The sequence below is a fragment of the Halodesulfovibrio sp. genome, assembly GCF_025210605.1.
In the GTDB taxonomy this organism is placed as follows: Bacteria; Desulfobacterota; Desulfovibrionia; order Desulfovibrionales; family Desulfovibrionaceae; genus Halodesulfovibrio.
This window is the reverse complement of sequence record NZ_JAOARI010000035.1, coordinates 57,672-114,883: the sequence shown is the minus strand read 5'-3', so window position 1 is coordinate 114,883 and position 57,212 is coordinate 57,672. Positions and strand designations below refer to the sequence as shown.

The following is a 57,212-nucleotide window of genomic DNA, read 5'->3' as shown; positions in this document are numbered from 1 at the left end:
TGCGTATTCGCATGGATCAAATCCGGTGGTTGATAAAGCAATTTCCATGGTTCCGCAGGTAAACGAATTTTTACAACAGAGAGTACAGGACCCTTGCACTATTGAGGAGTCGTATTCTCAGTTACATTCTTTGGTACAACAATAAATTAGAACAACCGGAAGCAACGGGAAGGGACGCCCGTACTCCAGCGTACTGCACGGCGATAGGCAGTATGTCCTGCTGAAAGGTTGTTTTATTTAATGCAGTACACATGAGAGGTCGTGATTGTATAATCACGACCTCTTTGTTTTATGTTGTTCAGATTTATGAATGGGTTATGCGGATATCTACGAGAGTTATCTTGTTATGTTTGCCGGATTAAAAAAGCGGTTCATAATGTATCCGGCAAGTAGTCCCCATACCGGAGCATTGATTCCTATAAAAGAAATACCGGACGCTGTTATAAGTAACGTAATCAGTGCGCCTTCCCGTGTGTTTTCGTCTTTGACAGCAAGGTACAGGCTGCGTTGAATAATACCTAGAAGTGCGAATCCTGCGAGCATTTGTGTCAGTTCTGAAGGCATGGAAACAAAAAGCGTAACGAGGCTTGTACTGAAGAGTCCGGCAAGCATATAAAAAACTCCGGCGCTTGTTGATGCCAAGTAGCGATTTTTCGGGTTCGGATCGACTTCTTCTCCCATACAGATTCCAGCAGAAATTGCTGCAAGGTTACAGGTAAAGCCGCCGAACGGTGCTGTGATTAAGTTCATAAAGCCTGTCCCGAGTAAAATTCGGGAAAAAGGAACAGAGTAATTGTGGCTCTGAATCATAACGATGCCCGGAATATTCTGGGAAACCATTGTTACGAGGAAAAGGGGAATGCTCAGGCTGACAATGGACGCAACACTCCATTCAGGCGACATAAATACCGGAGCGGTAACAGAGAGCGAGGTATCTGCAAGCGGCAACGTACCTTGAAAATATGCCACTCCTCCGCCGATGAGAATAAGCATCAGCATGGTATATCGTGGATAAAATCGTTTGCCGATAAGATAGGCTACAAGCATGCTGCCAAAAAGTATTGGAGTGCTCTCCCAAGGGGTGAATGTCTTTATTCCAAAAGGAATAAGGATGCCTGCCAGCATGGCTGTTGTAAGAGCTGTCGGAATTTTTTGAATAAATGCGGAGAGTGACTTTGTGGCACCTGTCAGTATAATGAGTAGCGCACAGATAATGCATGCCCCGATGGTTTCCGGAAGAGAGAATCCGGCAACACTGCTGGCGAGCAGTGCTGCACCTGGGGTTGACCATGCTGTTAGCACAGGAACCTTGTAATATAGTGAGAAGAATATGGTTGTTAGTCCTGCTGCCATGCCGATAGCAAAAAGCCAGCTACCCACTTGCATAGAGGTAGCACCGGCACCCATAGCGGCTTCAATAACAAGGACTACTGAGCATGTATATCCAACAAGAATAGCAGCTAATCCAGACGAGATATGGCTGATTGATAGATTTTTTAGCATAGGGCTTCCTTTAGTCTGATAGTTCGATTTGTGCGTTATAACGTCCGGTGCAAGGGGTGTACTATTGTGCGCTATAGCGCACAAGGTTTTTCTGTAGGGAGAAAAGTGATGAATTCGAAAACTGTTGTGGAAACAATTGCACAACGCTTGAAAGAATTACGTAAATTGCGTGGTTGGAGCCTTGATACAACATCAAAAAAAACAGGTGTTTCTAAAGCGATGCTGGGACAGATTGAACGTGGCGAATCGAGTCCGACGATAGGTACGCTATGGAAAATTTCCAGCGGTCTCGAAAGCTCGTTTTCTTCTTTTCTTTCGGAAGAAGCAGAAAAAGGAATGCCGACTGTGGCGTTTCCTGAAGACCCTGCAATGCAGATTCAAACCATTTTTCCTTACTCTTCAACAACACGGATAGAAGTTTTTGAGGTCATATTATTTGACGATCACGAGCAGCAATCTTCTGCGCATCAGCTTGAAGTGATTGAACATGTAATTGTGATAGAAGGAAGTATGGAATTATTTTTTGACGGGACATGGCATGCTTTGTCGGCTGGCGAGAGGGTACGTTTTTATGCAGATCAGCAGCATGCTTACCGTGCCCTTGGAAGCAAAGTTGTGTTTCATAATATAATCAGCTACCCGCAGGCTGAAGTTTCTACGAATCAGAAAACCTTCGTATAATAGCTGTCAAAATATTGTTGGTATTCATGTAGAATAACCAGAATATATTGTAGCAACGAGCCTGTCTTAGATTTGAATAAAAAGGGTGGAGAGATATGCATATCATTATCGCCACAGACATTTGGGGAAAAACACCCCATCTGGATGCAATGGCTGCAAGTTTTGAAGAGATCGCAAGCAAAGTAGCGATAGTAGACCCGTATGATGGGGGTGACCCTGAGTTTGCGAGTAAGGATGCTGCATATGCACACTATAAAGAGCAATGCGGTGATGCTGCGTATGCCGAAAGGGTATCGCAAGCTGTAGCGGAAGCAACAGAGTCAGTATGTCTTTTGGGCTTTAGTGCCGGAGCTGGTGCAGTCTGGTCTGCGGTGAGCGGCAGCTCTGTTGGAACAGTGAAAGCAGCTGTCTGTTTTTATAGTTCATCAATTCATACAATGACGGACTATCTGCCAAAAGTTCCTGTGGAATTTGTTTTTGCTAAAGAAGAACCGCATTATGATGTCGAAAACGTTGCTCGCACCTTACAAGATATTGAAAATGTTCAGAGCTACATTACACCATTTGAGCATGGATTTCTGAACCCTGCTTCTGCACAGTATGATTCAGAAGTCTATTTCTTCTGGTTGCAGTGGATTAAAGATCAATTGGCAATTCATTGCCCAGCGTAACTTTACTGTCTTTTTTTCTTGAGAACAAAGCGCCCTGTAGGAGTCTCCTACGGGGCGTTTTGGATATGGAGATATTATGGAAGTATTGCAATTGCGCGAACCGGTGCACCGTCGCTTTCATGAATTTTAAGTGGCAGAGCTGCAAAGGTGAACATGGACTCTGTAATGCTAGCTAAATTGGTAAGATTTTCTATTAAAACAAGCCCGTGGCTTAACAGAATGGTGTGAATGAACAATTCACTGGCATCCATAGTATCAAAGGAGATAGCATCAATCCCAACTCCTTTAAGCTTCTGCGTGGTCAGCCATGTTGCGGCTTCTTTATCCAGCACCGGAAATGGTGAGAAATATGTTTCTGTCCCCCAGTATTTTTCGTGACCGGAGGCAAAGATTACAAAATCGCATTGTGCGATAGTTCTTTCATGTTTCTTGAGAATATCAAGAGAAATGGCAGAAGCACTGGATACATCTAGTAAACAGGCAGAGCCGATGAACGTAGCGGTTGGCAGTGCGTCCAGTGTTTCGGCATTATTGATAATGTGTGCAGGAGCATCCATGTGGGTTCCCACATGGGAGCAGAGCGTCAGTTCTTTTTCAGCGAATCCGTTTTGCGAAACAGTGCTGGACTGTGCAATGCGAGGAGCGCTTGTTCCGGGATAGACTGGCATACCATTGGTGATTGTATGAGTAAGGTCAATTACGTTGGTATGATTGAACATGCATACTCCTGCTTGTCGTTGATGGTTGTATGTACGGGAGTAGGTATTGTAATATTCTGGGAAAACTAAGAAAAGATAAAAAAGAGCAGAAACAATCCTGTTCCTGCTCTACTGACTAAGAAGATTTCTCTTTTTGTTGTTTGGCGTGGCATTCAGGGCAGAAATCACCGCTGAAGGTTACTATAATATCCTGCGCCATTACGTCTTTCCCACAGTTGTCACACTGATAAACCGGTTTGCCGTCAGGGGTTTGAATTGTTGTCAGCATAAGTACTCCTCGGTTGTCAAACAGCATCCAGCGTTATTCTTGCAAGCTTGCACTGTCGTGCTCCTCCAACAGCTTCTGAGAATATGAATATTGTTTGAGCGTACAATTAAAACAATTTCGCTACTGTACTTCCAAACTATCTTTTTTGGCAACTGAATTGGCAGTGCACTAAAAAATAAAGGTGCTACAATTGGTGTGCGATTGCTCACTATGAAGAGGGCAGTGAAAAAGGCAGGTTTCTGCCAGTTGATAGAGTATAGAGAATATGTGTACTGTGCAGTACCAGCTTGAACAGTACCGAATAAATAGAATTCGGTTCGTAATATTTTGGAGAGACTATGGATCTTTCAATTGCAAAAATAGCTAAAAGTCCTTTTCGATGCGCCCACTATGGCTCTAACATCGAAGAGTTTACAGCAGCGCATGGTGGCACGCTTGCAGGCACAATGCATTGTGCCCGTTACCTTGGTGCCAGAGTATTTATTGATGGCGTGACAAAGGAAGTTATAGATTCAGAAGGCGTTGCGCTTTTTGAAATGGAGCATCTTATCGAAGAGTTTGATAAGGTATCGGAATTGCTTGGTGAAAAAATACAAGGCCCGTTCCACGCGGACGGTGTGGTCATCCCTGTGCAAAAGGGTAAGCCACATTTTCGTATTTACGATATTTATGCACCTGAAGCGGAAACACCTTTCACCCTGTGGGCACAGATAAACGCTCTTGCAGACACTTTTATGCTGCTGGATAAAGTGACTACCTACATGCGCCCTGTGCAGTATTTTCATTCACGGTCATTTTCTACACAAAAAGCCTATGACCGCTGGATTAAGACTTGGACAAAGCGTGCAGGCTGTGGCGGTGCAATTTTTAAGGGTGCGGAAATGGTCTATGAGCCGAATGTGCTTTTGGAAGATGCATGTGAGATTAAAGCTCGATAAAAAAATGGCACTGGTGAATATCGTTCACCAGTGCCAATATGTTACGCCTGACCGGAAAGATTGTGCATATTCCACCCGCACGCGGCTGCGGTGTCTTTCTTTTGCTGCGGTGATCGCTTAAATGCCAGCCGCCACACCATGACTGTTTCTAAAAACTTGTCCAGCTCTGCTTCAAAAGAGACTGTACTCAGCCCTTCAACAGATATTCTGCGTAGCATTGTCAGCATATTAGCATCGCGAAGCAGGGCGAAACGACATCCATTCAGTTCACCCCAAAACAGATTCAATTCCAGCGCATCTGCAAAGAGTTCTTCACTTCCTTTTGCAACGGGACTGATAAGCAGTAAGCTGTCTGTAGCATCATCCAGTTCTAGATTCACCTCTAGGTCGTTGTCAAACATAAGCCTGCAACCACCACCTTCATTCAATGCAAGTGCCTCAAGATCAAGAACCTTGCCGAATTCTTTTAAAATTTTTTGTATTGTTAGAAGGTTCTTCATTCCCCGTTCCTTTTCGACATGCTGGCGGAAAGTCTGTCATATGCGGCATATGTTTCAACAGCAGTCGAAGTAATTAATGTGCATTGAAACGTCATTAGACTTTTTTTTCTGTCTTTTTTCTGCGGTTTGTTAATGCTTGCTGCTTGGCACAGTAGATATATCCCATTGTACCATTACCGCAGCGTCTGCACCACTCTTTGGAGAGAGCGTTACAAACCACTGTACAAGATACTGCCGAACGCTGTGTTTTTGATCTATTGGCGTGCGGAATTATTGTTGATGTTGCGCAGTAAAAGACAGTCGCTCTACTTGCAACCGTGGCAGTATAAACGTGATAACTTTGTTGTGTATACAAATAAAATAGAAGTAATAACAGCAGGGCGTTGCCGAAGTGAAATTTAGAGGCAGATTCTTGACGGACGTGCTGTAGTGTTCCTACTGAGCAATTTAATTGTTAATTGCTGCGTTGCATGAATTGCTTGGGGCGCTGCTTTGGCTTACTATAGGTTCTGAATGGTATTCTAATTAACAAAGTTAGGTGAGACGCCATGACAATGAAGAAAGAATGGGTTGAATTTGTAGCTATTCTTAATAGAGAAGTAGTACCCGCACTGGGATGCACCGAGCCGGTTACAGCGGCGCTTGCCGCAGCTCGTGCAGCAGAAGCACTGGGAGCAAAGCCGGAACATGTTTGTGTGCAGGTTAGCGGTAATCTGTTGAAAAACGGCATGGGGGTTGGAGTTCCTGGAACAGGAATGACAGGGCTTGATATAGCTGCTGCGGTAGGGGCGCTCGGCGGTGACGCAACATTAAAATTGGAAGTGCTGCGTGATATCACACCAGAAATTGTTGCAGAAGCCAAAGTGCTGATGGCTGGTGGAAACGTAGTTGTAGAGTTGGCAGACACCGACGAGTTGTTATTTGCTAAAGCTATTGTTTCTGCAAGTGAGCATACTGCTAGTTGCACCATTGCTCGCACCCACGCTGGTATTGTTGAAGTAACAAAAGATGATACCGTCATAGAGAGTACTCCACTTGCAGCGGAAGAAACGTCCGATGATTCATGGCTGTTGTCAGTTGCAGCTATTTATGAGTTTGCCACAGAAGCGGCATATGATGATATTTCATTTATTCTTGAAGCAGCTCGTTTAAATGAATCAATTGCATCAAAAGGGTTGGAAAAAGATTTTGGCTTACGGGTAGGGCGTTCAATGGATGAGGATATCGCATTGGGCTTGCGTTCTGATGATATAACCTCATTTGCAACCCGTCTTGCAGCAGCTGCATCTGATGCGCGTATGGATGGCATTATGCAGCCTGTAATGAGTAACTCAGGTAGTGGTAATCAGGGGATTACGGCTACAATTCCTGTTACTGCCTTTGCACGTAGACTTGGTAAGTCTGAGGAAGAAATGGCACGTGCGCTTATTATGAGTCATCTCATTTCTATCCACTTAAAGCATCACCTTGGACGGCTTTCCGCCCTATGTGGAGCCATTCTTGCGGCGACTGGTTCCGGTTGTGGTATAATTTTACTACTCGGTGGTGGTTTGCTTGAAGTGGAACGCACTATCAAAAACATGGTGGGCACAATTGCCGGTATGATTTGTGACGGTGCTAAAACCTCCTGCGCTCTGAAGGTCGCATCCAGCGTAGAAGCAGCGATTAGTTCTGCACTGCTGGCAATGAAAGGAACTTCAGTTCCAGGCTCAGACGGCATTGTTGATGATAATATCGAGGTGTGTATAAAAAACCTTGGTCGTCTCGGCACTGCTGGCATGTGCGAAACGGACAAAATTATTTTGGATATTATGGTGAATAAGTAGTCTTATGCGTAACATCTTGAAATAGCTAGAAAGGTGTCGATAATGTAGACAGTGAACTTCTGGCGCAGAAAACGTATATACGGTGTATACATTCCAAGAGATAAATGTTGGTAGTGAGTTGGGGGGATCATGTGCAGGAGGGGCTGCAAAGACAAATATGCTATCGTAAAAACATATTGCTAAATAGAAGTATTAAATAATAAAATTAGATACATGGATACAATGAGGATCTGTTGCTGCTTGGGTTTGAAAAAAATTTTACTCATCATGTCGAGAATGTTTAATAAGTTGGTTTTGACTGAGTCTGACATTGCCAGACTCAGTCAAAATTTTTACATTTAAGCATAATACGATAAACTTAATCATCACTCTCATCATCAGAACTAACAATATTCCAAGTTAGATAGTTTTCATCTTCATATGGGGTGTTCTTCTCTTGATCTTCATACATGGTATAAAGACGACCACCACACTCTATTAATTCCATTGGTAATTTAGTTCCTCTAGTTGTACCCACGAAGGCATAGCATCCATCATACAATGGCTTACCTGCCGAAGATCTAAAGTCGTATTTTGGTTGTTCAGCCCAAACCGTATCGTCATCGTTAAATTCATCTAGCACTTCAACTAACTCAAAAGAGAAATCAGCAAGTTCTTCAGCAAAAGGAACTTTCGTTTCCGCAGCTTTCAAAGCGAATTGAGCAAGTTGATTTTTTTCAAAAAAGTTTTTTATCAGATTTAATTTTTTTAAGTCCGCTTTATCGAGCTCAGTCAGTCGAATTTTCATTTGCACACCACTACCAATTAATTTTACTCCTGTGAGAACCTCTCTGCTGCTAACTTGCGAACTGAACGTTTCATCCTTTATATTCACATTTAATTTGAATACATATGGTATTTGTATCCTCCCTCCTGGTTTTGTTTTATAAGTGATCGCATTCATTTCTAAGTACACTTCATTATTACGAGTGAAGTCACGGAGATTCTTAATCCAGAGTTTTCCTAATTGGATATCAACAAACTTTCCTTTTAATTTTTTATTTGATTTTCGAGTATTATTGCCTTTAGTAAGAATGGTGATTCCAGCCTTTGGTTTTTCATCAGATTCAACGTAAAATTCAATAGACTGTGCAGGGGCAGACATACTCTCCTCCAATTTTATAAATATATGTTATTTTATAATGCATGCATATATTTATAAAACTTCCGTTGTCCACCAAAAAAAGGATAGCCTCTTGACTGCGAATACGGATTTTTTTCGTGAAGTTGCTTGGCGACCTAACTCTGATTGATACAGTGAAAAAGGGTGGCTATGCCATCCTTTTTTATTACTAGCTTATTATTTATTGTTGGTATGTTCATGGTTCATGCATTGTAGGTTAAAGCAAGTACTAGCAGTGAATAAATGCGCTGTTCAATCTATTTTCCTTTTTTGATGTAGACTATTCCTTGCTATAACCCGTTAGTTCTTTTGAATTTGCGAATTTTTGTTCGCATATTCTTCATGGGGGATGCGGTGTTATACTGTATCATTTTTCCCAGTGTGTATTTTTTGTACCATGCTGTACCATAAAGCTCTTGTTCACTAAGAGAGTTAATCAGTTCTATGATAGCTGCTGTGACTTGTTCAAACTCATTGAGTAAGGCAGGGTAACTAGCATCTTGGTATTGTGTGTGAAAATGCTGTGCTAGCAGTCCTAGCTCGTTCCATTTGTAGCCTTTTTCTGGAAAATCTACAGGCTTCCCTTCTTTCTTGTTCTTATACCATTTCAGTACAAGCTTTTCCCAGCCTATAAGATATGCAAGGGTATCGCATACCGTAATTTGTGTGCCTTTACTATTTCCATCGACGCCGTAGGTGCGTGTATGCTCTGCTGGTATTGAAGTATAATCAATGGTTATTTTTGTATAAGCCGTTTGTATAGCAGCTAGTAGTTCATGCTTGTTTTGGGGAATAGAGGACATTCATGCTCCTTGTAAGATTGTCTGTATAAAAACTGGTAGATGGTAATGCCACACCATTACCTGAGTACGCCAAAAGTATATGGACCATGTATCATTTTGAATATAGATAACTTCCTGCATCGTACAAAGTTGTACAAACAAAAAAAAGGGAACCCCTTGGATTACAAGGAGTTCCCTTACAGTATCGTACAGCAAAATATTTCAGCGTGGCGGGCTATACAGGAGTCGAACCTGTGGCCTCTGCCTCCGGAGGGCAGCGCTCTATCCAGCTGAGCTAATAGCCCGTGGGCGATTAAGTAGACTTGAGCGCCAATGATGTCAAGTTATATAACGTGTTGCCATGCACTGTCCGCATAAATTGGTGTACTATAGTGGAGCCTAAAGTGCTTCGTTGTGCTGGGTATGTAAACAGTTTTAGGGTGTTTGAGAATGAGAAAATATGTCTCGAAATGTCTCGTGTTGTATTTTGAAAATCTCGCAAATAACATATTTGTAATTTATAGCTGTTGAGGGTAAATATACTTCTCTATCGATACGCGAATAAGGAAAAAATGAGGCTAAAATTGACAAAAATGTGTAAAAATAAGAAAAAAACCTTGTTGCAAATTATTTAACTGGCACTCGTATAATTAGTTTGGTAAAGCCGCTTGCAAGACAGCAGTATAACGCTAGTTGTCTTATCTGCGTTTTTATAATGTTACACCGGATCTATGTTGCTCCGATAGTAAGTGAGAGTTATGAAAAAAATTGTTGTAGCAGTGACAGGTGCCAGCGGGATGCCGCTTGCTGTTACGCTGCTCAAAGAACTCGCTGCCACTTCTCAGGCTGAGGTACACCTTATTGTATCTGATGCAGCCAAGACAGTCCTTGAGCTTGAGTCGGGACTGCACATCGATGACCTCACCTCCAATGCACACGCTGTTTATACGCAACATGAGTTCGGGGCTGCACCGGCAAGTGGATCATGGCTGCACGATGGTATGATTGTTTGCCCGTGCTCTATGGCTTCTCTAGGTGCAATTGCCAACGGCATAGGGTCTAACCTTATACACAGAGCCGCTGACGTTACATTAAAAGAGCGTAGAAAACTCATTCTTGTTCCTCGCGAAACACCGCTGAATCGTATACATTTGCAGAATATGCTTGCTGCTGATGAGGCTGGTGCGCTTATTATGCCGCCTACACCGGGATTTTATTCAAAGCCTGAGACCATAGAAGATATTTGTAATCATCTTGTAGGTAGAATGCTCGATCAGTTAGATATTGAGCATGCGTTAGTTAAACGCTGGGATGGCATTTAGCCGTTCAAGCTTTAGCCGGAGGATAAGAAATGCAGGAACTACAATGGAATGGACATGCGAATTTTCAACTGAAAACTCCTTCCGCGACAATACTTATTGATCCCTTTTTTGAAGGAAACCCGTCAGCCGCTTCAACATGGCAAAATGCATCAAAACCGGATGCAGTCTTTGTTACTCATGACCATGGCGACCATACGGGTTCAACAGTAGAAATTTGTAAAGCAACGGGTGCAAAACTTGGCGCAATTGTCGGTACGGCAGAAGAGTTAGTGAAAGCTGGCGTACCGCAGGAACAAGTGATTAACGGTATCGGTTTTAATATAGGTGGAACAATTGCTGTGGAAGGTGTGAGCGTTACAATGACGCAAGCCTACCATTCCACAGAGTCCGGAGCACCTGTCGGATATATTTTTCGACTGGACGATGGCTACACCGTGTACCATGCCGGAGACACAGGAATTTTTTCCGAAATGGAATTATGGGGGCGGTTATACGACATCGACCTCGCCCTGCTGCCGATAGGCGGCGTGTTTACAATGGATGCAAAACAGGCGGCGCTTGCGTGCAGTCTGCTTAAATGCAAAAGCGTTATGCCGATGCATTGGGGCACCTTCCCCGTCCTTGAACAGAATACAAAAGATTTTGCGTACCAGTTACAGAATTATGCTCCTGATTGTCGCTTGTATGACTTGAAGCCCGGCGACACGTTGAAGCTAGAAAAAACAACTGCTGCCGCCTGCAAATGTTAGCAGGTCTTAGCAGATTGCATGGACTGGTATCGTGCAAGACCAGAAGATGTCGATGAAAAAAAGTTGGGTAGTCTATCTTGTGCAATGTGCAGATGGTTCGCTGTACTGCGGCATAACAACCGATATGAATAGACGCCTTGGCGAACATAACTCGGGAAAAGGAGCAAAGTACACACGCTCCAGACGTCCGGTGTCCCTGCTTGCCAGCGCCTCAGTTCCAGATCGGAGCACAGCTTCTAAGATAGAATGTAACATAAAAAGACAGCCCTCCGGCAAGAAAGTAGAAACTTTGAATAGGTGCGTCAAAGAATTCTATTCTGCTGCAGCGCAGTCACAAGATGCCAGTTAGTGCATAAGGAATTTTATTATGGAACGATGTATTTTTTCTGAACTCCCTCTCTCTCCGGAGTTGTTGAAGTCTATTGAAGACATGGGATTTGAAGAAGCATCTCCAATTCAGGCTATGGCTATTCCACACTTACTCGAAGGTAAGGATGTAATTGGTCAGGCTCAGACAGGTACGGGTAAAACCGCAGCATTCGGTATTCCAGTTTTGGAAAAAATCGATCCGCGTCAGAAATCTCCACAGGCAATTGTTCTTTGTCCAACCCGTGAACTTGCTATTCAGGTTGCAACAGAAATGAGCCAGCTTGCAAAACGTAAGCGTGGCGTATTTGTACTGCCTATCTACGGTGGTCAGCCGATTGAACGCCAGATTAAATCATTACGTCGTGGCGTGCAGGTTATCGTAGGTACTCCTGGTCGTATCATGGACCACATGAAACGCGGTACGATTTCTCTTCAGGATATTAACATGGCTGTTCTTGATGAAGCGGATGAAATGCTCGATATGGGCTTCCGTGATGACATTGAGTTCATCCTTGAACAGGTACCGGAAGAAAGCCAGACAGTATTCTTTTCCGCAACCATGCGTGATGAAATTTTGCAGCTCGCAAAACGTTTCCTCACTAATCCGGAATTTCTTAAAGTAACACAGAAAGTTCTGACTGTTCCTAACATTGAACAGATTTACTACGAAGTTCGTCCATTCCAGAAAATGGATGCACTGTGTCGTGTTCTTGATGTGTACAACCCTAAGCTCACCATTGTTTTCTGCTCCACTAAGCGTGGTGTAGATGAGCTTACAGCGAACCTTCAGGGACGCGGTTATCAGGCAGACGGTCTGCACGGTAACCTGAACCAGACACAGCGTGACCGTGTTATGAACCGCTTCCGTAAAGGTAATATTGAAGTTCTCGTTGCAACAGACGTTGCTGCTCGTGGTATCGACGTAGATGACGTTGAAGCTGTAGTAAACTACGATATTCCTAACGATGTTGAATACTACGTTCACCGTATCGGTCGTACTGGTCGTGCGGGTCGTATGGGGCGTGCGTTTACTTTTGTTTCCGGTAAAGAATTCTGGAAACTTCGCGATATCAAACGCTTCACTAAAGCACGTATTGTTCAGCATCAGGTGCCGACCATTGCTGATGTTGAAAACGCGAAATCAAGCAAACTGCTTGATGAAATTCGTGAGAACATCAATAAACACGAGCTTGATCGTTACCTCACCATCGTTGACGACTTCATCCAGAATGAATTCGACGGCGACCTCACTACAGCAGAGATGGCAGCAGCGCTGCTTAAAATTCTCATGCATCGTGAACTTGGTGATGCAATGCCTGAGCAGAAGAAATCCTTCGGCGACACAGGTGCGCAGGCAGGTATGGTACGTCTGTTCATCAACGTTGGTCGCAAAAGCCGCATTGGTGCTCGTGATATCGTGGGCGCAATCGCTGGCGAATCCGGTCTTCCTGGTAAAATGATCGGTGCAATCGATATTTACGATCGCTTCTCCTTCGTTGAAGTTCCAGAAGACTACGCACAGGAAGTTCTTAACGTTATGAATGGCAACCAGATTCGCGGCAATAAATTGTTCGTTGAACCTGCTTCCCGTCGATAAGACGTTAGCGATAGAGCAAAGTACAAAGGCTGCCCGATTGGGCAGCCTTTTTTTTGATATATTGATTGAGAAGTTGTCGCCAGCAGCGTGGTATAAAAACGATGTGGCGATGCAGGGAGTTGGAGGAGTCGTGTTTTTCTAGACTGTAGCTTTGGCTTCTTCTTTGGAAGAGGAAGATATCTGTGTAAGAATAACGCCACCCAGCACTAAACCGGAAGCCAGAAACTGGGTTGTGCTAAGTCTGTCACCAAGAAACATGAATCCCATGAACATGGTAAATACTGGAATAAGGTTGGTAAAACCTGATGCCTGTCCTGCCGGAACTTTACTGAGTCCAAAGTTGTATAGACCGTATGCGCCCATAGTGACAACGCTTGCTAGATAGAGAACCGCGACACTTGCTTCGTATGGAAATTCTGTAGGAAATGCACCCGGAGTAAAGGCGAGAAGCGGTAAAAAGAATATTGCGCCTACCCACGCTTGCAAAGCAGTAATAAAGAGTGGTGAATAGCGGTTAGAGAGACTTTTTGCCGTAATCATATAGCCAGTAGCCGAAACCATAGCGAGGGTTTCCAGTGTGTTGCCAAGGAGCGGGTTAGGTGCATTTTCTGTTGCTGTTGCACCCCATGAGAGTAGGGCAACTCCGAATGCAGCAATGAAAAATCCAAACCATACGCGCAACGCGAGCTTTTCTTTCAGAATAAAAAACGCTGCAATTGCTACAAACACCGGCAAGGTTGCTACAATCATGCCCGCTTGCGTGGCAGAAGTATATTTAAGTGCATATGCTTCAAAGAGAAAGTATAACCCCGGTTCGCATACCGCCATAAAGATGAGATATTTCCAATCTTCCCGTCGAACATGTATGCTTCTAAAATTTTTCCAGAGTGCACAAAAGAGCAACGAGGCGATTACCATACGCCCGAAGACAACGGCAATTGGAGAAAAGCCTGCCACAGCGATTTTCATGGCAATAAATGAGCTTGACCATAGAATCATGGCGCAAAAAAGTGACAGTGTCGGCAGAAGATAATCTTTATTAAACATGAGTGTACGTCCTGAAAATAGAATCTGATAGGAAAGCCGTTTACAAATGAAATGGATACTCGACACAGTGGATAACGGGGAGGTCTAAAAAAATGACGATGACCGTGTCCTGAAAGTAGTAGCGGTTAAAAGAACTACTATGATTTCTCTTTGTCAGTAATCACTTTCTTTATTGTTGTAAATCAGACTAACAGCCTATTGCCTCTTTACGCTATGGCTTGCGCTAGCCCGTCGTCTAATGTGTTGGGCTATGTATTCTAGTATAGACCTGATCGTTGATAAAAGCGACGCATGGAAAGCTCAACAATAATGAACAGCACTACAGGTACAATAAGAAAAATGAGAGAAAGCGCGCTTGCCATGGCTCGATCCGCCCCAGTGATAAAGGGGAACAGGTAGCCGGTGAATGAAGGAACGACGCCCCCGCCGATTAAAAATACAAGATAGTAGTCAGAAAATGCTACCAGAAACACAACGGAGCCGCCTGCGATGATAGCAGGGAGTAAGAGCGGAAAGGTGACATACCGCAGGCGCATCCACAATGTGGCTCCAAGGTTTTTGGCGCATAGTTCGTATTCGTGGTTATAGGCTTCGAAGCCGGAAATAAGAGCACGCAACATAAAAGGGTAACTGAAGATAGTCAGTATTAGCACTACTCCGCCAAACGTATCTGCTAACGATAGTTTGATGAAAATATGATGGATACCCATAGAAAAAGTCATTGCCGGAACCAGCGCGGGAGTGAGTAAGATTCCTTGAAGAATGTTTTTTCCTGCAAACTGGGCACGCGCAAAGTGATACGCTGGAAACAGACTGAGTAGGAGTGTGCAGAGCGTGGTTGCTAAGGAATACAGTACGGATACTCCAAGGTTCATAGCAATAGCGTTCTTATGCTGCCAAACGGACAACAGAGCCTTGGTAGAGTATTGTTTGGGAACGATGTCCGGCCATGTCCATCCCGGTGCAAACAGCGAGACAATAAGTACGGCTGTCGGGGCAGCGAAAAAGAGCACAAAGAATAAAAATAGAGCGTGATGGCGGATGTTTTTGCTAGTCATGCTGCTTCTCCAGACGTTTCGGGGCTACAGCGCGTAAGTATATAGTGAGAAATGCAACGGAGAAGATGAATATGCCGATGAGAATCGCCATTGCTTGCGGGCGATGGTAGAGTTCTTTTCTAAAATACATATTATATGCTTCAATACTGAGCATTGCAGGCTGTGATCCACCTAATAGAAACGGTATTTCAAACGCACCGAATCCAAACAGGAACAGGATGCAAAACGTAGAGTGCACGACCGTGTTTATATGCGGGTAGGTAACCGTGCAGAACGCTCTGGCGCGGCTGGCTCCCAGCATGTAGGCCGTTTCCAGCAGGCGCATATCCAGTCGTTTTAGTGAAGAATACACCATGAGCAGTGCAAAAGGGATTTGTTTATATGTGTAGGCAATAATCATCCCCCACCCATCACTGCCGAATAAAATAGACGGGAAATCCTGCGGTGTGCCGATTATGCCTGCATGAAACATGGCGGAAGAAACAAGCCCAGATTTTGCCCAGAAAAAGAATACAATAAAGCCTACAGCAAGATGTGGCAAAATAAGGGGGATTTTGTAAATTACCCCTGCCTGTTGCAGTAAGGAAGGCATTCGCCAAAGTCCGATTGCGAGTACTGTGCCGATAACAACGGAAAAGAAGGCAGCCAATGCCCCGACTTTTATGGATAGAAGAAACGAGCGCAGCATATATGGTGTAAGCAGCGCTTCGTAGCTATCCAGCATTCCACCATCGTATGGGAACGGTAGTCCCATTCCTAATGATTGAAGTGCCGCCAGTGTTATTCCTCCAGCAAAAAAGAGTAAAAAAGGAATGAGTAACGGCGACAAATAACGTAAGTGAAGAAATGTAGAGTGGTTAGGCATAATATTCCATAGCTGTAGGTCAAATTGATGACTAAGCATCGTTTGCGTGATCCATGCATCGTATCGTTTGAATACGTAGTTCAGCAAATACTATATGATGTGCTTGTTGAGCTGAAGCGTCAGAGGTGTTGTTATCATTTTGATCTAGGCTTTTTGTGTCGCCCATGTGGTGCTTGTAAGACATCAAAGATGTTTTTTGTCGCTGAGCTTCTGGTTGTAATGGCGCACGGTAAGATGATGGTGCTATTCGGAGTGAGGTTGTCGGCTGCAGGCGCCCTATTTTTTTCTGCATAGAGCATTACAGGATATTATGAGGTTTCAAAAAATTTTCTCTTCGGCTGCTGTGGTTTCTGCGGGCAGCTTTATTTCCCGCCTGATGGGACTGTTGCGTGATGTGATTATCGCCTCGCTGTTAGGAGCAGGTCCCATAGCTGATGCACTTATTGTCGCATTTCGTCTTCCTAATCTGTTTAGAAAATTATTTGCGGAAGGTTCACTTTCTTCCGCAGTAACTGCAAATATTGCTCACGTAGAGGCAGTGGAGGGCGAAGCACGGGGGCTTTCGCTAGTGCGCACCTGTTTACTGTGGACTGTGGGCATCTTTTCCGTTTTCTTACTGTTCGCAGAATACGGCAGCAGTGTACTTGTTACGATGCTGGCACCGGGACTTACAGCAACGCCTGATGTCTTTGCGTATGCAAATTCGCTCCTCAAGCTGACGTTGCCGTATATTCTGTGTATTGGGCTGGTCGCTTTGTTTTCTGGCGTATTGCATAGCAGAAATAATTTTACAGCTCCGGCACTTGCTCCGCTCGTGCTCAATTGCTCATTGATACTCGGCGCTGGTGTGGCGTGGATATTTGTCCTGCCTGTGGCAGAGACGCTTTGTATTTCTCTGGTACTTGGAGGAACGCTTCAGGTAGTGCTGCAAGCCGCTTTTTTGCCAAAAGGCATGTTTGTGTACGGTAGCTGGCGTATCTTTGATTCTGATGCCTCTCTGTTGGGAAAAAGGCTTATTCCTACAGTTCTGAGCGGTGCTGTCTTTCAATTGAGCGTGCTTCTTGTCACTGTCCTTGCCTCTTTTCAGACTGAGGGAACCATTGCAAAGCTGTATTTTGCTGACAGGCTGGTGCAATTTCCATTAGGATTAATTGGTGTAGCTATTGGAATTGCCGTACTTCCTGCACTTTCTTCGCTTGCTGCTTCTAATGATGTACAAAAATTTGGCGAATTGCTTTCATCTGCTGTGCAATTTACTCTTTTCCTTGCTCTTCCTGCTACCGCAGGTCTTTTTGTGCTGGCGCATCCTGTTTTACAGCTCTTTTTTGAGCGGGGAGCATTTTCGCCGGAAGATACCGCAGCCGCAGCGACTATGCTGCAAGCCTTTACTGTGGGGCTACCTGCCTTTGCTGTTTCGCGTCCCTTGCTAAGCGCTTACTATGCGAGGCAGAAAAGCCGTGTGCCGTTGTTGGCAGGCGTGTGTAGCCTTGCTGTTACAGGAGGACTCGGCGCATTGTTAATGCAGTTTTGGGGTGGGGCTGGGCTTGCCTTTGCTGTTGCATGTGGTGGATGGGTGAATTGCGGCGTGCTTTATTGTTTGCTGAACAGACAGCAATTTTTTTCGGTACAATTACGTCGATGGAATTTGATTTATTTGCTGGCAAGCGTTGCTGTTGGCGCTGGTTGTTGGCTTGTCGTACCTTACGGCGTTATCAGTTTATGCAGCATTCCTCTTTTTGCTGCGGGCTATCTGGTTTGTCTGTATATTGGAAAGAGTCCGGATGCTCGGCAGCTTCTTGCCTTGATTGTACGCAGGTGAGGGGTAAATTTACTTTGAATTGTGAGCAAGTATTGCAACTCTAAGAATGTGGTGGCTAGTGGATTGCATAGACGTATCAAGTGTATAGGTGGTGTGTGATGTTGAAGCGGCTTGTTAAATTACAGCTTTTCCCTGATAGCTATATAAAAAATTTTGTTGCCGTGAGTCTTCTTCTTACCGCCGCATTTCTTATCCTTTTTAATTCACTGTACTATTCGTTTGCCATTGAAGAGCGCAAGGCTCACTTCCTTGAAAATCGCAAAGAGCAAGCGCATGTGCTGGCTTCCCATTTAGCAACTCCATTGGCATTCGGTAAAAGTGAGAGAGCTGAAGAGCTTATTAACGAGCAGTTATCGTATAAGAATACGGTAGGACTGTATGTATATAATGCTTCCGGCGTGCTGCTGTGCGGCTACTATAAAGGGCAGGAATCTACTGCTGTTCCAGCTCTTCAGCAGAATGAGTATCGTATTGAATCGCCGATCTACTACGAAAATTTTCCCGTCGGGACACTTGTCTCCATAGTTACCTCTTCGCCTGTTCATAAGCATTTTCTGCATCTGTTTACCCAGTCGATTTATGCCAATATTGCAGCCAGCATTATGGTTGTACTCATGGTGATATTTTTTATTGTCCGTACATTGCTGCGTCCGTTGCGTGCGCTTTCGAAAACTGCCCGTAGAGTACGCGAAGAACAGACGTATTCGTTACGTGCAGAACGGAACGGCATGGGAGAACTTGCAGAGCTTACTGACTCATTCAACAGCATGCTCGACCATATCGAGTCGCATGATATGTTCTTGCTTTCAGAAAGTCGTGACCTTGAAAAGCAAGTGCAGGAGCGCACAGAAGAGCTTGAAAAAGCAACTGAAGAAGCGAAAGCCGCAAACACAGCCAAAAGTGAGTTTCTTGCCAGTGTCAGCCATGAGTTGCGAACTCCGTTGAATGCTATCCTCGGTATGACAGATATGTTGCAGACAACTGATTTGACCAGCAAGCAGTGGGAATACGCAGAGATTATTGCATCAGCATCGCAAAACTTGTTGCATCTGATTAACGGGGTGCTTGATTTATCGAAGCTTGAAGCAAAAAAACTGGAGATTGAAGAAGCAAACTTTATTTTGCGCGATGTGCTGGATGAATTGACCATTATCTTTACTGAAAAAGTCGCTGTAAAAGAAATGGATTTGATTGTCGTTGTTGATGAAAACGTACCACCTGTCATTCACGGTGATGCGTTCAGGCTGAAGCAAATTTTACTCAATCTTGTGGGTAATGCATTTAAATTTGCGGACAGGGGCGCGATTGAACTACATGTATCGCTTGAAAGAGTTGTGCGTTCCTCTCACCGTACTCACCTGTCGGGGCATGAAGAAGTCGTTCATCTGGTATTTTCGGTAGCAGATAAAGGGATTGGTATCGCTGAGGAAGCGCAACAGAAGCTGTTTGAAACCTTTGTGCAGGCAGACGGGTCTACTTCTCGTCAATATGGTGGCACAGGGTTGGGACTTTCTATTGTTGCAGAGCTTGTATCGCTGATGAAGGGAACTGTTTCGGTGGAAAGCACTGTCGGTGAAGGCAGTAAATTTTTAGTTGTCCTTCCGTTTGCCGTGGCAGAAGGCTCCCGTAATATGATGCTTCCTGTTTTTTCCGGATGGCGGGTGCTAGTACTGGAACCGTCAGTTGCAGCGCGTGTGATGTGGCGAACGTTATTTTCGGAATTGGGAATGCTTGTTGTTGTCCTCGGTTCGGAACAGCAGGCTTTGTTGCAGCTGGAGCGGCAGGCACAGGGCAGCGGTTTTGATCTTGTTGTTCTGGGCAGTAAGGAAAAGCAGGATATGCAAGGCAGGCTTGTACAATACCTATGCGACCATCCAGAACAGAAAGTTATGATGGCGGCTCGTCTTGGCGATGAGGCGCTACCTGAAGGTACCTGCCAATTTACCCTGACATCATTTTTGCGACGTCCGATTACGTTCTCGCAAGTGAAGCTCACTATTTTGCGGACACTGGATTCTGACAGAAAAGTTCGCTCTGAGCTGGATATCGAAGCACGCAGCGTCGAAGGGCTATCTGTTTTGACGGTAGAGGATAACCAGATAAATCAACAAGTGATGCGTGAAATACTGGAATATCTCGGTGTAAAAGTCACAATAGCTAAGGATGGTCTTACTGCGCTCGAACTGCTTTCTGTCTACAAATATGATGTTGTTCTCATGGATATTCAGTTACCGGGTATGGATGGATTTACCACGACAACACGCTTGCGCGAAGAACTGGATTTGAAAGACCTGCCTGTAATCGCCATGACAGCGCATACCTTGCAAGAAGACAAAGACAGAGCAGAGCTTGCGGGTATGAACGGATATTTAACAAAACCTGTTGAGCTTGATGAGCTGGTACGGGTGTTGAAAAAGTACGACAAAAGGAAAAGGCAGGCTGGCACGGCTGTGATGCCCGACGATTCGGGACAGGAAAGCGCGCAGCATCCATTAGGTGAAACCTCATCGCAGTTGCAACACAAAGAGCAGCCACAGCTTATAGCAACACAGGAAGAGTTGCTATTGCCTGCTTTATTACCGGGGCTTGCGGTGGCAGAAGGCGTAGAGCGCTTAAATGGAAAAAGCCACATCTATTTGATAGTGGTGCGAACGTTTATTGATACGTACGCAAATGTCATTGAAGAATTTCGTGCATTACTTTTGAAAAAAGATTGGGATGGGCTTGTAAGCAAGGCGCATACTCTTGCAGGTGCCAGCGGGAATGTTTCTGCAAAAGATGTGTACTCATGTTGCGAACAAATCGAAAAGGCAGCTAAGAAGGGGCATGTAGATGCATCTGATATTGATGCTCTTGAGCATGCATTGCAAATAGCCTGTCACTCAATGAATGAAATACTGAAATAAAACAGGATGTTGTACAGTGGGCACAAAAAAAGCCCTGTACAATGTACAGGGCATTCTTTCTTGGATGGGGCGAATGAAGAGGATTGAACTCTCGACAACACGGGCCACAACCGTGTGCTCTACCAACTGAGCTACATCCGCCACAAGCAGGAATGTGTACTATAGAATTCAGCGATTGCGGTCAAGCATAAAATTCATTTTTTTAAAATTTATTGCTTCTAAAGGTAAGTCGGCTTATACGACGTTACATGAGAGGGACTGATATTCGCTGTATAACCTACGATATTCAAGACCCGTTTAAGGGAGACATATGGAAAAATTAGTTATTCAAGGTGGCGTTCCGTTAAAAGGAACAATCCGTGTTAGTGGCGCGAAGAACGCTGCACTGCCGATTTTGATGGGCTCTATCTTACTTTCTGAGCCTGCACGTTTTACTAACGTGCCGAACTTACGTGATATTCGCACAACAATCAGTTTGCTGGATATTCTCGGATGCCCGAGTCGGTTTGTTGACGGAGTTGTTGAAACAGACGGCTGTGATCCTAAACCAGAAGCGCCTTATGACCTCGTAAAGACCATGCGCGCCTCTGTGTTGTGTCTCGGTCCGTTGCTTGCCCGCCTTGGTGAAGCTAAAGTTGCGTACCCCGGTGGTTGTGCTATCGGTGCGCGACCAGTGGATTTGCACCTCTCAGCATTGGAAAAAATGGGTGCGGTATTTGAAGTGGACTCCGGCTACATCATGGGGAGATGTGAAGGACGTTTGCAGGGTGCGCGCATTGTTTTTGAAAAAGTAACTGTAGGCGGAACAGAAAACCTGCTTATGGCTGCTTGCCTTGCAGAGGGCGAAACAATTCTTGAAAATGCCGCTCGTGAACCGGAAATTGTAGACCTTGCAAACTTCCTTATCGCGTGTGGTGCTGATATTGAAGGACACGGTTCAAGCGTCATTCGTGTTAAAGGCGTAGAACGTCTTAAAGGCTGCGAATACGCAATTATGGCAGACCGTATTGAAGCAGGAACTTTCATGATTGCTGCTGCAATTACTAAAGGTGATCTGTTGCTTGAGCATTGCCCAAATGATTCACTCGATGCAGTCATTAGCAAGCTTGAAGAAATGGGTCTTCAAATCACCAAAGAAGATAACGGAACCCGCGTAACGTACGTTAAGCCGCTTACTCCTGTGGAGATTACAACACAGCCGTATCCGGGATTCCCTACAGATATGCAGGCGCAGTTTATGGCGCTTATGTGCTATGTAGACGGTACTTCTATGGTTGAAGAAACCATTTTTGAAAACCGCTTTATGCATGCACCGGAGCTTGGTCGCATGGGTGCGGATATTCGCCTTGCTGGCAGAACTGCCCGCATTAAAGGCGGAGAGATGCTGCGTGGTGCGCCTGTAATGGCGTCCGATCTGCGTGCAAGTGCATCTCTTGTTCTTGCAGGACTTGCTGCGGAAGGTGAAACTCATGTGCAGCGCATCTACCACTTAGATCGTGGCTATGAGCATATTGAAGAAAAGCTTATTCCAGTTGGCGCTAACATTACGCGAATGAACGAAGAATAAATCTAGAATGAAAAAAGCCTGCGTATCATTTTGATCCGCAGGCTTTTTTCATGTTCTATATACAAGAAAATAGAAGTGATGGTGACCGGTTACAGCTGATTATACAGTTCCATGTATGCTGTTGCCATTTTCATGTCAGTGAATTCCTGAACCCGCTTGTTGCCACCTTCCACAAGGCGTGCACGTAGTTTTGAATCGAGCATAAGATTGCGCAGATGCTGTGCAAGTCTTTTGTGATCGTAGTTCGGGAAGGTCAGTCCACTTTTGTTGTTTTCAACCAATTCCAGATTAGATGGAAGATCAGACGTTACAACAGGAAGTTGCCCGACCCATCCTTCTTTAATAACGCCAGATGACCCTTCACCATTTACAGAAGGTACTGCCAGCAGATCAAAATATGGAAGCTGCTCGCGTGCATCCTGACGTCCAAGCAAGGCAAGGTGCTTGCTGATACCAAGTTCTTCTGCAAGGTCTTTAATTTCACCGAAGAGTGGACCGTCGCCGACAAAACGTGCTTCCCATGTTGGGATGTCTTTATATTTAGCAAGTTCGCCAAGCGCTTTTACAAGAACTACATGTCCTTTCTGTTCGGTCAATGCGCCGATCATGCCGATGATGACTCTGTCGTCCTCGCGCTTTTTCTTTTCCTGATAGCGGGAAGCGTCAATGCCGGAATGAATCGTAGAAACCTTGTATTTCTCTAAGGTAGAAATGGATTCTAAGACTGTATCGGATATTTCCTGACTTACTCCGACGATGGCATCGGCGAGTAAATATTTGTTGCCGCTCCATCCTTTTTTGAGAGGATATGAGACACGGCGGGTATGGATAAGACGAACCCCGGTACCGCACATTTTTTTAATAATGCCGCCGAGAGACGCACTTTTAGCACAGTGAGTGTGGATAACTTGAGCGTGATCCCGTGTTACTGCACGGCGAAGTTTGTAGATGTTACGGATGTCCCAATCTGCACCACTTGAAAGTGGTAAAAGGGTAATGCCTTCTACTGTTGCTGCGTGTTGAAATAATGGCGCTTTTGCTGGAGCAGCTAAGGTTACTGTGAAGTTCTGAGAACGGGCTAATGCTCGTGCCAAATAGAACACTTGCCATTGACCACCACGCATTTCTTTTCCCAGATCAAGCAACAAAATGTGCATAAATATGTCCTGAATATTCAGCACGACCCCTCCGTTTTTCCCCCCGCAGGTTTCGTACTGTCGATGTTATGTGCTAGTAAGTTAAAATTGTGTTGGTTATAAAAAGTCGGTGCCGTTTTACACAGCACCGACTCTATTATTTCATATATGCAAACAGAGCAGGGCCGATAGTATTATATGGTCACATCTCCGCTTGCGCGGGGGTAAACAGAAAGCTGACTACAATGGCAGTCCGTTTGTTTCTAAATCTTCTTTAAGCACTCGTCTTATTTCGTTCCCGACAGGACCGGGGCGAACATCGCTGATAGGCTGTCCTTCGAAACGGACAATTGAGATACAGTCGGATGTTGTGCCGAAAATAAGAACTTCTTTTGCTCTGTAAAGATCATCTTCACGTACTGCACTGAATTCAATTTTTATCTTGCTCTGCATAAGTTCTACAGCGCGCATGATGGTTGTTCCCACAAGCGCGTTGGAAAACTCAGGCACAACAAGTGTACCTTCCTGATTAACAAGAGCAACGTTTTCTGTTGCACCTTCAGCAATGAAGTCGTCTGCATCAAAGCTGAACGGGAAGTCGTAGCCGCGCTCGTCTGCTTCACGTTTCATGAGCACATTTGGGATGTAGTTTGCACTTTTTACCCGTGCCATGTGTGCCGGTTTTGCAGGAATGGATGAACGGAACGCAGTAGCCCCTTTTTCAAACCATTCAGCAGGTTTTGGCTTCAGATTGTAGGCTACGATATACAGGCTGCTTACCGGACACTCTTTGGGGTCGATGCCGAATCCACCCGGACCGCGTCCTATGATGATACGCAATAGACCGTTTTCGGTACCGGCTGCTTTTGCTACATCAATGGCAAGTTCTGTAAGTTTTTCCCATGTGCATGGTGGCGAAAGATGTAATCCTTTTACGGAACGCTTCATGCGATCGATATGTGCATCAAGCTGATACAGTTTGCCGTTTACCCATTTAATGCTTTCAAAAACGCCATCTCCCCTGTGGGCGAGGTGGTCGTCCATAGGCAGCAGCATGAGTCTCGGGTTTTTACAAATGCACCCGATTCTATGCTCGTAAAAGGCAAGCACATCGCGCTCTCCGGCACGACGGCTATTCAGAATTTTAGATATGTATTCTTCTGTATCACATACGTTCACCACGGTTGCTTTCTCCTAGTCGAATACGGTTGTATCTTTTACGCCAAGAAGATCGCGTTTAATCAACTCTTCCGCAATCTGCACGGTGTTGAGTGCAGCACCCTTACGGATATTGTCAGCTACGATCCACATGTTCAAGCCGTTTTCAATAGTTTCATCTTCGCGGATGCGTCCCACGTAGGTGTCGTCCTGTCCTGCGGCATCAATTGCCATCGGATAGATTTTTTCACCCGGATTATCAAGCACAGTAACACCCGGTGCTTGAGTAAGAATAGCACGAGCTTCCGCCGGAGTAATTTTCTGTACAGTTTCGATGTTCACGGATTCGCTGTGACCGTAAAATACAGGAATTCGTACACATGTTGCAGTTACTTTTACAGAAGGATCATTGAAGATTTTAACGGTTTCGTTAACCATTTTCATTTCTTCTTTTGTGTAATCATTATTCATGAAAACATCGATCTGTGGAAGTGCGTTAAACGCAATCTGGTATGGATATACTTCTGCTTCCGGTGTCTGCATGTTGAAAAGCTGACGAATCTGGGTTTCCAGTTCGGTAATTGCTTTTTGACCGGAGCCGGATACTGCCTGATAGGTGGAAACAACAATGCGTTTGATCTGACCATTGTCATGCAGCGGCTTGAGCGCAACCATCATCTGAATTGTAGAACAGTTAGGGTTGGCGATAATACCGTTGTGCGTATCAAGTGCTTCCGGGTTTACTTCCGGCACTACCAGCGGACAACGATCATCCATACGCCATGCGCTGGAGTTGTCTACAACAACACAGCCAGCTTTTGCTGCGATAGGTGCAAATTTTTCAGATGTGGAACCACCGGCGGAAAAGAGCGCAATATCAACGCCTTCAAAAGAGTCTTCAGTCAGCTCTTTGACTGTAAGTTCACCACCCGCAAACGGTACTGTGGTGCCTGCGGATCGTGCAGATGCAAGGGCAATAACCTCGGTAGCTGGAAAATCACGACCTTCCAAAACGGAAAGCATTTCCCGCCCTACAGCACCAGTGGCACCGACAACGGCAACCACTAAACGATCTTTACTCATTTCAACTCTCCTTGGCACATAGAAATTAGGTAACTAGTTGGCACTATATAACGAAAACCGCCATTTTCGCTTTATGCTGCCCCTTTTTGTATTAAAAACTCAGCCATTTTCCGATCTATTCCATTGATATGATTAAACCACCAGTCAGTGAGGTAGTCTAAAAGCTCAGGAGTAATATCTGCTTTATCATTCAGATAATCTAGCAGAAACCCAATTGCATTGGAAAAAAACTCTCTGTGCTGCTCAAGGTGCAATTCGAAATCTGGAATTTCATCACTGTACGCGCTCATTAACTTAACTTCAGTCTCAAAGTGTATATGCGCATAGTCATTCACTTTATGAATGAGAGAGCATAGAACAGAGTTTTCTTCTCCGTCCATGTATGCGTAGTACAGGGTATTAATGATCTGCGTCAGTTCGGCATGTTGTTCATCGATTACAGCAATGCCAGTATTCATTGAAGAGTTCCATTCGAACGTCGCCATGCATATCTCCTGAATAGTATCCCTTATGGAAAGGCTAGGTGTTCCTTATCAATATACTTTCACGGCGAGACAATAGGACAACACTGCCAGTAATTCAATCAGTAATATATCATGTTGATATTAATAGCGGTTAACAAGATACGCGCCGCATATAAGCATTACAAGACCAAGAGCACGCATAAGTGTTACAGGGCGTAGCGGGTATCCAACAATACCGAAATGGTCGAGCACTACCGATGCGAACAGCTGACCGCAGATAAGCAGGGAGATCATGGCGAGAGCACCAATGCGCGGGGCAAGGTAGGTTAATGTGGTTACCCCGATGGCACCAAGCAAGCCACCGAGCCATGCATACCACGGTACTGTAGAGGTGGTGAGTGCCGGAATGGGAATGCGGCTTGCGAATACAAAGAAGCTTAAAACAATTGTGCCTACTGCGAAGGATATAAGCGAAGAGAGAGGCGCGCTTTGGCTCCAATGTAAAGTAACCATGGCATTCAGCCCCATTTGCAGAGGCAGAAATGTTCCGGCAAATAGCGCAAGAATAAAGAGGAAAGCATGCATAACCGAATCCCTTTGGCGTAAAAAATTCAGCCGTAAGAGGCTGGCTGATTACTCATAATCAGCCAGTTCCTTGTTTTTTACATTGTAGCTGTATGTTGCTGTTAGCTTTTCTTCCTTGATGCGTTATGAGCAAAAAATTTATTTCAACGATGAGCAGTTACGCCTTTACCGTACTCTTTTTTTACTTCTGCCTTGTAAGGAGAAAAAGCTGTCGAGAATCTCTGTGTGGTTACGTCAGCAACGCAGCTTAGTATCCCCAGGCTGCTCGAAATCAGCTTTGCGTAAAAGAGCAGCAGAGGTAAGCAGTTGGGTAAAATACCAGATACAGATGCAGCGGCAGGAAAATCTGCGTTATGCTGATGTTGCCAGTGCTTGAACTATAGGAATATCTGCCTCAAGAAACCCGAGATTACATGCTTCTTCCGGCATAACCCATTGCACGGTATGTCCTTCTTGGGGCACAAGTGTACCGGTAAAAGCCGTTATGTGGAAGAAAAGAAGCGTAACAACAAGCTCTTCGTATTCATGGGTGACAGTCTGCCAATAGCTCCATTCAGTAGGCGTAATATCCAACTCTTCCTGAAACTCTCGAATTAGGGCTTCCTCCGGCGTTTCGTCCGGCTCTATCTTACCGCCTGGGAACTCCCAGAAGCCGCCAAATGGCGCATCCTTTGGTCGGCGGGCAGCAAGATATCGGTCACCGTCCCACACTATACCGGCAACAACGGTAATAGACTTCTTCATACTTAGCCTGCCAGCGTTTCGCGCTGTTTTTCCAGTTCTGCAATTTCCATCTCAAGTTCGCCCATTTGTTCCATCAGCACTTCACTGTCATTTTGAAGTTGTCCGAATCGTTTGAGGGCTTCCTGCATGTCTGCTGATTTTGCAAAAAACTCTGGATCAGCCATGTTGGTTTCCAGTTCGCCTTGTTCTTCAAGCATCAGCATGAGATCATTTTCCATTTTCTCGTACTGCTGCTGTTTAGGCTTGAGCTGCTTGTAAATTGTATTGCGAAGTTCTGCCTGCTCGCGCTTCAGACGTTTTTGTTCTTCTCTGCTAAGACCACCGCCTGCGGTTGCTTCTTTTGCTTTGCCGCTGGCAAGGGCATTCTGTGCCTTGCGATACTTGTCGTACTCGTCAAAACCACGTTCGTGTACAGTAAGCCCTTCAGGTGCAAGACTCCAGAGCTGGTCGGCAACTTCTTTCAACAAGTAGCGGTCATGCGCTACCATCAGAATAGTGCCTTCAAAGGAAGCTAACGCTTCAATCAACGCTTCGCGTGACTCAAGGTCAAGGTGGTTTGTCGGTTCGTCAAGAACAAGGAAGTTACAGCGGGAAAGGAAAAGGATAGCCATCATCAGACGGCTTTTTTCACCACCGGATAACTCTCCCACAACACGTTCGAAATACCGTTGCCCAAGCATAAAGAGACCAAGGACAGACATGAGTTCTTCTTCTGTAGTCTTCGGGTCGGAAAGGCGACGGATTTCATTGAGCACGGTGTTCTGTGCATTCAGAGTATCCAGCTGATGCTGGGAGAAGTAGCCCATCTTTGCCTTGGAAGCCATCATGATAGAACCGTTGTTCTTTTCCAGACGTCCGGCAAGGAGCTTGAGCAGAGTAGATTTACCACAGCCGTTTGGACCTACGAGAGCAATTTTTTGTCCGCGGTACAGTTGAAATTCTAAATTTGACCAGAGTGTAACACCATCTGGATACGTGAAACCAAGGTCATTTACGCTGAGAATAAGTTTTTCTGCCGGAGCAGGTTCCGGCCATGCAAAAGCAAGGCTTTTACGCTTGGTTTCAAACTTGATTGTATCAAGCTCTTTTTGCAGGCGTTGCGCCATCTTCTGTTTGGAGCTTGCCTGCCGTGCTTTGTTGGCTTTTGCTTTGAAGCGGCGCACAAAATCCATGTTATGCGCGATATCTTCCTGCAATTTGGTTGCTTCACGCTCTTTTTGTGCTTCAATTTCTTCCTGAATCACAAGGAACTGCGAAAAGTTGCCTTTGCGGAAGGTTGGCTTGTTGCCGCCAAGGTATAAAATATGACTGCCGACTTTATCCATAAAGATTCTGTCGTGCGCTACGAATATGAGCACGCCCTGATAGTCCAGCAGGAAGTTTTCCAGCCATTCTACGGCATCAAGGTCAAGGTGGTTTGTCGGTTCGTCAAGAAGCAGAACATCTGCCCCTGCGGTAAGGACTCGTGCGAGCTTTGCGCGTTCGCGCCAGCCACCGGAAAGTTCCTTCATGGACTTAAGCCACTTGTCTTCGCTGAAACCAAGACCTGTTAATACAGCTTTTGCTCTGTGTTCTGGATTGTGACCGTATATCTGTTCCAGTTCTGCCTGACGAACTCCAAGGCGTTTGAGGGCAGCTTCATCCTGTGCCTGACTTGCTGCTTCCCATTCTTCCCAGAAATCGTTCCAGTCGGGCAACACTTCCAGTACCCAGCTGAGTAACGGCAGGGTTAATAATGATTCATCCAGCTCCTGCTGAACAAAGCCCAGACGGCAGTTTTTAGGCAGTAATACGCGTCCTGAATCTACAGAAACCATACCGGCTACCATTTTCAGAAGAGTCGATTTACCGCACCCGTTAGGACCACAGACGCAAAGGCGCGTACCATCCGCAATATCTAAGGAAAACTGAGGGATGATTTCGTCGCCACCGTAAAATTTGGATATAGTATCTAGTGTTATGCTCATAATGTTCTCGTGAGATGCTTCGATAGCAGATGATGTATTGAAAGACCAGTAAGCTGTGACTGGCAGAGCACACTATAATTCTGACAGGTACTATACTGGCTTTGATATTTTGCACGTAAAAAGAGGTGCATGGTGTTATTTTTAGAATTTCTAAAAGTGGCTCTGTGTACCTCTTTTCCCTTGTTTTTCCGTTTCTTGAAGCGATGTTCGCATCTGTATTGGCGCACGTTTTGCAATTGCTGTTTTGACAGAAATTCCACATGGGAGGAAACGTCATGCAAAGCAGTGTGTATAGCGCCTTGTTCGGTGCTCTTACAAATGAACACCGTCTTAACAATATCAGTAACAATTTGGCTAACATAAATACAACAGGCTATAAGCGTGACCAACTTGCCTTTAAAGATACCTTTGTCATGTTTGCCCACGATCAGATTATGGAGCCAGTAGCTAACGTACGTTCGGAAAAGCTTTTTCCTGATCCAAAACTGATGGCAAAGCCGCGCATTGCGTTGGCGCAGACTGACTTTACCCCCGGAGCGGTAAAGGTCACCGGAGGGCCGCTGGATATGGCTATCCACGGAGAAGGATTCTTTAAAATCCAAACTCCTGACGGTGAATACCTGACTCGTAACGGAAAATTCCGTCAAAGCGCTGACGGAACGTTAGTTACAGACAGAGGATATCCGGTAATGGGGGACGGAGGTCCCGTTGAATTGCCACGCAACGCACATATTGTTGTGGGAAGCAAAGGTGAGATTTACGCAAACAACGCACAGGTTGCCCAGCTTCAGGTGGTAACATTTGATGATATGCGCGGACTGGAAAAACATGGGCAGAACATGTTCAGAGTTCGTGAAGGTGCAGATGTAGCAGAACAGCCTGCGGCACTTGCCACTGTTCAGCAAGGTGCGCTTGAGTCTGCAAACGTCGAGGTTGTTTCAGAAATGGTAAACATGATTGAAGCACATCGTCAGTTTGAGGCCTATACCAAAATTATGAAAACCAGTGGTGAACTGGATAAAAATTCGACACAACGCCTGGGTAAAGCCAGCGCTTAGTTCTTCGGAGGATTCTAGATATGATGCGTTCCCTTTGGACCTCTGCGTCCGGTATGTATGCCCAGCAGCTTAACATTGATACTATTTCTAACAACCTTGCAAACGTAAACACCATCGGCTTCAAAAAGAGCCGTGCAGAGTTTGAAGACCTTATGTACCAGTCCATGAAAATAGCCGGTTCTCCAACTGGTGATAACGGACAGGTACCGACACCGGTTCAGGTGGGTATGGGGGTTCGTCCTGCCAGCGCACATAAGTTCTTCTCTCAGGGTGATTTTCAGAACACAACAAACCCGCTTGATTTTGCTATCGAAGGCGAAGGCTTCTTTCAGGTCGAGGTTAACGGCGAGCTTCGTTACACCCGCGCAGGTGCTTTCAAGCTGGATAAAGACGGCACAGTAGTAACGTCTAACGGTTACAAATTGCAGCCTGAATTTGTTGTTCCGCAGAACACCAAAAGCATCACCCTCGGTGCAAATGGTCGTCTTGCTGCTCTCGATGCTCAGGGCAACGAATTAGCTGGTGCTGATGTTCCACTTTACTCTTTTATTAACCCTGCTGGTCTCGATCCGCTTGGTCGTAATATTTATTCCGAAACAGAGGCATCCGGTCAGGCCACAGAAAGCGTTCCGGGTGAGGATGGCACTGGTACCTTGGCTCAGGGCTTTCTTGAGATGTCCAACGTTGAAGTTGTTGACGAGATGGTAAACATGATCGTCGGTCAGCGTGCTTACGAGATGAACTCAAAAGCAATTCAGACTTCAGACTCTATGTTGCAGCTTGCAGCACAGCTTAAAAGCTAACTGATAACTCTCGGAATATCATATGCGTACTGTATTTGTCTTTTCCGTCAAACAGGCAGTGCTTTGCTGTCTGGCTATGTTAATGGCGGCAACAGCAATACCTGCTGTAGCAGCAGAGGCTGACTGGAATTTTACCGTGCTTCCTGCCGCTGTCGTGCATGGAGATACGGTGTTGCTGGGTGAGATTGCAAAACCATCCGGAAATATTTCCAGTCAGTCATGGCAGAATCTTGCCCAGACAAGATTGTGGCAGGCACCGCAACGAATCGGACGTCCTATGGCTATTACTCGTCCGAAGTTGCGTAATGCTTTGCAGCGATATCTTGGACAGTTGGCAAGTAAAGCAATACTGCCCGGTTCCATAGCTATTCAGCGCGGCGGTAAAGTTGTGCAGAAGAATGACCTTGCACAAATGGTTACACGCTCCATCACCAATGCCACACAGCAGTTGGAAGGTGAAGCAGTGTTACGCGATATGACTATTCCTAGCTTTATCTTTCTTCGGGATTCAAAAAACAGACTCGACATTGAGCCACTCCGTACTGTGCAAGCAGGTCGTATCGGAATCCGTTTTATGGAACTTGATCCGAACGGGCAGGTTGTACGTCGGGTAAATGGCGGTGCATTTCTGGATTTGTGGGTAACAGTTCCTTGCGCTGCGGTTCCGCTTAACCGGAACGATATTTTGACACCGGAGCATATTACACACCAGCGTAAAAATTTGGCGTACTTGCGTGGAGAGGCGTGGGATGGTCGGGGAGGACCATACCGTGTGACGCGAACCCTTGGTGCCGGAACGCCTATTTTTGAAGGGGATCTTGAAGTTGTTCCCGTCGTTGCGAAAGGTTCTCGCGTAGACCTTATCTACAAAGGAAAGGCTGTCAGATTGTCCGTAGTTGCAAAGGCAATGGCAGATGGACGTGTCGGAGAACTCATTCCGGTTCGTAATTTGCAAAGTAATAGAAAAGTTTACGCAACTGTGTTGGACGACAACACGCTGGTTATTGAAAAAAATCGCTAAAAGCCTTGCTGTTAGCTGATATTACAAAGTTTTTGAGTACGAGGTATTCCATGAATGTTCGTTTTTACACCGTCATCATTCTGGCAGCGCTAATGCTGACAGGGTGTCAGGCTGCCAAGGAAAAGCCTGTTCCGACTATGCCGATGGCAACACCGCCGGAATTGCTTACACCGGAAATGCAGAGAGCAAATCCCGGATCACTTTTTCAGCCTAGCAATGCAGACTTTTTGTTTGCAGACAACCGCGCCCGTAGAGTCGGTGATATTGTTATGGTGAACATTGTGGAAAATGCTACAGCCAAAAACAAAGCGGATACCACAAGTGATAAAGATTCTTCCATTAATCTTGGTATAGATGCGTTTTTGGGCAAATCTTCAATACCGTTGCTGGGCAAAATCGAAAATCCGATGGTGAAAGCATCCGGTAAAACCAACTTTAAAGGCAAGGGTGAAACAACCCGCGAAAACAAATTTACTGCAACTGTAGCTTGCCGTGTGCTGAAAGTAAGCCCCGGTGGTTTGTTGCAGATTGAAGGTGTTCGCGAAACACAGGTGAACGATGAAACCCAGTACTTGATGCTTACCGGTCTTATCCGTGCCCGTGACATCGGCGACAGCAACAGCATTCTTTCAACGCAGGTTGCCAATGCCCGTATTAAGTACTTCGGCGAAGGTGTAATTGCAGACAAGCAGAAGCCGGGTTGGGTTACACGCCTTATGGATACCGTGTGGCCGTTCTAGGATAGGTAAAAAGTATTATGAAACGTATTCAACACATAGCAGCATTATTGATTTTAGCATTTGTTACAGCAGTTCTTGTTCCTCAGTCTGCCAGTGCGGTGCGTATCAAAGATATAGCTGACTTCGGCGGCGTCCGCGATAACCAGCTTGTAGGGTATGGTCTTATTACCGGTCTTGGTGGCACAGGTGACAGTTCATCTTCAACCTTTACCACCCGTGCAGTGGTTAACATGTTGGAAAAAATGGGCGTGAGCGTAAGCCCCCGTGACGTTAAGTCTAAAAACATTGCAGCGGTAATGGTTACTGCCAGTCTGCCGGTTTCCGCTAAACCGGGTTCCCGTATCGACGTAACAGTATCCAGCCTTGGTGATGCAAAAAGCCTGCTTGGCGGTGTGCTTTTGATGACTCCGCTTAAAGGTATTGATGGACAAGTGTACGGTCTTGCACAGGGTGCTGTTGCAATCGGCGGTTTTTCTGCCGAAGGCAAAGCGGCAAAAGTACAAAAAAATATCACAACCGTGGGACGTATTCCTAACGGTATGAACGTGGAACGCTCTGTTCCGTTTAAGTTCAATAGTCAGGAATCGTTGACGCTGAATATGCACAACGGCGATTTCTCCACTACAAATCAGGTTGTAGAAAGCCTGAATCAGGCAATTGGCGGTAATTTTGCCTTTGCCAGAGATATTTCCACAATCACTTTGGATGTGCCTCCACAGTACAGAAATAATATTGTGCCACTGATGGCTGCCATTGAAAATATCGAAGTGACTCCAGACCAGAGAGCGCGTGTTGTTGTTGATGAAAACACTGGTACCGTTGTTGTCGGTAGCAATGTTCGTATCTCACCAGTAGCAATTGCTCATGGTTCCTTGCAGATTGTTGTTCAGGAAGACGAAAAGGTTTCTCAGCCTAATCCGTTCTCAGAAGGTGAGACTGTAACAACTCCGCAGACTAACTTGAAAGTGAAAGAGCAGAACAAGCGTCTTGTTCTTGTAGAAGGTGCAACGCTGAAAGAATTGACCGAAGGTTTGAATGCCATCGGTGCAACACCGCGTGACCTCATCTCTATCCTTAATGCCTTGAAAGCAGCCGGTGCGCTGCACGCGGAACTGGAGGTAATCTAACATGGTCTCCCCTGTTGATTCTGATCTTGTGAATGCTTCTATAGGAGCACAGCAACTTAAAGCGAAATCTAACCAGCTTACCGCCCTGAAAGGGGGCGGTGCTGGTGAAGATGCCAAGCTGCGTAAGGCTGTGGAAGGATTTGAAGCCATTTTTATCCAAAAGATGTGGCAGCAAATGCGGGACACTGTTCCTAAGAACGGCATGTTCCATAGTCGCGAAGAAAAGATGTGGCAGGGTATGTTCGATCAGGAATTGTCTGTAAAGATGTCGCAGTCCGGTGGAATAGGGTTATCTGACATGCTGTATAAGCAGCTGACAGAAAAACTCGGTGATGCCAGCCGTAATACGCATAGTAAAGGTGGCACACCGGCACCTGTCCGCGATCTTTCAGCCGATGATATTTCGACAAAAATTAAAGCGCTTGCAGATCGCAATGGTCCTAAGGGCAGCATCGGGGACGCAGACCTGTATTCTCCGCTGGATGAGGTCGATGAACAGGAAGTAGAGGTTGTTGCTGAGCGTCCTGTGAATACCAATCTGCACATGATGTCAGATAAAGAAGTTGCAGACACTGTTGACGAACTTGAACGTCAGCTTGAGTTGGAAATTTCGTCTGACCCAGAAAGAATATTGGAGCTGCAAGCCAAGGAAGCACAAAACGTTCAGGCAATGGCAGAACCGGCTCGTACGCAGAGCCAACCTGCTGTTGGTGATACGGCTTCAATGAAGATTGATGCTTCAAATAATGTTTCACAATTTATTGGTATGGGGGGACCTGTACCACCTTCTCCTGACATGGCGACAATTAACTGGCCGCTACCGGGACCTATTTCTTCCCCGTTTGGTTGGAGAAAAGACCCGTTTACAGGAAAGAAAGCGTGGCACAGCGGTGTTGATATCGCTGGCAAAGTTGGTGATTCCGTTGCAGCTGCATGGGATGGAAAAGTTATCTTTTCCGGTGAAAAAGACGGCTATGGAAAACTAGTTGTTTTGGAACATCCCAATGGGTGGCGCAGCTACTACGGGCATAACAGCAAACTGAACGTGAAAGCGGGCGAGACAATCGCAGCTGGCAAGAAAATTGCTGAGGTAGGTAGTACAGGACGTTCTACAGGACCACATCTGCACTTTGAAGTGCGGCAGGGTGAGCTTGCATGGAACCCTCAACAGATCAGATCTCGCCTGATGGCGGGGCTTCCCATCGGTCGGGTAACCTAAAAGGAGACACCATGTACACAGAAACTTACCAGAATTTACACCGTCAGCAAAAAGCACTCGAAGTTCTTGAAACATTACTTGCGGAAGAGTTTGCCGAGCTACGTGAGCGCAAGCCGGAATCTATTACCGCAATTGAGTTTTCTATTCATGAACTTATGCGACAGATTGCAAATGAGCGAACAGCATTAAAAAACACAATGGGCGGGCAACGTCTGGCAGATGTTCTTCAAATTCTTGCAGATGAAGAACAGGCAGAATTGAATGGCTTGCTGAAACGTATTGATGCGTTAGAAAAGCGCTGTTCCCGTCAGGCATCTATGAATGCAGAGCTTGCTCTTGCACTTCATGACCAGAGCCAAAGTTTGCTTAGTCATCTGCAAAATCAAATTCAACCACGCAATCACGCTACCTACGGAAAAACCGGAGCATACACGCAAAGTCGTCCGGAGGCCGTATTAATACACGGGAGACTCTAAATGGCTATAACCTCGTTACTCAATTTAGGCGGCAACACCGTCTACACTCCTCCTAAGGACGTTAAGTCTACTGATACCAATATTCCGGTGCGTAATCCTAATGCGGTTGCGCCACAAGAGCATTACTCCGGTCAAAAATCCGGAATCTACTACCTGCCGGGACTTATGAACATCAGTACGGCTGGTAACGAGGTAATCTCTCGGTTTATGGAACAGGTTGAGTTGCAGAAAGTTGGTCGTACTTCTGATTTTGCCCGTTGGGACAGCCAGAACGATATGCTGACTACTGTTGATTCTATGTTTGCGACAGAAGACGCATTGGGCGCACAGGATAGCATCAGTCGTTTCTTTAACAACTGGAATAGTCTTGGGCAGAATCCTCAGGATGAGGCTGCCAGACAGGATGTTCTTTCCAGTTCTGAATCCATGATGCAGATGTTGCGCGGTCAGCGGGAGACGCTTACAGCCACATCCAGAGCACTTGCTGAAGCTGTTCATGAATCCCTCGCTGAATTAAATGAAAAACTGCAAGCGCTGGTAGATATAAACGCACGTCTTGCAGCACCTGAAAATGCAGGTGGTCGCGCCGACCTTATTCGCGAGCGCAATGCCATTGTGCAGGCTATTTCCGAAAAGCTGGATATAGAAACAAATGTGAACGCACATGAGCAGATGCAGCTCTCTACACGTTCAGGATTTGTCCTTGTGGATGCAACCAGTGCGTATACATTGCAGCTTAGTGAGCCATCTGTTGCTTCGCGTCTTACCCCTGCTTCTACCTTTGATGGCAACGTGACATTTTCCGGTTCATCTTCCCGTGAAGTGACATTGGAAATTACACAAGGCGGTGCTGTAGGGACGGGTGAAGTGCGTTTCAGAGCTTCTTTGGATGGCAAACGTTCATGGTTTTCTGATGCAGAAGGTAACGATATTCAGTTTGCTATCGCATCGAACGGCACTGCGCCGTCTGTACAGAGTTTGAATGTCACATTTAATTCAAACGCAGGCATGCTTGCTTCCGGCGACACCTTCGCCATTGTTCCTAAACAGCATGTGACAGGGTTTACGCCACATGGTCGCATTAATCTGACCCCGCAAACTTTTTTTGATGGCAGCGATAACGAACTGCGTATTACAGGCGGGCAGATTGCAGGGCTTATGCAACTGCGTGATACCAAGATTGGTGCCTACGCAGAAAAGTTGGATAAGCTGGCTTCTGTTTTGATTACAGAAGTAAACAAGCTGCATGCACAAGGCGCTTCTACCGTTCCGCAGTCTGAAGTTACCGCAACAAATGCTGTAGTAAATCCAGATGCACCACTTGCAGGCAATAGTTCCGGGCTTGCAACAGGCAAAGCAATTTCAGCCGGAAAAATGACGCTGATTGCTTCTAATATTGAAACAGGAAAGCCTGCGCCGACAACAGCCTATGGCATTATAGATTTTTCCAGCGTTGCGCCGTATGTCCGCGATTTTGATCCGGCAGTTCATTCGTTGAACAATGTGCGTGATGCTATAAATAGTTCTCTTGGACAGTTTGGTTCTGCAACAATTGAAAATTCTATGTTGAAGATTACCGCTGCTGAGAACCACACTTTTTCTTTTGGTGAGGATTCTTCCGGCTTGTTCGCAGCATTAGGTATGAACACCTTTTTTGCGGGAACAACCGCAAGCGACATGGATGTACATGAGCGCGTACGTGCTAATGTGCATGCTATTAATGCCGGAGTAATAAACAATGCTGGTTCTGTTGCACGTGAAAATGGCGATACCGCTAAATCAATAGCGGCACTTAAAGAGCGGTCTTTCTCCTTTAGTACTCCGGGGGAAGCTACCAAAACTGTGAGCGCACGAGATTACTATTCCGCGTTAAGTGCACAAGCCAAAGACGATGCAACCACTGCCTTATACAAAACGCAATTTAATGAAGCCCTGCTACTTGACCTTTCTCGCCAGAATGCCACAATGCACGGCAGTAGTCTGGATGCGGATATTTCTGAGATGACGAGGTTCCAGCATTCGTACAAGGCGGCAGCAAAGCTTATAACATCTGCGGAAGATATGATGCAGGTTATCGCAGGAATGCCGAACTAAAAGAAAACACACTGTAGATGGCGGATTCCGTTAGTCGCAGTTGTTCCTGCGACAGCAGGTTTTTGTCATAAACTTTAGCAAGAGTAGTGACGCCTATGCTTATACTGACCCGACGTGCGGGGGAGAGCTTGTGCATAGGGGACAACATAAAGGTCACAGTCCTCAGTGTACAAGGAAAGCAGGTAAAAATTGGATTGGATATACCGGATGGAATGCCAGTATACCGTGAAGAGGTTTATTTGCGTATTAAAGAACAGAACCGTCAGGCAAGTGAAACGCTCGACACAGACCTTTTAATGGCTACAGAATTATGGAAAAGCAAAAAGAAATCGTAATCGAAACCCGTATAGGAACACAAAGTATCTCTATGGATAAAGTCATTGAGTTTCCGCGTGGACTGCTGGGTTTTGAGGATCATCACAACTTCACGTTGCTTCAACTTCGAGATGCCTCTCCATTTCTTGTTTTGCAAAGTATGGATGCGCCTAATCTTGGATTCCTTGTGGCTGACCCATACAGTTTTGTTGATGATTATCCGGTAGTTATTAACTCGGTTGATGAAGAAACTTTGCAGGTAGAAGATCCGGCTGATGTTGCTGTGCTTGTGACAGTGACTATTCCGCATGGACGTCCTGAGAATACCGCTCTTAATTTAACCGGACCTATTTTGGTTAACAGAAAAACCCGTCGTGGTGTGCAAACGCCATTAAATGATCGTAATGTTCCTACACAGCTTTATTTAAATATTGAAAGCAGTTAGATTGTGCGGGCATGTATGTAAAAAAGGTGAGTTGATTATAATCAACTCACCTTTTTTTATTTGATTTTTAGTACAGTCAGCATTCTGACTGTGCTTGTACGCTAGTTAGATAACTTTATTTAATGCGTATTCAATAATGCCTTCTGCGCCCTCTGCCTTGAGGCGGGGAATCAAATCTCGAACAAGTCCTTGATCGACAACAATTTCGACGGAATGCCATGTTGTGTCTGTAAGCTCTGCAATCGTAGGAGAGTTCAGTGAAGGAATTTCGTTGAGAATCTCAGGGAGCTTGTCGCTTGGTACGTTCATTTTCAGACCTACAAGTGATTCTGCACGGAGTGCGCCTTGAAGCAGCAAATCAATCTGTTCGATTTTGCGACGCTTTTCAGGGTCAGCCCAAGCTGCTTCACTCGTAACAAGCTGCGTATTGGTAACCAGTACCTCTGCAATAATGCGCAAGCCGTGGGCGCGAATAGTCGTGCCTGTTTCGGTTACTTCTACAATTGCGTCAGCCAGCCCTTCAACAACTTTTGCTTCCGTTGCACCCCATGAGTATTGAACATCAACGTCGATCCCTGCGTCTTTGAAGTACTGTTTGGTAACGCCAAGCAGTTCGGTGGCAACGCGTTTTCCTGCGAGGTCCTCAGGGCGTTTGTACGGAGAGTCTCCGGCAACAGCCAGAACCCAGCGGGCAGGGCGGTTTGATACTTTGGAGTACACAAGGTCTGAAACTACTTTTACATCAGCACCGGTTTCCAGCAGCCAGTCTTTACCAGTAAGACCTACATCAAGAATACCGTCTTCAATGTATGAAGGGATTTCCTGAACGCGGCAGAGGCGGGCTGTAATTTCCGGATCATTGATTTCCGGAAAGTAGTTTCTGTGGTGCTGGTGGATTTTCCAACCGGAGCGCTCAAAGAGGCTGAGAGTTGGCTTTTCAAGAGAACCTTTAGGCAGACCGAGTTTAATAATAGGATTGCTTGAAGACATTATGAGTAGACCTCCTTAGGGTCGAAAACTAACGGCGAACAGATTGTAATGTCGCCTTCTTTGTTACGTTCACGATAAAAACAGCTTTTATACCCTTTATGGCAGGCCGCGCCGCCTTTTTGCTCTACGATCAGCAAAATAGTATCGCTGTCGCAGTCAAGGCGCACGGCCTTGATATGCTGGGTATGTCCTGACGTTTTGCCTTTATGCCAAAGCGTATTACGGCTGCGGCTAAAGTAATGGGCTTCGCCCGTTTCAAGAGTCTTGTTCCAAGCTTCTTCGTTCATATAGGCCATCATGAGCACATCGCCACTTGCTGCATCTTGTGCAATGGCGGGAACAAGACCACCTGTTTTCGCAAAGTCAGGGGTAAAGTCTGTCATTTAAGTCCCTTTGGTAGTCTTTGTTATAATGTTTCGGGAGGGATTTCCAAATTTGTAAATTGTATGTCTAACTAATAAGTTAAAGAGTTGCAACTCTCATTGTAGTAATCGCATACTGTGGCGTTAGCCTCCGGCGGCTCTCCGAGGGGCAGGCGCTGCCTTGCATCCGCAAGGGGGAATCCCCCTTGACCCGATTATACAAAATTTTTTTGTAGGTATGTTCTGTTTTAGATAGCTAATTTTTTTCGAGCCATGGTAGCGAGTGAATTATCTTCTTTAGTAAAAGTTAAATGCTACTTGCGGTAACAATAGCTAGTTAGCCAACAACATCTACATGTATGGAAGCCAGATGCTCCAGCTCTTCACTTAGAGACAGAGCATGCCCAAGCGTATCTGCCCAGCATACAAGACCATGCTTTTCCATATACACCGCATCGTGGGTCATTGCTGCTTTTCCTGTAGCCTTTGCAAGCTCGGTAGTTCCCGGTGCAAAGGCAGGTGCTGTTGTCATGCGTGAGCCAATCAACTCTGTCTCAAAAATAGGGAGTTGCAGCATTTCTTCTGGCTGAACTAACACCCCAAGCGCAAGGATTTTTGGTGGATGCGTATGCAGAATCGCTTGTGCCTTTGGCTGATTGCGATAGATTTCCAGATGCATTTCACCTTCGGAAGATGGTTTGCTACCTGCCAGAATAGCACCACTTGCGATATCTACCAGCACAAAATCTTTTGGTTCAAGGCAGCCTTTCGCTGAGCCTGTTGCAGTCATCAGGCAGGCATCTCCGAGACGAATGGATGCGTTTCCATTGAAGCCGGAAAAGAGTCTGCGGCTCCAAGCGCTGCGGCAGACGTGCGTGATTTCTTCGATATCTTCACGACGGATATCTACCGGAGTAATGAAGTTAGCGGGAGTCGGTGTCTTTTTGATGTCGATAAGCGGTGTTTTATCTAACGCTTCAAGCGGCTCAACCTTTAATCTGTTTGGTTCGACTTCAAGAACTGTAACAGTATGAACGCCTACAGGGTTCGGGCGTGCAGGGGAGCGTGTTGCAAATACACCGCGTTTAGGGCGGGAAGTATCTCCACGAGGGTGTACGGACATTGTTTTTCTGTCGGCTTGATGTAGCCATGTAAACAAATCTAGATGTTGCCCGACAACAATTCCATCCAGCCCTTCAGAAAACTCCGGTGCAACCTCAACCCACGCTTCTTTACCGCCTTCGTTGCCTTGTTTGGGGCAAGCTTCCAACGTATCAAATTGTGTACGGACCCTGCCGATGAAATGAATTTCTGCTGTCATGATTCGTATTCCTTGCGAGAAAGTAACACATAATGAGATCTTGTGGAAAAGAGGACAAGCGAGGTGTTGTTCTTTTTTCTAGCAAATATTTTTCAACAAATTGAAGTAACTCCCCTTAGCTGCTCTTACCATTTTACGATGTGGCTAAGGGGAATGTAAAACGGTTTGCTTGCTGTTGGGCAACTCATAGGCACCGCATGTGCTTCGAGAGAGCAGGCTTTTTGCTATGCAAAGTGGTCGAAACCGTGCTCTGTAACAACTTGCCCGTTGAGAAGAATTTTGCCGTTGTTTGTCACTGTTCCTAATTTCTGCATGAGCGGTAGCTTTCGACTCAACTCTGAAAAAATAGCGGCAGGGCATGTACCGAGCAATGCATAGTCTTCTCCGCCTTTAAATGCTTCCATAACAGGATCGAGGTCTTGTTCCAACGCATAGGACAGTTGTTCCGCATGGAGCATATCTGTGGTTATGTTGATGCTTGCTCCTTTACTGGAAGGCTTGTCGGCAGATCCTGCTGTTTTTTCGCCCAGCAAGCGTGGAATATCGCGTGCCAGTCCGTCAGATAAGTCCATCAGTGTAACTCCGCTGTAGGCGGTAATAATCTGTCCGGCTTCCAACTGCGGGGTTGGCAATAAATGCGCACGGGTAGCAGCAGGGTATTCATCCACGGCATTACGCCCGATACCTTCCAGTGCATACAGCCCTGTTCGGGCAAGACCAAGTGCGCCGATCAAAAAGATTACATCACCCTCGGAGCACCCTGTGCGGTTCAGGAACACGGGCGTTCCGCCAACGGTGCAGGTAGGTGCACCCCATATGGTTACGGATGTTCCTAAAATTGGTGATTTGGAAAGATCACCACCTGCAAGGGGTACATTGTATTGCTTTGCAAGGCTTGCCATTCCTTCAAAAAATTCATCCCAGTATGCCTGATTTCGTCCCTCGGGAATCATAAGATCAAGTGAAAAACCAAGCGGAGTTGCACCGGATGCTGCAATATCGCTCAAGCTTACTGCAAGTGCTTTGTGTCCTATTTCCGCCGGAGAAAAGTATTGTTCCCGAAAGTGGATATCTTCGAGAAACAAATCAGAAGATAAACACATACGCTCTGGGCACGAAAGAACAGCGCAGTCGTCGCCACGCCCTACAATAAGGTGAGCGTGGCTGTTAGGAAAATGGCGATCAATACAATCTAAAAAAGCAACTTCGGAAGATATTTTATTTGGGGTCATGGAGCAGCTCCTGAATATTGTCTTCTGACATAGGTGCACAGACAGTAAGAGTAACGTGTTTGCCAGAACAGGTCATGGATATTGCCTTACTCTTCCATGACTAAGTATGCTTCCATAATAACTTTAAGCCCGAAACCGGGGAAATTGACGCGGTATTTATCTGGCGGAAGGTGTTGAACAATTTTTCCGCGACCAAATATTTTATGCGTACAATATCCAAGCTTGCCGCCGTTAAGAGAGCTGCTGGAGGCTGCACTGGCGGTAGGCTTTGGCGCTGCGCTCTTTTTCTGTGGTGAACGATGAGGCGGTGTACTTGTCGGACGTGATGCCTGTGTTACCGTACCGGAGTAATTTTCGCGCCATTCTTCATACAGAGAACCGGGGATATCTCGTACAAACGGACTCGGGATAGCTGGTTCGTTGCCGCCTGTGCCGCGTGCATACAGTGAAGACGGAACAAACAATCCGAGGTACTTACGGGCGCGGGTGCACGCTACATACATAAGGCGTCGTTCTTCTTCGAACTCATCTGCTTTCTGTACAGCATGACGTGACGGGAAACGATCTTCCACTAAGTCGATAATGAGCACTGCGTCCCATTCCAAGCCTTTTGCAGAGTGGATTGTGGACAGCGTTATGAGTTCCGGATTTTCTTCTTCCTGCTTTTGTGTCGGGTCTTCTAAAGAAAGGTCAGATAAGAAGAGATCGATGTCAGAGTAGCCGGAAGCAATTTGCACAAGCTGGTCAAGGCCATGTTCACGGCGTGGGTAGTCATCCGGATAAATGGTTTTGAGCTTTGGCTTGTAGTGAGCGAGCACCTCTTCAAGCAGTTCAACAGGTTCAAGACGTTGGCGGCGAAGGGTATCGATCAAGTCGAGGTCTTCACGCAATTCAGGGTAGCGTACAAGCGCTTTTTGCAACTTGCTTGGGTCTTCTGCCTGTGTTGCCTCGTAGATTCGGATAGATGTTTTAGGACCTACCCCTTTAATGTTCGCTGTGAGGCGGTGGAATGCCGGTAAATCGAGTGGGTTTATAATCAGGCGCACGTAGCTCATTACGTCTTTAACATGCGCGGCGTCGGAGTATTTAAGTCCACCGAATTTACGGAATTTCAGTCCTAATTTGTTCAACTGCATTTCGACATGGTAGGACTGGTATCCTGCACGGAATAGCACGGCAATTTCGTTGTTTTTGTATTTTTTCCGAAGCTTGCCGATTTTATCCACAACCATTTTAGCCTGTGTCAGGTCAGAAAGGGGAACAAGTACTTCTGGTTTTCTGCCGTCTTTTTTATTTGAGAAAAGATTTTTCTGAAATGCCTGCGGGGCTTCTGCAAGAATAGAGTTGGTCAAATCAAGAATAGGTTGGATGGAACGGTAGTTTTCTTCCAACTTAACCATTTTGCAACCAGCAAACAGCTTCGGGAAATCAAGAATGTTCTGCACATTTGCGCCACGGAATGCATAAATTGACTGTGCGTCATCGCCTACAGCCATAACATTGCCGTGACCGCCTGCAAGAAGTCGAACAATACGTGCCTGCACAAGGTTGGTATCCTGATATTCATCTACCATGATGTACTTAAAGCGCTGTTGATAGTATTCGCGCACTTCTTTGTTCACGGTAAGAAGTTGTTCGAGCTTAAAAAGTAAGTCGTCGTAATCCAGTAGACCGTGCTGCGCTTTGTATTGCTCATATTCTGAGCCGATGGTGGCTATATCGTCACGGTATGCAGCAAGGTGGAAAGCTTCGCGACGCAGGATATCGTGGAGTTCCATCTCTTTGTTGCGGCTTTTAGAAAGCATTCCCATAACAGTTTGAATTTTAGGGAATGACTTATCACCCTTACCGATGGAAAGGTTATCTTTGCAGTATTTGAGTGCACCGTTAGCGTCCGCAGAATCCATAATGGAAAGCGTACCTTCGTACTCTTCCGGTGGGTTTTGGCGCAGGACAGAGTACGCAAACGCGTGGAAAGTACCGCCTGTGATGTTGCCGACGGAATGTCCAAGCAGCTCTGCTGCGCGGCTGAGCATTTCCTGTGATGCCTTACGGGTAAAGGTAAGCAGTAAAATTTCGTGAGGTGAAACACCTTGCTCGATCATGTTTGCAAGGCGGTATACCAGTGTGCGGGTTTTGCCGGAGCCTGCACCCGCGATAACAAGCATAGGCCCTTCTAACGTCGTAGCCGCTTCATACTGGGCTGGATTCAGTTCGTTTTTGTAGTCGATCATGATTCTATTTTTGATGCCTTCTGCGGGCAGGGGAACCTCTTTTCAAAAGTGCCAGCCGTTCTTGAAAATAAAAGATTACGGATGAAGCCAGTGAAACAAGGTTCCAGCTCTGCATTCCCCCTTTTGAAAAAGATAAGGGGCGCGGGGCATATCTATTTTGTGATTTTGTTATGTCGTAAGAACCTTTTCTTGGTGGAAAAAAGATTCTTTTTCAGGTCTAGCGATTTTCTAAAAAATGTTGTGACAAAGTCGTAATGCCTGAATGTGGAAAATTATGTGTTCCTGAAAGGTAGTTGTGCACACGCCGCGAGGCAACAGAAAAAATACACTGATTTGTGATTAAAAATTGTTAGCGAGGAAACGTGTTCCTCAGCTTAATGACAAAACAGTATTTTTAAAAAAAGTCATTGGTAAGCCGAAGCTGAGATCAAACAAGAATTGTTCTCACCTACTAGGGGGAGAGGAAGAATTATGTTCCCTGCCCGTCGGAGAGAAATGAAAAAGACGTAGTCATCGTTGCAGAAGGATTTAAAGAGTGCTGGAGCGGCTCTAAAACTTCACTGTTGTGCCTGTTAGCGTTCCTGTATGCCAAAGTGTCGAAGAAGCTCCACGCCAACATCCCGAACTTGTTGAGGCTGTGCGTTTTGACTGTCGTAAAAGAAAGTATCCTGTACAGAATGTGTTCCTGTCCGTCCAAAAAATCCAAATGGTTCTCGTCTGTTGAATTTAGCTTTCAGGTCAAACCCTGCAACAGGTTCGCAAACAAGGTTCGGGGCGAATTGCGCCATTTTCCCTGTATATAGTTCCCGCCCTCTATGGATTGTTTTGAACACTCGCTGCCCTTGGTAGGTAACCGTCATAAGATATTCGGAAATATGCTGTTCCAATGCTGGCGTATCTGCATCTGCAACACAGCCTCGAGCAAATCTGCTTGCGGTGTGGATGTAAATACGACCTGGATCAAGCGCAAAAGCTTTGCATTGCGGCGTGATCTGTTGTGCATCAAGCTCGTCACATGCTTCTGGTGGAAGGTGTGTTTTGAACAGCCCCATCTGGCGTAGCAACGTATTTACATCTACTTCGGTAATGAGCCTTGTGAACCCATGATCTGCCAAAGACATAAGGCGCTTTGGTTCCGGCAGGGCATCGTATGCGTCAAGAACTTCTCCTATGAGCATGTCCCATTCTTTTAGAAGAGAAATGCACTCGGCATGCCACGGGTGCTCTTCTTCCTCCACTGCGTCATAAAGAAAATGAAAGAGTCTGTCCGTTTCCGTAAGGACAAATATGAACAAGTCCCATGCGCCGTCTTTCCATAGGAGAGAGAAGGCATGTTTTCGAGCAGCCAGCGTTTGCCGCAGCTGGTCAAGTAAAAACGCAGGGTTTGTTGCACCTGTGGTGGTATCTGCTTCGAGCAAGAAGTCGGCACCGAGCATGTTCTTAAGAAATTTTGGATACACAGCTTGCGACAACTCATCTGCCACAAAACCGGAAATAAGCATGCCGTTGATAGGGCGGGCAGGGTATGTGTTCGGTAGATTTATACTGCGAGTGCGATATCCGGCTTCGGCAAGACGGTCAAAGACAGTTGGGTGCTGTGGCTGTTCAAAATTACAAAGCCCCATGGTGTAATCGCGGCTATGGATACGAGTGAATCCATAAACTCCGTGCTCTCCGGGGTCTGCTGCGGTGTAAAAGCTTGTCCAGTTTACGGGGGAAAGCTCTGGCAGTTCTGCGCGCATTTCGGTTGCGGTTGGTGTAAGGCGCGCTAGGGATGGAAATTCTCCGGTTTCAGCCAGCTTTTTTGCAAGAGACAGCGGGAGTCCATCTAACCCTAAAATAATAAGTTTGCCGTTGGTGTTGTTTTCTAACAATGACATGAACACCTGTTTATCAAATGGACATGTGCAGGGCTAGGGAATAAAAGAAGTGGTTTTTTAAATTTGAAAACAAGAATTGTTGTATCAAAAAGATGCGTTACGGTTAAAAAAAGATGTAAAATCTAATAATTTTATTTTGTAACAATGGTAAAGGGCAACAGTTTTAAAAATGTTGTTGTTTTTTATGTTGTTTTTGCGTGTAGAGATAAAATTATTATTCAGTTTGCCGATAATATAGCATGTGTTTATGGATTGGCGAAAAAACGGGGTAAAGAATGAGCTTTTTGTCGAACGTCTCAATGAAGCCTAAATTGATCGGATATTTTCTTGCTGTAGGTCTTCTGCCATTATTGATTATTGGCTGGATTGGAAGTGATAGCGCATCTGATGCATTAATGCGGCAGGCGTATGCACAGCTGGAAACAGTAGCAGAATCAATAAAGCATGATGTGGTGGAACTTCAGCATGAGTGGCGAGGTTCACTTCATGGTCTTGTTGGAACCGTAGGGTATTTGCAAAACTCTGCAACTGAAAAAATGAGTCTTCTTGAGAGTCAGCGTAAAAGTGAGATAGAGCTCTTCTTTCATGAGCAATCAGGAAAGCTGAATATGCTTGGTCATGATTCTGATCTCAACCGGATGACCAAAAAGTTTGTGCAAATTATGGCAACGGGTGACAGAAATTCTGCTCAGTGGAAGGAGCTGGATTCTGCTTCGCGTTGGACTATGCGCAGGCTCTGTAGCAAAAACCGCTGGAAAGACGTGCTGTTAATCAGTCCTGAAGGACAGATTGTTTACTCTACTAAAAAGCATAGTGACATTGGAGAAAAGCTGCCGACAGGGAAGCTGAAAAATTCCAATCTTGCTAAAGCATTTTATGAGATTAGTTCAAAAGCACACAGGGCAAAAACAGCAGATTTTGAAGTCTACCCCCCAATAGGCACAGAACCTGTCGGCTTTATGCTCACCCGACTTATCGACAGCCAAACCAACACGAGTGGGTATGTTGCTATTGCTATCCCTGCCTCACAAGTAAATGCCATTGCTCAAGACCGCACAGGTCTTGGCAAAACAGGTGAAGTTTATTTTGTTTCGCTGGCAGAAGAAGTACCTTCTTTGCGTAGTACGTTTGTGACACTTGGTGATGGCAAAATGACGTTCGGCGTTCCTATTACAACGGAATATATTCAAGCCATAAAAGAAACAAAACAGCCAGTGCAAGGGCTGTTTGTGGATAGTCAGGGTACTCTCTGCATGGTTTCTGGGCGACCATTGGAAATTGCCGGAGTGAATTGGGCAATGATTGTTAAGATAAATCTTGAAGAGGTCTTAGCAAACGAACAGCCTGATGGTTCTGGGTTATTTAAAGATTATACTACAGAAAAAGGATTTTCAGATCTCTACCTGATTCAGAAGAATGGTAACGTGTTTTATAGCGTAGCGCATGGAAGCGATTACCATACCAATGTTACAACAGGTACGTATGCTTCGACTTTGCTGGGTGATACGTTTAAACGTGCGCTGGCAACAGGGGATGCTGTTATTAGTGATTTTGCTCCGTATGCACCCGCAAATGGCGCACCGGTTGCTTTTTTAGCACAGCCGGTGAAAAAAAATGGCGAGGTGCAGTTTGTTGTCGGACTTCAGCTTTCTATTAATTCGATTAACGAAATTGTGACGCAACGGGCTGGCATGGGAAAAACAGGGCAGTGTTACCTTGTGGGGAGCGATAACAGAATGCGTTCTCGTACATTCCTTGACTCGGATAAGCGTAATGTTGCAGCGTCATTTGCTGGAACTGTAGAAAATAACGGAGTTAATACGGAAGCCACAAAATTGGCGCTTGCTGGTGAAAGTGGTATTAAAGAAATTTCCGGATACAATGGCAATACCGTGCTATCGACCTTTGCGCCTATCCAGTTTGGCTCCTCAACATGGGCGCTTATTGCAGAGATCGATCAAGCAGAAGTGACAACGCCTGTTGTGCAGCTTAACAATACTATTTGGATGGTTGCGCTGGGTATTGCGTTGGCTGTTGCGGTGTTGGCGTACTGTATTGCTATAACCATTACGAAGCCGCTGAGTCGAATTGTAGAATTTTCAAAACAGATAGCTCGTGGTAACTTTGGAGCCAAGGTCGCCGTTCAGCAAAAGGATGAACTTGGGCAGCTGGCTCTTGCAGTGCAGGCTATACCTGAAACGCTGCGCGATCTTGCCGGTACTGTTGAATCTCTGAGTGATGCCGTAAGCAAGGGTAATTTGCGTGAACGTGGTGACGCTACTCAATTCAACGGTGGCTATGAGGTCTTAATCAACAACATTAACGTGTTGTGTGGTGTTTTTGTAGAATTCCTTGATGTTATGCCTATGGTTTTGATGACCGTTGATACAGATTCAAACGCATTATTTATGAACCGTTTTGGTAAAAATCTTGGCTCAGATATTCTGCCGGAAAATGCGTCAGGCAATAAATGTTTTGATATGATGCACTCTACGGATTGTCAGACATCTCGATGTGTTTGTGATCGAGCTATCGCTAGCGGAGTAGAGGAAGTCTCTGAAGCTGATATGACGTTGAATGGTGAAGAGTCGCATACAAGTTTCTCAGCCATTCCTATTCGTGCTTCCGGCGAAATTGTCGGTGCGTTGAAGATTGTTGTCGATCAGACAGATATGATGAAAGCTCAGAATAAAATGCGTAATCTTGCAGAGCATGCCATAGAGATTAGCGACCAATTATCCTCTGCCGCAGAAGAGCTTTCCGCCCAGATTGAGCAGTCCAGCAAAGGCGCACATATTCAGAGAGAACGAGCTTCTGAGACAGCGACCTCCATGGATGAAATGAATTCAACCGTTATGGAAGTTGCAAAAAATGCGTCCAACGCCGCAGAAAACTCTGAGCAGACTCGTACAACAGCACAAGGTGGTGCTGAAGCGGTGCAGGAAGTTCTTGCTACCATCGGTGAAGTGAGCACTGTTTCATCTCAGCTTTCTGAAAGTATGGAAGAGCTTACCACTCAAGTTGCTTCTATTGGTGAAGTAATGGATGTGATTAATGATATAGCAGATCAAACAAACTTGCTTGCCTTGAATGCTGCCATTGAAGCTGCCCGTGCAGGTGAAGCTGGACGTGGATTTGCAGTGGTAGCCGATGAAGTTCGCAAGCTTGCAGAAAATACCATGAATGCAACAGAACAAGTAGGTTCTGCTATCGCCTCAATTCAGCGAGTAACAAAGCAAAACAGAGAAGAAGCCATACGCACAGTGGAAGCTGTTAAAAGCAGCACCGTACAGGCGCAGCACTCTGGAGAATTGCTTGAAAGCATTCTTACCTATGCGAATGATTCTGCCGATCAGGTGCGTGTCATTGCAACCGCAGCGGAAGAGCAGTCTGCCGCAGCGGAAGAGGTTTCAACCGCTACTGAAGAGATTAACCGCATTTCAGTCGAAACATCGCGGGCAATGGAACAATCTGCAAGTTCTGTAACAGAGCTTGCTAGCCTTGCAGAACGATTGAATCACCTGATTAGCGAGATGCGGTAACAATTCGATACCATAAAAAAGCTCTTTTTCTTTCAGGAGAAAGAGCTTTTTCATATGGTATGGAAAGTTTGCGGCGTTTTGGCTCAATACAAAAAGTTTGTTGAAGGTTGACAGAATTTGTATGGAGTGGCTTGAATGGCTTACGTATTTCACTAAGCAGGAGTAACCAATGGCGACATTTGATTGCGAAGTGTTAGGTTATGTACAGTACAACCCTGAGCTGAGCTATGCAGAATTAATAGAGTGTGAAGAAGAGCTAAAATTACAGCTTGCAGATGTTTTGCATGTTCAAGGTGCAAACCATGTAGATTTTATCGGTCTTGATGATGGGTTGCGAATCCAGTTCGTGTTAGCAGATTATGACGAAAATTTATTGCACAGCATTTGCGACGCAGTAATTCCGTTTTTTCCGGTACAAACGATTGCGCGCCTGTATGCTATTCAAAAAGACCTTGAATCTTCTACCCTGTTTCAGTTTGAAAAAGGGGCATGGAAGGAAGCTGGAATTGATATTTCATCTGGATTTTGCGTATAGTTAATGAAAAAATAAAAAAAATTGCATAATGTGGTTGACGACATGCCGCTTAGCGGTATAGAAGTCTTCACCTTTTCTGAGCCCGGGTGGTGGAATTGGTAGACACAAGAGACTTAAAATCTCTCGTCCTCAAGGACGTGCCGGTTCAAGTCCGGCCCCGGGTACCAGAGTAAAATCAAGCGTTTATGATAGCTTTTCGAAGTTGTTATAAACGCTTTTTTTATTCTTGGTGAATTCTTATCCCCAGTCTCTCCTCACTTACGTCATTACTGTGCTCAGTAGTTCCATTGTAGTTAATATCTTATGATTAAAGATAGTTTAAAATTTCGCCAGTCTTTATCTCAAGTTCTATTGTAAAAAACTCATTGAACTCATTGTATGTCAGGGTTTCATTAAGTCGTTCGATCATGTGTTCATCTTTCCTATTAAGAAGTTTGAAAATGATCTCTCCAGAAAACTTCATAAGAGCAGATTCGCCAATTTCACATGCTCCACTTCCTGTCGCACTAAACACGGTAATATCTCTGTACTCTTCAAGCATTAAGCACTCTTTGTAGCCTGTGACGTAGCTTAGTCCAGTGTTAGTAACAAAAGAAATATTTCCACCCAATTCGCTCTCATTGATAAAGTTCAGGTCGGTTACAGTGAGCTCTTCTGTATTGTTAAAGTCAGCAGAGTTTACTTCAAAATAGTCAGCTTCAACTTCGATCGCTCTTTTATTGCTGATCATGTCATTTTCAAGATAGATAGAATCAAAATAATCTGTGTTTTTCTTAAAAAATTTAATAAGTTGATTGGAAGTGTGGTTTGAAGAAAAGTAGTCTAAAATCTTTTGGCCGCCAGAAAATTCTATTTTTGTACCAAGCTGCTTTAAGTAGTTTCTGATTGAGCTATAGGTAGTTATCTCTTTGTTTTCTTTTAAGTGTTTTGACAGATTGCTATCATTGCTAATTACACTGCAGGGCCCCGCTTTCTCTACAAAGCTGTAAATTGTTGCAGCGATCATGGCGTCTGGAAAGTCTTTACGGTTCTTACGGGAGCCAAATGCGCCACCACCTTTGAAGTAATGTTCAAGGATTGATCCCATGAAGTGATGTTCAAAAGGAATAAGAGTCGCTTTTGACTCTTTAATCCAGTTTGTTAAGTTTGTTTCAATGTCTTTCTCTGCAATTTTTTCTATTTCTAAAAGCTGATTCTTAACAGCTTGGAAATCGGCTAAAAATTTATCTGAAAAATGATGTTGCTTAAGTGCCTTCTTGAGTGTCTTGCTGCATGAAGAAATATTATTGGAAAATTCTAATGCCTTGTTGCTAGTAAGTTCTCGAGTGACAATGTCTGGAAGGAACAGATTGATAATTCCAGCACTTGAAAGGGCGGCTAGTCGCTTTAAAGACGCTGAGCTTAAATGGTCATTGTGTAAGATGTTGGTATCAAGAAACACGTTCATAGTTAGCCTTTTTCTAATAATTTGTTTTTATTGTATGATTGATGGTAGCAGAAAGTGTGTATGAAGAACAAAATAATTGCATCAAGTTAATTTTTTTGCAAAAAACAATCAATCAGTAAACAATTTAAAAAGCATGAGGTGTTGATGAGCGAGCCTATTCCTTCTGAAGAGCAACTTGGTTGTGTAAAAGATTTTTTCCTAGAGTATTTACTTTCCCACTTTCAGCTTGCTGCAGAAGCTGCTTGTGAGGCATTTTCTGTGGATAAATATTTTGGGAATTACTCTTTTGGGGCAATCTGTTGGGAGAACCATTTCAATCGCTTCAGAGAAATAAAAGAGAAGGGATTAAAGCCTGCAAATCACATCCAGATCTCGAATAAGGACTTAATGTTTCATGTGCATGGTATTTCTTTTAGATGCCATAAAGTAGGAATAGATTTCATTCCTAGGGGCGGAAACAAAGCAAAAAAAGCAGCTTATGCTCAACCAGCTTTTGTTTTACCAGGTCTAGAAGACGAGTTCGATTTTCGTTGCGGCTCAATAATTATTGGGCTTCAGATTAGTGAGGAATGGGGATTAGAGAAAGCAGTTCTTGGTCGACTAGTCCCTGCAACTGGTAAAAAAGGAAAAAATGCTGTCGACTTTGTACCTTTTAAAACTTTGTTTACCCGAGAGCCAGTTACTGTGCCTGAGTTGCCAACTCTGGATATTGACACAGCACAGTCGGTGAGCAATACCTCTGCAGAAATAAAAACACGTTTGCGTCTCAGTAAAAAGGCAACGAAAGAGGTTGCTCCTGAGAAAAAAGACTCTGTATAGATGGAATCAAAAGTTAAGTTATGAAAAGAGCCCTGCAATATTATCTAAATACGTTTTCCCCCCAGTCAGTGACAGTGGCTCGAGAGTTGCGGGGTTTTACAAAAAAAGAACTTGCCGAAAGATTAGGGAAGACTCCTGCTGCTATTACTAGAATAGAGAAAGGTGACCTTGCCCCTGATATCGAAACTTTTTTTACTCTTTCTCGACTGTTGATGGTTTCACCAAGTTTTTTGTCGAATAAGACTTTTGATGCTGCATTGGTTGAACCGGATAAATGTCATTTTAGGTGCCTACGCTCAACTTCAGTTGCTGATAGAAGAAGAGCAATTAGAAAAGGCCAAGCAATAGCTAACTTACTTTTTCTATTTAAAGAAGAAGGGGTACTTTTTCCAGAAGATCAGTTTATAGATTATCAGAAGGAAGCTTCTTCGGTTTATGAAATAGAAGAGATTGCGCTGCAGATAAGAAAGGATATGGGACTTAATGCTTCTCCAATCGATGATCTAACAGCATTTCTTGAGAGTCATGGTGTTAATATTGTATACCTTTCTGGCGAGGAATATAAAAAGGTTGATGCCTTTTCGACTAGAATTTTGAATGTTCCATTTATCTTTTTGTGTAGCGATAAGCCCAGTAGTCGTCTTCGGTTTGATCTTGCGCATGAACTTGGTCATTTAATCCTTCATGGAGAAGGGGAACTTCATACAAGTAAAGAAGAGCGTGAAGCCAATCGCTTTGCAAGTGCTTTTTTACTTCCTTGGATGACTTTTAAAGAAGAATGTCCGAAGCGGTGGAACCTCAAACTATTTGTCGATCTTAAACTTCGATGGAAAGTGTCTATTGGTGCATTGTTATATCGAGCAAAAGATTTAAAAGTTATTTCAGAGTCGTCCTATACTCGTGCAGTTAAGAACATGAATGCTCAAGGGATTCGAATAAATGAACCTGGGGAATTTCCAAAAGAACAGTCTGTGCTTTTTGCAGAAGCTTTGCAGTTAATTGCGGATTCTGTCTCACTTGAGTTTCTTGAAGAAAAGACTGGGCTGCTTCAAAATGAGATTAAGGATGTGCTTGAGATTCAGGGTGTACCCGATAAACTGATCAATGAGTTGCAAAAGCAGAAAGCCAGTACAACATCAAAAATTTTAGCGCTTTACCCTTCATAGATTAATACTGAAAAGGCTCTTGAAATAACTCAAGAGCCTTTTTGTTTTTGCGGAAAATGCCCACCTTGAAAATTTTATCAAGGGTTAGGCTGCTAAAGTGGTTGCTAGAGTTTTTACAGGGGGGGCTAAAGGCTCTCAATATCGATGTACTTTCCAGGTTCATAACCAAGCAGCTTGGCAAACTTGGATGGCAATTCAGGTAAAGCATGAAATGCAGACGAATCTTTATACGAAAAAAATTGTACTAACTTATCGTCTACCAGTAACTCTAACTCTGCAATTTTTTGCATCCTGTTGACACCAGATGCAATGTCCTCTGACATCAATGCGTTAACAAGAAGATGATAACGCATTTCCCAATACATAACTAATGCTTCTGAGTACCTAGATAGAGGAGGAAATTCTCCTGAATTGTTTTTTGCATAGCTTACTGCATCTTTTAGTATTGATGTTACCGAGTTTGGCACATCACTAATGCCCTTAATTTTTGATGGGATTTTGATCTTGCATTTTTCATGATGCATAATCATGGCCATAATTATTTGGAAATTCATTGAGCCAAAGCGTTCAGTGATGGACGACGGCTTACCAACTGAATAAGTAAGAATGATGTGTTTTACGAATTCAGCTTGAAGTCTTAAATTCGCTGTTATTTTTTTAACTTTGTAGCCTAGCAAGTGCGATAGAACATCTTTATCCCCAAATGACTTTATCCGTGCTTTATAGAGCTTTTCCATCTTTATTTCGGTAGAATAGACGAAGTTTGCTAAGAATTTATTTGAGTGTACGCGAAAGGAATATTCCTGCAAAGATATTGCTGCATACAACCGGAATAGCAATTGATAAGTGTCAGGGAGATGGTCTGAAGAAGGTAGCTCCAGTAGGTTTTGCAATGCGATATCGATATTTCTAGTAGAATGGTTAGGGGATTTTTTTTTCTTCTCCAATTACCTCTGTGCGGATGTAAGGCGCCATATTTAAACCAGCTTCAGCTAGTTCTGTATTGATTCTTCGCGCTATTTTCAATTCATCCTCAGACATTCCATAAGCAAGATTGCAAAGTAGTTCTGCCAAGATTGCTGTATTGAGATAAGCTTTTTCTCGTTTGCTTGAATTTTTTTCAGCCTCGTATGGGTAAGATGAACGCAGTTCAAACTCAGCCTTGTTTTCGCAACGTTTTTCTATGAATGTGAAAAGTTGCTTTTTGTGATTTCGACTAATTCGATAAAATAAAGTGAGCACCTTGTATGCTGTGCTTCTATCGTCTTTAATAAGACGTTTAAAAGGAATGCCGACAAGCTTTGAGACGTGTTTTTTTATGTGCTTAACCAAGCCTTCTACATCGTCACCTCCATATGTTTCAGTTAGGTACTGAAATAAGTCAGCTTCAGATTGACTTGGGATTTTGCCAGGGTGACCAAGTTCGTAACCAGAAGAGAAAATGTGTTTTTTTTGCTCTTCTGTTAAGTGATTTTTGTATAGGTATTCAGAATAGTGAAGGCTGTGTTCTCCAGTGAGTACTTTTCCATCAAAGATAGTTCTAGTTTCTATCTGGTCTGGGTCATTTAGAAATGTCTTTAAATCCTCAGTAGATAGGCTGAGGCTTTGCTCTTTTAAGTAGGCCTCAATTCCTGAGGTTATGCAGCGATTCATACAAACTCCTTTTAGAATTCAAAGATGGGAGTACAGTCTTTGGTGTTGGTGGTAGAAGTTCCTTGGTCTTCTATCAGTGCTCTGGTTTGTTTTTTGGTAACCACAACTTTAGTTTTTGTATCAGCAAAGAGCTTGCAGCAACTTTGGACATCTGCTGTTGTGTAATCATAGTTGTGATGGCTATTCTTAGATAACTGTAAAGCCACCACTTCTTCGTCTACTCCATGAGCAATCATTGTTGCAATTCGCTCAACAGTATTACCTGCACGAGTTGCGGGAGTGCTGACTTTATCTAATGTATCAACTGTTAAGTCTTTAATGGTATGAATCATGATGGTTATCCTCCGGATTGTTATAGTAGGTGAGTTACTCAACCTATGTTTGGAACATATAGGAATTGTTTTAGAAATCAGGGGGAGTTTTTAAGAAATTTTAAATCCTATAGAATTGCTAAAATCCTACCCTGTCATACAGTATACAACTTGACAGGGTGTCATGTGCGGCTTAATCACTTGCGTGGTTAAGCCATTTTTTTATCCCACTTGTCTGGACTGGAGAGGGTCTAGACTACATGACACCCCTTTGGAGATGACACATGAGTAAAATCTACCTCTATGCCCGAGTTAGTTCGACAGACCAAAATACTGCTGCTCAATCTGAAGCTCTTATTAAAGCATATCCAGAGGGAGGATTGTTTGAAGAGAAGGCTTCAGGGACGAACACTGCAAGGCCAAAGCTGCAAGAGATTCTTCGTCATATAGATAAAGGCGACACGCTTGTTGTATGGAAAATGGATCGCTTTGCTCGTTCAACGAAAGATGCACTCAATATGCTCGAAGAGATTCAATCTAAGGGTGCATCATTAGTAATTCTGGATCGTAATATCGATACCAGTAGTCCTGAAGGACTGATGTTTTTTCAGACGCTCTCTGTAATGGCTGAGTTTGAGACTAATCTTCGAAAAGAACGTCAGATGCTAGGAATTGCAGCAGCCAGAGAGCGTGGCGTGTATCGAAAGAAGAATGGTGAAGCTCATAATAAGCAGCATTCTGATGTGGTAATTATGGAGCATGTAGCACAAGGCAAAAGTGTTGCTCAGATTTCTAAACTTATGGGATGTTCAGAAAGTACTGTTGCGCGGGCTAAAAGAAGAGCGAAGAGTTAAGAGGGATAATAATATTATAATATTCTAATTTGATAGGTTTAATGGGCTAATTTACAAGATATCAAGGTTCTCTTCTGAAAAG

General features: G+C 44.8%; 53 protein-coding genes and 3 tRNA genes (1 of these 56 only partly in view). 28 read left to right on the top strand and 28 right to left on the bottom strand.

Going from position 1 to position 57,212, the window contains the following annotated elements; translation table 11 throughout:
• Window positions 1-145, top strand: partial view of a FliI/YscN family ATPase gene (locus N4A56_RS14045; protein WP_293671878.1) — the 3' end only. The gene continues 1,169 nt to the left of window position 1, outside the view; the window shows 145 of its 1,314 coding nt (coding positions 1,170-1,314); its start codon lies beyond the left edge, outside the window; the stop codon is at window positions 143-145.
• Window positions 146-336: 191 nt separating this feature from the next.
• On the opposite strand, the gene N4A56_RS14040 is transcribed toward N4A56_RS14045, so the two are convergent.
• Window positions 337-1,503, bottom strand: coding sequence for a benzoate/H(+) symporter BenE family transporter (locus tag N4A56_RS14040; RefSeq protein ID WP_295548282.1), 1,167 nt, complete (start codon window positions 1,501-1,503; stop codon window positions 337-339).
• Between the two features lie 108 nt (window positions 1,504-1,611).
• Between N4A56_RS14040 and N4A56_RS14035 the strand changes: the two genes are divergently transcribed.
• Window positions 1,612-2,184, top strand: a complete 573-nt coding sequence (locus N4A56_RS14035) for an XRE family transcriptional regulator (RefSeq protein WP_295548279.1) — start codon at window positions 1,612-1,614, stop codon at window positions 2,182-2,184.
• A gap of 95 nt (window positions 2,185-2,279) precedes the next feature.
• A complete protein-coding gene (locus N4A56_RS14030) occupies window positions 2,280-2,855 on the top strand; it encodes a dienelactone hydrolase family protein (protein ID WP_295548277.1) in 576 nt (191 codons plus the stop codon).
• 74 nt (window positions 2,856-2,929) lie between these two features.
• Here the strand turns inward: N4A56_RS14030 and N4A56_RS14025 are convergent, their stop codons facing one another.
• Together N4A56_RS14025 and N4A56_RS14020 are read right to left on the bottom strand one after the other, a co-directional pair.
• Entirely contained in the window at window positions 2,930-3,574 is a 645-nt protein-coding gene (locus N4A56_RS14025) for a cyclase family protein (RefSeq protein WP_295548275.1), read from the bottom strand.
• A 115-nt stretch (window positions 3,575-3,689) separates the two neighbouring features.
• Window positions 3,690-3,842 carry a hypothetical protein gene (locus N4A56_RS14020; RefSeq protein ID WP_295548273.1) on the bottom strand — a complete coding sequence of 51 codons (153 nt, stop codon included), beginning with the start codon at window positions 3,840-3,842 and terminating at the stop codon, window positions 3,690-3,692.
• Between the two features lie 338 nt (window positions 3,843-4,180).
• Here N4A56_RS14020 and N4A56_RS14015 point away from each other — a divergent pair, with 338 nt between their 5' ends.
• Window positions 4,181-4,780, top strand: a complete 600-nt coding sequence (locus tag N4A56_RS14015; protein WP_295548271.1) for a hypothetical protein — start codon at window positions 4,181-4,183, stop codon at window positions 4,778-4,780.
• A gap of 41 nt (window positions 4,781-4,821) precedes the next feature.
• Here N4A56_RS14015 and N4A56_RS14010 read toward each other — a convergent pair whose 3' ends face one another.
• Window positions 4,822-5,280 carry a type III secretion system chaperone gene (locus tag N4A56_RS14010; protein WP_293671869.1) on the bottom strand — a complete coding sequence of 153 codons (459 nt, stop codon included), beginning with the start codon at window positions 5,278-5,280 and terminating at the stop codon, window positions 4,822-4,824.
• 548 nt (window positions 5,281-5,828) lie between these two features.
• Here N4A56_RS14010 and N4A56_RS14005 point away from each other — a divergent pair.
• Window positions 5,829-7,106, top strand: a complete 1,278-nt coding sequence (locus tag N4A56_RS14005) for an L-serine ammonia-lyase, iron-sulfur-dependent, subunit alpha (protein WP_295548269.1) — start codon at window positions 5,829-5,831, stop codon at window positions 7,104-7,106.
• A gap of 358 nt (window positions 7,107-7,464) precedes the next feature.
• Here the strand turns inward: N4A56_RS14005 and N4A56_RS14000 are convergent, their stop codons facing one another.
• The 3 genes from N4A56_RS14000 to N4A56_RS13990 form a co-directional block, all read right to left on the bottom strand.
• Window positions 7,465-8,250 carry a hypothetical protein gene (locus N4A56_RS14000; protein WP_295548268.1) on the bottom strand — a complete coding sequence of 262 codons (786 nt, stop codon included), beginning with the start codon at window positions 8,248-8,250 and terminating at the stop codon, window positions 7,465-7,467.
• 308 nt (window positions 8,251-8,558) lie between these two features.
• Complete coding sequence (locus N4A56_RS13995) at window positions 8,559-9,071, bottom strand: ClbS/DfsB family four-helix bundle protein (protein ID WP_295548266.1); 513 nt, start codon at window positions 9,069-9,071, stop codon at window positions 8,559-8,561.
• 207 nt (window positions 9,072-9,278) lie between these two features.
• Window positions 9,279-9,355 (bottom strand) — tRNA-Arg (locus N4A56_RS13990).
• A gap of 453 nt (window positions 9,356-9,808) precedes the next feature.
• Here N4A56_RS13990 and N4A56_RS13985 point away from each other — a divergent pair.
• Genes N4A56_RS13985 through N4A56_RS13970 form a run of 4 tightly spaced genes read left to right on the top strand, consistent with a single transcriptional unit; the run spans window position 9,809 to window position 13,087 of the window.
• Window positions 9,809-10,372, top strand: a complete 564-nt coding sequence (locus N4A56_RS13985) for a UbiX family flavin prenyltransferase (protein ID WP_295548263.1) — start codon at window positions 9,809-9,811, stop codon at window positions 10,370-10,372.
• A gap of 29 nt (window positions 10,373-10,401) precedes the next feature.
• Window positions 10,402-11,121, top strand: a complete 720-nt coding sequence (locus N4A56_RS13980; RefSeq protein ID WP_293669255.1) for a metal-dependent hydrolase — start codon at window positions 10,402-10,404, stop codon at window positions 11,119-11,121.
• 46 nt (window positions 11,122-11,167) lie between these two features.
• Window positions 11,168-11,470 (top strand): GIY-YIG nuclease family protein, encoded by a 303-nt coding sequence (locus N4A56_RS13975; RefSeq protein ID WP_295548303.1) that lies wholly within the window; start codon window positions 11,168-11,170, stop codon window positions 11,468-11,470.
• Window positions 11,471-11,488: 18 nt separating this feature from the next.
• A complete protein-coding gene (locus N4A56_RS13970; protein ID WP_293669258.1) occupies window positions 11,489-13,087 on the top strand; it encodes a DEAD/DEAH box helicase in 1,599 nt (532 codons plus the stop codon).
• A gap of 138 nt (window positions 13,088-13,225) precedes the next feature.
• On the opposite strand, the gene N4A56_RS13965 is transcribed toward N4A56_RS13970, so the two are convergent.
• The 3 genes from N4A56_RS13965 to N4A56_RS13955 all read right to left on the bottom strand — a co-directional run bounded on the left by N4A56_RS13965 (window position 13,226) and on the right by N4A56_RS13955 (window position 16,057).
• Window positions 13,226-14,134 (bottom strand): DMT family transporter, encoded by a 909-nt coding sequence (locus tag N4A56_RS13965; RefSeq protein WP_295548260.1) that lies wholly within the window; start codon window positions 14,132-14,134, stop codon window positions 13,226-13,228.
• Between the two features lie 257 nt (window positions 14,135-14,391).
• Complete coding sequence (locus N4A56_RS13960) at window positions 14,392-15,192, bottom strand: ABC transporter permease subunit (RefSeq protein WP_295548258.1); 801 nt, start codon at window positions 15,190-15,192, stop codon at window positions 14,392-14,394.
• Entirely contained in the window at window positions 15,185-16,057 is an 873-nt protein-coding gene (locus tag N4A56_RS13955; RefSeq protein WP_295548257.1) for an ABC transporter permease subunit, read from the bottom strand. The genes N4A56_RS13960 and N4A56_RS13955 overlap by 8 nt, the downstream gene beginning before the upstream one ends.
• Window positions 16,058-16,367: 310 nt before the next feature.
• Between N4A56_RS13955 and murJ the strand changes: the two genes are divergently transcribed.
• Together murJ and N4A56_RS13945 are read left to right on the top strand one after the other, a co-directional pair.
• A complete protein-coding gene (gene murJ, locus N4A56_RS13950; RefSeq protein ID WP_295548254.1) occupies window positions 16,368-17,876 on the top strand; it encodes a murein biosynthesis integral membrane protein MurJ in 1,509 nt (502 codons plus the stop codon).
• A gap of 98 nt (window positions 17,877-17,974) precedes the next feature.
• The gene (locus N4A56_RS13945) at window positions 17,975-20,782 is read left to right on the top strand and encodes a response regulator (RefSeq protein WP_295548251.1); all 2,808 of its coding nucleotides are present in this window, start codon (window positions 17,975-17,977) and stop codon (window positions 20,780-20,782) included.
• 65 nt (window positions 20,783-20,847) lie between these two features.
• Here N4A56_RS13945 and N4A56_RS13940 read toward each other — a convergent pair.
• Window positions 20,848-20,923: transfer RNA gene (locus N4A56_RS13940), tRNA-His, on the bottom strand.
• A 169-nt stretch (window positions 20,924-21,092) separates the two neighbouring features.
• Between N4A56_RS13940 and murA the strand changes: the two genes are divergently transcribed.
• Window positions 21,093-22,349 carry a UDP-N-acetylglucosamine 1-carboxyvinyltransferase gene (gene murA / locus N4A56_RS13935; protein WP_295548249.1) on the top strand — a complete coding sequence of 419 codons (1,257 nt, stop codon included), beginning with the start codon at window positions 21,093-21,095 and terminating at the stop codon, window positions 22,347-22,349.
• An 89-nt stretch (window positions 22,350-22,438) separates the two neighbouring features.
• Here murA and N4A56_RS13930 read toward each other — a convergent pair whose 3' ends face one another.
• The 7 genes from N4A56_RS13930 to abc-f form a co-directional block, all read right to left on the bottom strand.
• Window positions 22,439-23,530 carry a glycosyltransferase family 4 protein gene (locus tag N4A56_RS13930; protein WP_295548246.1) on the bottom strand — a complete coding sequence of 364 codons (1,092 nt, stop codon included), beginning with the start codon at window positions 23,528-23,530 and terminating at the stop codon, window positions 22,439-22,441.
• 195 nt (window positions 23,531-23,725) lie between these two features.
• Window positions 23,726-24,667, bottom strand: a complete 942-nt coding sequence (locus N4A56_RS13925) for an aminotransferase class IV (protein WP_295548244.1) — start codon at window positions 24,665-24,667, stop codon at window positions 23,726-23,728.
• 12 nt (window positions 24,668-24,679) lie between these two features.
• Window positions 24,680-25,726, bottom strand: a complete 1,047-nt coding sequence (locus tag N4A56_RS13920) for an aspartate-semialdehyde dehydrogenase (protein ID WP_293669270.1) — start codon at window positions 25,724-25,726, stop codon at window positions 24,680-24,682.
• Window positions 25,727-25,797: 71 nt separating this feature from the next.
• A complete protein-coding gene (locus N4A56_RS13915) occupies window positions 25,798-26,211 on the bottom strand; it encodes a hemerythrin family protein (protein ID WP_293669272.1) in 414 nt (137 codons plus the stop codon).
• A 120-nt stretch (window positions 26,212-26,331) separates the two neighbouring features.
• Entirely contained in the window at window positions 26,332-26,775 is a 444-nt protein-coding gene (locus N4A56_RS13910; protein WP_295548240.1) for a DMT family transporter, read from the bottom strand.
• Window positions 26,776-27,126: 351 nt separating this feature from the next.
• Window positions 27,127-27,519, bottom strand: coding sequence for a (deoxy)nucleoside triphosphate pyrophosphohydrolase (locus tag N4A56_RS13905; protein ID WP_295548238.1), 393 nt, complete (start codon window positions 27,517-27,519; stop codon window positions 27,127-27,129).
• 2 nt (window positions 27,520-27,521) lie between these two features.
• Window positions 27,522-29,486: a ribosomal protection-like ABC-F family protein gene (abc-f, locus tag N4A56_RS13900; RefSeq protein WP_295548236.1), complete on the bottom strand. Its 1,965-nt coding sequence runs from the start codon at window positions 29,484-29,486 to the stop codon at window positions 27,522-27,524.
• A 275-nt stretch (window positions 29,487-29,761) separates the two neighbouring features.
• Here abc-f and flgF point away from each other — a divergent pair, with 275 nt between their 5' ends.
• The 10 genes from flgF to fliW all read left to right on the top strand — a co-directional run bounded on the left by flgF (window position 29,762) and on the right by fliW (window position 38,784).
• On the top strand, window positions 29,762-30,544 hold the full coding sequence (flgF, locus tag N4A56_RS13895) for a flagellar basal-body rod protein FlgF (RefSeq protein WP_293669278.1): 783 nt from the start codon (window positions 29,762-29,764) through the stop codon (window positions 30,542-30,544).
• A gap of 20 nt (window positions 30,545-30,564) precedes the next feature.
• Window positions 30,565-31,347 (top strand): flagellar basal-body rod protein FlgG, encoded by a 783-nt coding sequence (flgG, locus tag N4A56_RS13890; protein ID WP_293669280.1) that lies wholly within the window; start codon window positions 30,565-30,567, stop codon window positions 31,345-31,347.
• A gap of 22 nt (window positions 31,348-31,369) precedes the next feature.
• Window positions 31,370-32,368: a flagellar basal body P-ring formation chaperone FlgA gene (flgA, locus tag N4A56_RS13885; protein WP_295548233.1), complete on the top strand. Its 999-nt coding sequence runs from the start codon at window positions 31,370-31,372 to the stop codon at window positions 32,366-32,368.
• Window positions 32,369-32,418: 50 nt separating this feature from the next.
• A complete protein-coding gene (locus N4A56_RS13880) occupies window positions 32,419-33,108 on the top strand; it encodes a flagellar basal body L-ring protein FlgH (RefSeq protein ID WP_295548232.1) in 690 nt (229 codons plus the stop codon).
• A 17-nt stretch (window positions 33,109-33,125) separates the two neighbouring features.
• Window positions 33,126-34,235 (top strand): flagellar basal body P-ring protein FlgI, encoded by a 1,110-nt coding sequence (locus N4A56_RS13875; protein ID WP_293669284.1) that lies wholly within the window; start codon window positions 33,126-33,128, stop codon window positions 34,233-34,235.
• A 1-nt stretch (window position 34,236) separates the two neighbouring features.
• Window positions 34,237-35,454, top strand: a complete 1,218-nt coding sequence (locus N4A56_RS13870; protein ID WP_295548228.1) for a peptidoglycan DD-metalloendopeptidase family protein — start codon at window positions 34,237-34,239, stop codon at window positions 35,452-35,454.
• Window positions 35,455-35,465: 11 nt separating this feature from the next.
• Window positions 35,466-35,930 carry a flagellar protein FlgN gene (locus tag N4A56_RS13865; protein WP_293669287.1) on the top strand — a complete coding sequence of 155 codons (465 nt, stop codon included), beginning with the start codon at window positions 35,466-35,468 and terminating at the stop codon, window positions 35,928-35,930.
• Complete coding sequence (locus N4A56_RS13860) at window positions 35,931-38,024, top strand: hypothetical protein (protein WP_295548226.1); 2,094 nt, start codon at window positions 35,931-35,933, stop codon at window positions 38,022-38,024. It begins immediately after the preceding gene.
• Window positions 38,025-38,119: 95 nt separating this feature from the next.
• Window positions 38,120-38,359, top strand: a complete 240-nt coding sequence (gene csrA, locus N4A56_RS13855; protein ID WP_293669289.1) for a carbon storage regulator CsrA — start codon at window positions 38,120-38,122, stop codon at window positions 38,357-38,359.
• Window positions 38,335-38,784 carry a flagellar assembly protein FliW gene (gene fliW / locus N4A56_RS13850; RefSeq protein WP_293669291.1) on the top strand — a complete coding sequence of 150 codons (450 nt, stop codon included), beginning with the start codon at window positions 38,335-38,337 and terminating at the stop codon, window positions 38,782-38,784. The genes csrA and fliW overlap by 25 nt, the downstream gene beginning before the upstream one ends.
• A gap of 105 nt (window positions 38,785-38,889) precedes the next feature.
• Here the strand turns inward: fliW and hisG are convergent, their stop codons facing one another.
• The 6 genes from hisG to N4A56_RS13820 form a co-directional block, all read right to left on the bottom strand.
• Entirely contained in the window at window positions 38,890-39,774 is an 885-nt protein-coding gene (gene hisG / locus N4A56_RS13845; protein ID WP_293669292.1) for an ATP phosphoribosyltransferase, read from the bottom strand.
• Window positions 39,774-40,157, bottom strand: coding sequence for a phosphoribosyl-AMP cyclohydrolase (gene hisI / locus N4A56_RS13840; RefSeq protein ID WP_295548222.1), 384 nt, complete (start codon window positions 40,155-40,157; stop codon window positions 39,774-39,776). The genes hisG and hisI overlap by 1 nt, the downstream gene beginning before the upstream one ends.
• A gap of 316 nt (window positions 40,158-40,473) precedes the next feature.
• The gene (gene tsaA, locus N4A56_RS13835; RefSeq protein WP_295548220.1) at window positions 40,474-41,457 is read right to left on the bottom strand and encodes a tRNA (N6-threonylcarbamoyladenosine(37)-N6)-methyltransferase TrmO; all 984 of its coding nucleotides are present in this window, start codon (window positions 41,455-41,457) and stop codon (window positions 40,474-40,476) included.
• A 224-nt stretch (window positions 41,458-41,681) separates the two neighbouring features.
• Entirely contained in the window at window positions 41,682-42,689 is a 1,008-nt protein-coding gene (gene thiL / locus N4A56_RS13830; RefSeq protein WP_295548217.1) for a thiamine-phosphate kinase, read from the bottom strand.
• An 86-nt stretch (window positions 42,690-42,775) separates the two neighbouring features.
• Window positions 42,776-44,923 (bottom strand): ATP-dependent helicase, encoded by a 2,148-nt coding sequence (locus tag N4A56_RS13825; protein WP_295548215.1) that lies wholly within the window; start codon window positions 44,921-44,923, stop codon window positions 42,776-42,778.
• A 572-nt stretch (window positions 44,924-45,495) separates the two neighbouring features.
• Window positions 45,496-46,803, bottom strand: a complete 1,308-nt coding sequence (locus N4A56_RS13820) for an alkaline phosphatase family protein (protein ID WP_295548213.1) — start codon at window positions 46,801-46,803, stop codon at window positions 45,496-45,498.
• A 275-nt stretch (window positions 46,804-47,078) separates the two neighbouring features.
• Between N4A56_RS13820 and N4A56_RS13815 the strand changes: the two genes are divergently transcribed.
• The 3 genes from N4A56_RS13815 to N4A56_RS13805 all read left to right on the top strand — a co-directional run bounded on the left by N4A56_RS13815 (window position 47,079) and on the right by N4A56_RS13805 (window position 51,047).
• Complete coding sequence (locus tag N4A56_RS13815; RefSeq protein WP_295548210.1) at window positions 47,079-50,345, top strand: methyl-accepting chemotaxis protein; 3,267 nt, start codon at window positions 47,079-47,081, stop codon at window positions 50,343-50,345.
• Window positions 50,346-50,514: 169 nt separating this feature from the next.
• Complete coding sequence (locus N4A56_RS13810) at window positions 50,515-50,880, top strand: hypothetical protein (RefSeq protein WP_295548208.1); 366 nt, start codon at window positions 50,515-50,517, stop codon at window positions 50,878-50,880.
• Between the two features lie 80 nt (window positions 50,881-50,960).
• A tRNA-Leu gene (locus N4A56_RS13805) sits at window positions 50,961-51,047 on the top strand.
• A 140-nt stretch (window positions 51,048-51,187) separates the two neighbouring features.
• Here the strand turns inward: N4A56_RS13805 and N4A56_RS13800 are convergent.
• A complete protein-coding gene (locus N4A56_RS13800; protein WP_295548206.1) occupies window positions 51,188-52,327 on the bottom strand; it encodes a PIN domain-containing protein in 1,140 nt (379 codons plus the stop codon).
• Between the two features lie 144 nt (window positions 52,328-52,471).
• Between N4A56_RS13800 and N4A56_RS13795 the strand changes: the two genes are divergently transcribed.
• Both N4A56_RS13795 and N4A56_RS13790 read left to right on the top strand, forming a co-directional pair.
• Window positions 52,472-53,146 (top strand): hypothetical protein, encoded by a 675-nt coding sequence (locus tag N4A56_RS13795; protein WP_295548204.1) that lies wholly within the window; start codon window positions 52,472-52,474, stop codon window positions 53,144-53,146.
• 20 nt (window positions 53,147-53,166) lie between these two features.
• On the top strand, window positions 53,167-54,312 hold the full coding sequence (locus N4A56_RS13790) for an XRE family transcriptional regulator (RefSeq protein ID WP_295548202.1): 1,146 nt from the start codon (window positions 53,167-53,169) through the stop codon (window positions 54,310-54,312).
• Between the two features lie 125 nt (window positions 54,313-54,437).
• Here N4A56_RS13790 and N4A56_RS13785 read toward each other — a convergent pair whose 3' ends face one another.
• The 3 genes from N4A56_RS13785 to N4A56_RS13775 are packed head-to-tail and all read right to left on the bottom strand — an operon-like array spanning window position 54,438 to window position 56,297.
• Entirely contained in the window at window positions 54,438-55,259 is an 822-nt protein-coding gene (locus tag N4A56_RS13785) for a hypothetical protein (protein ID WP_295548199.1), read from the bottom strand.
• Window positions 55,234-55,965: a hypothetical protein gene (locus tag N4A56_RS13780; protein ID WP_295548196.1), complete on the bottom strand. Its 732-nt coding sequence runs from the start codon at window positions 55,963-55,965 to the stop codon at window positions 55,234-55,236. Before N4A56_RS13780 ends, N4A56_RS13785 begins: the two co-directional genes overlap by 26 nt.
• Window positions 55,966-55,976: 11 nt before the next feature.
• The gene (locus tag N4A56_RS13775; RefSeq protein ID WP_295548194.1) at window positions 55,977-56,297 is read right to left on the bottom strand and encodes a hypothetical protein; all 321 of its coding nucleotides are present in this window, start codon (window positions 56,295-56,297) and stop codon (window positions 55,977-55,979) included.
• Between the two features lie 263 nt (window positions 56,298-56,560).
• On the opposite strand from N4A56_RS13775, the gene N4A56_RS13770 reads away from it, so the two are divergent.
• A complete protein-coding gene (locus N4A56_RS13770; protein WP_295548191.1) occupies window positions 56,561-57,130 on the top strand; it encodes a recombinase family protein in 570 nt (189 codons plus the stop codon).
• Window positions 57,131-57,212: the final 82 nt, after the last annotated feature.

What these genes read in the sequence shown, in the direction of transcription:
- N4A56_RS14040 (WP_295548282.1), bottom strand. Translation starts at nt 1,503, where the DNA reads ATGCTAAAAAATCTATCAATCAGCCATATCTCGTCTGGATTAGCTGCT.
- N4A56_RS14035 (WP_295548279.1), top strand. Translation starts at nt 1,612, where the DNA reads ATGAATTCGAAAACTGTTGTGGAAACAATTGCACAACGCTTGAAAGAA.
- N4A56_RS14030 (WP_295548277.1), top strand. Translation starts at nt 2,280, where the DNA reads ATGCATATCATTATCGCCACAGACATTTGGGGAAAAACACCCCATCTG.
- N4A56_RS14025 (WP_295548275.1), bottom strand. Translation starts at nt 3,574, where the DNA reads ATGTTCAATCATACCAACGTAATTGACCTTACTCATACAATCACCAAT.
- N4A56_RS14020 (WP_295548273.1), bottom strand. Translation starts at nt 3,842, where the DNA reads ATGCTGACAACAATTCAAACCCCTGACGGCAAACCGGTTTATCAGTGT.
- N4A56_RS14015 (WP_295548271.1), top strand. Translation starts at nt 4,181, where the DNA reads ATGGATCTTTCAATTGCAAAAATAGCTAAAAGTCCTTTTCGATGCGCC.
- N4A56_RS14010 (WP_293671869.1), bottom strand. Translation starts at nt 5,280, where the DNA reads ATGAAGAACCTTCTAACAATACAAAAAATTTTAAAAGAATTCGGCAAG.
- N4A56_RS14005 (WP_295548269.1), top strand. Translation starts at nt 5,829, where the DNA reads ATGACAATGAAGAAAGAATGGGTTGAATTTGTAGCTATTCTTAATAGA.
- N4A56_RS14000 (WP_295548268.1), bottom strand. Translation starts at nt 8,250, where the DNA reads ATGTCTGCCCCTGCACAGTCTATTGAATTTTACGTTGAATCTGATGAA.
- N4A56_RS13995 (WP_295548266.1), bottom strand. Translation starts at nt 9,071, where the DNA reads ATGTCCTCTATTCCCCAAAACAAGCATGAACTACTAGCTGCTATACAA.
- N4A56_RS13985 (WP_295548263.1), top strand. Translation starts at nt 9,809, where the DNA reads ATGAAAAAAATTGTTGTAGCAGTGACAGGTGCCAGCGGGATGCCGCTT.
- N4A56_RS13980 (WP_293669255.1), top strand. Translation starts at nt 10,402, where the DNA reads ATGCAGGAACTACAATGGAATGGACATGCGAATTTTCAACTGAAAACT.
- N4A56_RS13975 (WP_295548303.1), top strand. Translation starts at nt 11,168, where the DNA reads ATGTCGATGAAAAAAAGTTGGGTAGTCTATCTTGTGCAATGTGCAGAT.
- N4A56_RS13970 (WP_293669258.1), top strand. Translation starts at nt 11,489, where the DNA reads ATGGAACGATGTATTTTTTCTGAACTCCCTCTCTCTCCGGAGTTGTTG.
- N4A56_RS13965 (WP_295548260.1), bottom strand. Translation starts at nt 14,134, where the DNA reads ATGTTTAATAAAGATTATCTTCTGCCGACACTGTCACTTTTTTGCGCC.
- N4A56_RS13960 (WP_295548258.1), bottom strand. Translation starts at nt 15,192, where the DNA reads ATGACTAGCAAAAACATCCGCCATCACGCTCTATTTTTATTCTTTGTG.
- N4A56_RS13955 (WP_295548257.1), bottom strand. Translation starts at nt 16,057, where the DNA reads ATGCCTAACCACTCTACATTTCTTCACTTACGTTATTTGTCGCCGTTA.
- murJ (WP_295548254.1), top strand. Translation starts at nt 16,368, where the DNA reads ATGAGGTTTCAAAAAATTTTCTCTTCGGCTGCTGTGGTTTCTGCGGGC.
- N4A56_RS13945 (WP_295548251.1), top strand. Translation starts at nt 17,975, where the DNA reads ATGTTGAAGCGGCTTGTTAAATTACAGCTTTTCCCTGATAGCTATATA.
- murA (WP_295548249.1), top strand. Translation starts at nt 21,093, where the DNA reads ATGGAAAAATTAGTTATTCAAGGTGGCGTTCCGTTAAAAGGAACAATC.
- N4A56_RS13920 (WP_293669270.1), bottom strand. Translation starts at nt 25,726, where the DNA reads ATGAGTAAAGATCGTTTAGTGGTTGCCGTTGTCGGTGCCACTGGTGCT.
- N4A56_RS13915 (WP_293669272.1), bottom strand. Translation starts at nt 26,211, where the DNA reads ATGGCGACGTTCGAATGGAACTCTTCAATGAATACTGGCATTGCTGTA.
- N4A56_RS13910 (WP_295548240.1), bottom strand. Translation starts at nt 26,775, where the DNA reads ATGCATGCTTTCCTCTTTATTCTTGCGCTATTTGCCGGAACATTTCTG.
- N4A56_RS13905 (WP_295548238.1), bottom strand. Translation starts at nt 27,519, where the DNA reads ATGAAGAAGTCTATTACCGTTGTTGCCGGTATAGTGTGGGACGGTGAC.
- abc-f (WP_295548236.1), bottom strand. Translation starts at nt 29,486, where the DNA reads ATGAGCATAACACTAGATACTATATCCAAATTTTACGGTGGCGACGAA.
- flgF (WP_293669278.1), top strand. Translation starts at nt 29,762, where the DNA reads ATGCAAAGCAGTGTGTATAGCGCCTTGTTCGGTGCTCTTACAAATGAA.
- flgG (WP_293669280.1), top strand. Translation starts at nt 30,565, where the DNA reads ATGATGCGTTCCCTTTGGACCTCTGCGTCCGGTATGTATGCCCAGCAG.
- flgA (WP_295548233.1), top strand. Translation starts at nt 31,370, where the DNA reads ATGCGTACTGTATTTGTCTTTTCCGTCAAACAGGCAGTGCTTTGCTGT.
- N4A56_RS13880 (WP_295548232.1), top strand. Translation starts at nt 32,419, where the DNA reads ATGAATGTTCGTTTTTACACCGTCATCATTCTGGCAGCGCTAATGCTG.
- N4A56_RS13875 (WP_293669284.1), top strand. Translation starts at nt 33,126, where the DNA reads ATGAAACGTATTCAACACATAGCAGCATTATTGATTTTAGCATTTGTT.
- N4A56_RS13870 (WP_295548228.1), top strand. Translation starts at nt 34,237, where the DNA reads ATGGTCTCCCCTGTTGATTCTGATCTTGTGAATGCTTCTATAGGAGCA.
- N4A56_RS13865 (WP_293669287.1), top strand. Translation starts at nt 35,466, where the DNA reads ATGTACACAGAAACTTACCAGAATTTACACCGTCAGCAAAAAGCACTC.
- N4A56_RS13860 (WP_295548226.1), top strand. Translation starts at nt 35,931, where the DNA reads ATGGCTATAACCTCGTTACTCAATTTAGGCGGCAACACCGTCTACACT.
- csrA (WP_293669289.1), top strand. Translation starts at nt 38,120, where the DNA reads ATGCTTATACTGACCCGACGTGCGGGGGAGAGCTTGTGCATAGGGGAC.
- fliW (WP_293669291.1), top strand. Translation starts at nt 38,335, where the DNA reads ATGGAAAAGCAAAAAGAAATCGTAATCGAAACCCGTATAGGAACACAA.
- hisG (WP_293669292.1), bottom strand. Translation starts at nt 39,774, where the DNA reads ATGTCTTCAAGCAATCCTATTATTAAACTCGGTCTGCCTAAAGGTTCT.
- hisI (WP_295548222.1), bottom strand. Translation starts at nt 40,157, where the DNA reads ATGACAGACTTTACCCCTGACTTTGCGAAAACAGGTGGTCTTGTTCCC.
- tsaA (WP_295548220.1), bottom strand. Translation starts at nt 41,457, where the DNA reads ATGACAGCAGAAATTCATTTCATCGGCAGGGTCCGTACACAATTTGAT.
- thiL (WP_295548217.1), bottom strand. Translation starts at nt 42,689, where the DNA reads ATGACCCCAAATAAAATATCTTCCGAAGTTGCTTTTTTAGATTGTATT.
- N4A56_RS13825 (WP_295548215.1), bottom strand. Translation starts at nt 44,923, where the DNA reads ATGATCGACTACAAAAACGAACTGAATCCAGCCCAGTATGAAGCGGCT.
- N4A56_RS13820 (WP_295548213.1), bottom strand. Translation starts at nt 46,803, where the DNA reads ATGTCATTGTTAGAAAACAACACCAACGGCAAACTTATTATTTTAGGG.
- N4A56_RS13815 (WP_295548210.1), top strand. Translation starts at nt 47,079, where the DNA reads ATGAGCTTTTTGTCGAACGTCTCAATGAAGCCTAAATTGATCGGATAT.
- N4A56_RS13810 (WP_295548208.1), top strand. Translation starts at nt 50,515, where the DNA reads ATGGCGACATTTGATTGCGAAGTGTTAGGTTATGTACAGTACAACCCT.
- N4A56_RS13800 (WP_295548206.1), bottom strand. Translation starts at nt 52,327, where the DNA reads ATGAACGTGTTTCTTGATACCAACATCTTACACAATGACCATTTAAGC.
- N4A56_RS13795 (WP_295548204.1), top strand. Translation starts at nt 52,472, where the DNA reads ATGAGCGAGCCTATTCCTTCTGAAGAGCAACTTGGTTGTGTAAAAGAT.
- N4A56_RS13790 (WP_295548202.1), top strand. Translation starts at nt 53,167, where the DNA reads ATGAAAAGAGCCCTGCAATATTATCTAAATACGTTTTCCCCCCAGTCA.
- N4A56_RS13780 (WP_295548196.1), bottom strand. Translation starts at nt 55,965, where the DNA reads ATGAATCGCTGCATAACCTCAGGAATTGAGGCCTACTTAAAAGAGCAA.
- N4A56_RS13775 (WP_295548194.1), bottom strand. Translation starts at nt 56,297, where the DNA reads ATGATTCATACCATTAAAGACTTAACAGTTGATACATTAGATAAAGTC.
- N4A56_RS13770 (WP_295548191.1), top strand. Translation starts at nt 56,561, where the DNA reads ATGAGTAAAATCTACCTCTATGCCCGAGTTAGTTCGACAGACCAAAAT.